Below are 57,671 nucleotides of genomic sequence, written 5' to 3'. Positions count from 1 at the left end.
GTGACGGCTGCGACGGTGGCCGCCATGAGGAGACCGGCAAGGGCGCCGATGCCGGCGATCAGCACGGGAGACTGACCGGGACGCCACAGCGGCATGGCTGTCGCGCAGAAGACGGCGAGTCCGGCCAGCCAGGCGGCAGCGGTGGCGGGGATCCATGCGCCCGCGCCGGTGATGTGGCGTCGCAGCACCCACCACTGGGCGGTGCCCAGGCTGAGCAGCAGAAGCAGCCCATCGACGGCGACCAGGCCGGCTGCGGCCGGCCAGTATCCGATACGTGGAAGCATCACCGAGGGCATCAGCCCCAGCAGCCAGGCGGCGCCGGCGGCCACCGCGGTGGCCGCCACCCATCGGCGCGGCCGCAGATCGGGCAGGACTTGGTGCAGCACATGGGCCTGAGCCGCGCCCAGCAAGGCTCCCTCTGCCATTCCCGCCGCGACCAGCACGGGCCACTCGATCGCTGTGGAAGTTCCGCCGACGGCGGCTGCCGCCGCGGCCGGGACGCAGAAGCCCGTGGCCTCTCCCAGTGTTGTCCAGCGCCACCACCGGCCCCACAGTTGCCGCCCCGTCGGAAGTGCCGGCTCGGCTGTGGGGTCTTCGCGCCCGGTCTGCTCGCCTGAAAGGCGGCCAGACGCCAAGGTGATCACGACCATGGGGTTGTCGGGGCTGACGCGGGCGTGTGGGTGGCGTCGGCGGTAGACACGCTCCGCAGCGGCACGACCGGGATGTCCCGCCGGCACCAGGCGCCCAAGACCCTCATGGGGCACGCCCTCGGCCAGCACGCCGACCTGACGGGGCTGAGTGAAGTTGCGCCACCACTGCTTGTCGGCGGCTCGGCCCACCATCACCACGAGCTGGTCGTCGTCGCGCGCGTACCGCACAGGCAGGCTCACGGGGCACCCGGTACGACGTCCCAGGAAGGTCAGTGCGCACAGGCCGGGCAGTGCCGTGTGCCATCGTGACCGCAGCGCCGACAGCACGACGCGGTTGACCGGTCGCGGCCGACGTGCCGAGGTGACCGGATTCGTCGCCGACACGCTCTCTGTGTCCATGTGCCCAGGGTCCGTGCGGTCGCGCGGTTCCGGCCAGGGCCGTTCGTCTCCGCAGGAAGAGCCGAACGGCTTCGGCGTCGCGGAGCCTGGTGAGAGCCGGCCCCGCGCCAGTTCGGGCCGGACACGGCGCCACGTGGACGACGCTGCTGTCCTGCGATGGGGACCTGTCAGCGATCCTGAGCGAGCTGACAGTCCTCGCGGCCTTCGCCACCGCCCTGGTCACCCTCGCGTCCGTCGCCCTGGGCCACCGGCTGACCACCAGCGCCGGGACATGACCGCCCATCCACCCTCGCCCAGGGGCCGGCCGGCCCTCACGCCTGAGCGTCATGACCCCATCACGCACACCTCGCCGGACAGCGCTCCTCGGTGCGGTGGTGGTGGCCTCGGAGCCTCGGCACGGGTGACCGCGCTCGGCGCCGACAAGGACGACGCCTTCGTATCGCTCCCAGGGGGAGGCGTCCACCAGCCTCAGCGGCGGACCGTGCCGGATGGCCTGATCCACTGCCCAGCCGACCGCCACGAGGCTCGCATCCGACCCGTCGCCCTCCACGGCAAAGGGCAACTCCATCGCCCTCACGGCCTTTCGCCGAACCGTCGCAGACCAGCAGAGAGGTCCATCTCCTCCGTCGCAGCCGGGACTGGGCCGCAGGAGGGGCGGTTCGGCATCTGCCGGCGGAGGTTCGTCCCACGCCTGTCCGTGCCGGAAACCGGGGCAGCGGCCCTCTCACTCAGTCGCCGGGCCGGACGGGCGCCACGGGAGGGCCGCTCGGCCCTGCCACCTGCCCGCTCGGTCCCTGGGCGCGCAGGTGGCCGCGCCGCACGCTGGACTCGAAGCCCGGAGGAGAGCCGACCGGGGACCGTCGCGCAAGCGCAGGAGGACAGGGATGAGACCCACGAAGATCGGCGCTCTGATGGCCCGTGACGTCGTCACGGCGGAGTACGGCACTCCCTTCAAGGACGTGGTACGGCTGCTGGGCGAACACCGCATCAGCGGGCTCCCGGTCGTCGACGAGGACGACAAGGTCATCGGAGTGATCTCGGAGACCGACCTGATGCTCCGGCAGGCCGAGGAGCCCGGGGAGGAGACGTGGATCGGCCGGCTGCGTCGCCTGCGCCACAGTGCCCGGGAGACGGACGCAAAGAGCCGTGCCCTTACCGCCGGCGGGCTGATGTCGGCACCCGCCGTCACCGTACGAGCCGACGCCACCGTCCCCGAGGCCGCCCGGCTGATGGCCGAGCACCGCATCGAGCGGTTGCCCGTGGTGGACGAGGAGGACCGGCTCGTCGGCATCGTCACCCGCCGCGACCTGCTGACGGTGTTCCTGCGCACCGACGACGAGATTCGACAAGCCGTGGAGCAGGAGGTCATCGTCGACACACTGTGGCTGGCTCCGCGCACCGTCACGATCTCCGTGCAGGACGGCGTGGTCACCCTCGCGGGCCATGTCGAACGACGCACCGAGAAGTCCATCTCCCTCGCCATGACGGGTCGGATGGACGGCGTCGTCGGCGTCGTCGACAAGCTGTCCTACCGGATCGACGACACACACCTCCAGCCGGCCGCACAGGCCCTGCACGGCGTGGCCGACGACTGGCTGCGCAGGCTGTGACATCCCTGCCCGGCTCCTGGCAGATCCGCAACACCCCGTGGTGAGCGGGCGAACGAATGGAGGCAGCCATACCTCACCGGACGAGGACCCGCTCCCCGGAACGCGGCACGACGGCGGTCCAGCCCAGTGTCCGGTCGATACGGTCGCGCAGCGCCTCGGCCGCGTCGGGCTCTCCGTGCACCAGGTACGTCGCCTGCGGGGCTTCGGCGCCGCGCAGCCAGTCGATGATCTGAGCGGCGTCGGCGTGGGCCGAGAAGTGCGGTACGTCGGCGACGGTGGCGCGCACCGGGACGTACTCGCCGAACATCTTCAGCGCCCTGACACCGTCGACCAGGTCACGGGCGCGGGTGCCCTGTGCGCAACGCCGTCGTCGTGTGCCGCCCGCACCAGCCGGGGCAGGTATCCGCAGTGGTCCAGGTGAGCGTGGGTGACCACCACCGCCTCGATGTCCGCGGCGTCGCAGGGCAGGCCTCGCCAGTTGCGCCTGCGCAGATCGGCGAGGCCCTGGAAGAGCCCGCAGTCGATCAGGACACGTGCGTGGTCGCTCTCCACGAGGAACTTGCTGCCGGTGACCGTCCCGACACCGCCCGCGAACGTCAGCAGCGCGGGCCGGGAAGACGAGGGATGCAGTGCCTCAGTGGTCATGACGCGGGTCTCCTCCGGGTGCGGCCGACCGGCCCTGGCTGCTTCGTGGCAGAAGCGGTGGGATGGACTCGATGGGCGCGGCAAAGCGGTTGAGGGAGCGCACCGCAGCACTGCCGTGCCCTCGCCTTGTCGATCACGTCGTACGCCACTGCGCCTGTGGTGCCGGAGTCCTCAACTGTGGACTGACGTGCGTCGGTCGGTCGGCTCAGGTCGGCGCGGTGCGCAGGCCGACGGCGGCCGGTGCGCACGACGGCGCAGCAGGCGGACGGCGAGCGCATCAAGGCTCGCCGTGAGAACCGTCGTCATGGCTGTCGCGACGACCAGCAGAACCGCAAACCGCTCCCAGAACTCCGGCGTGAGACTCGTACCCACTGCCCTCACTCCCCCTTCGTGTCGGCGTGCTTCTCCTTACTCCCAGCCAACTCCCCTATGGATGAAGGCACATGAGCCGTCCGGTCCGAAACAGAGGCCTGGAACGGCCCTTGCGTGGGCCGGCACGGTCTGGTCCGGCCTGTCCACGGTGTGGAGGAACGGCTCAGGGATGCTTTCCGTCCCTCCCCTGGTCGTGCCTCCAGCCTGCGGGGACACGGCAGCCCGCCATGCCATGGGTCAAGAGGCCCCGCTACGGGGCCGCACGGTCTTTGCCGCGGGGGCGCTCGGTCTGTGGGGCAAGGACCTGGAGGACCTGTCACCCGCCCTGCGCCCGGGCGCAGTCTGGGCACGCAAAGGGAGCATCGGGGAGGGGAGAGAACATGGCGACCGTCATCTTCGACAAGGCCACACGGAGATTCCCGGGGATGGACCACCCGGCCGTCGACGCGTTTGATCTGGAGATCGCCGACGGCGAGTTCATGGTGCTGGTGGGGCCCTCCGGCTGCGGGAAGTCCACAGCGTTGCGCATGCTCGCCGGGCTGGAGGACGTCGACTCCGGTGCCATCCGCATCGGCGACCGGGACGTGACCCACCTGCCGCCCAAGGACCGTGACATCGCGATGGTGTTCCAGAACTACGCTCTCTACCCGCACATGACGACGGCGGACAACATGGGCTTCGCCCTGAAGATCGCCAAGAAGCACAAGGACGACATCCATCGCCGTGTCACGGAGGCTGCCGGCGCGCTCGGCCTCGGCGACTATCTGGACCGCAAGCCCAGGTCGCTCTCCGGCGGCCAGCGCCAGAGGGTCGCGATGGGGCGGGCCATCGTCCGCGAGCCGCAGGTGTTCCTGATGGACGAGCCGCTGTCCAACCTGGACGCCAAGCTGCGCGTACAGACCCGGACCCAGATCGCCTCGCTGCAACGGCGACTCGGCACGACGACGGTGTACGTCACCCACGACCAGGTGGAGGCCCTGACCATGGGCGACCGCGTGGCGGTCATGAAGGACGGCGTGCTGCAGCAGGTGGGGACGCCGAAGGAGGTCTTCCAGCGCCCCGCCAACGCCTTCGTGGGCGGTTTCATCGGTTCACCCGCGATGAACCTCTTCCGACTCCCCCTCACCACGGATGGAGCCGAGCTGGGCGGCCTGACCGTGCCGGTGCCGCGGACCGCCCGCGAGGCGGACGCCACGGAGATCCTGCTGGGTGTACGGCCCGAGCAGTTCGAGATCCTCTCGCCCGAGGACCTGGAGACTCCGGCACTGGATCTCGTGGTCGACGCGGTCGAGGACACCGGTGCCGTCGCCTACGTCCACGCGACCGCCAAGGCCGGGCAGGAAGCCGTCCCGGTGGTAGTCCGTCTCCCCGGGCGACCGGTTCACGCCAAGGGGGAGCAGCTGCGGGTCACCGTGTGTCCGGAGGACGTCCACCTCTTCTCGGCCCGGACAGAGCTGCGGCTGCCGGCCGACGGGAGCTGAGGGCCCGCTGCCCACCGATGGGGCCGGACGCCCCCTGTCAGGCCCGGACGGCCCGTGGTGACCCGCGCCCGCCCGGGCACAGGCTGCCGTGAGGAGCCTCAGGGCCGGGTTCGGACGGGCACGAGACCGACAGGAGCATGACCGCCGTGCCCGGCAGTAACGGCCCCGACAGCTGAGGAGGCCGCCCCACCGGCGAGGGCAGGACCGTCGGGTTCGCGCTCAGGCGGTGAGAGCTACCGGTTCGTCACCGGCACCCGCCAGCACAGCACGGTGCCGCCGGTGGCCGGGCTGGTCCACTTCAGGTCCCCGCCCAACTGCTGCGCACGTTCCGCCATGTTGCTCAGGCCGCTGCGTCGGCCCTCGGCCGGGATACCCACGCCGTCGTCGGAAACCTCCAGCCGCACTTCGCGCCCGTCGGTCTCCAACGCCACCTCGGCGCGGTTGGCCCGCGCGTGCCGGGCGACGTTGGTCAGGGCCTCGGAGAGGACGGCCACCACGTGGTCGGCGATCTCCTTGGGCACGTGGGTGTCCAGCAGGCCCTCCATCCGCAGGCTCGGCGCGAATCCCATCACCGGCGCGGTCTCGCCGACCACGCGCACCGCCCGTGCCCTCAGGCCGGGTCCGGCTGCTTCGTCATGCGTCCTCAGACCGAAGATCGTGGACCTGATGATCTTGATGGTCTCGTCCAGGTCCTCCACCGCCCGCACCACGCGCTCCGAGGCCTCCGCGTGCTCGATGAAGCGGCCGGCGCTCTGCAGCGTCATACCGGTGGCGAACAGTCGCTGGATCGCCAGGTCGTGCAGGTCCCGGGCGATCCGGTCGCGGTCCTCGAGCATCGCGATCTGCTCTGCGTCCCTGCGACGTTCGGCCAGTTCCATCGCCACCGCGGCCTGTGCCCCGAAACCTTGCAGTGGTTCGGTTTCCTGGTCCGCGAACACCTTCCGGCCCGCCTCACGGACCAGCAGCACGACGCCTCGCAGCCCGTCGCCCGAGCCGATGGGGACGGCCACGGCCGGACCGAGGCCGGTGAAAAGCCGGAGATTTGTCGAAACTCGCTCGTCTTGGGAGATGTCAGGGCTGGAGACGGGAGTGGCGTCCGAGAAGGCCTGGCCGATCAGGCTGCTGTTCATGGGCAGCACCAGTCCGCGGTGTGCCTCCGCCTCCTGGCCGATGGCCAACTCCACCGTCAGCGAGTCCGTGTCCGGCATCGGCAACGCGACCACGGCCAGGGCGGCGCCGGTGATCTCCCGGGCCCGTTCGGCGATGAGGGCGAGGACCTCTCCGCGCTCGCTTCCGGACATCAGGCTGTGTGTGATCTCCGCGCTGGCCTGCAGCCACCGCTCGCGCAGCCTGGACTCCTCATACAGCCGGGCGTTGTCGATGGCCACACCGGCGGCCACGGCCAGGGTGGAGAGCACCGACTCGTCGTCGTCGTCGAACTGCGCCCCGCCCCGCTTCTCGGTCAGGTAGAGGTTGCCGAAGACCTGGTCGCGCACCCGGATCGGAACGCCCAGAAAGGTGTTCATCGGCGGGTGGTGGGGCGGGAAGCCGTACGAGGAGGGATGCTCGGAGAGCTTCGTCAGCCGCAGCCGCTCCGGGTGGCGGATGAGTTCACCGAGGATGCCGTGGCCCTCCGGGTAGTTGCCGATCTGTACGACCTGCTCGTCGCTGACGCCGACCGTGAGGAAGTCCGACAGCCGCTTGCCGTCCGGACCGATCACACCCAGGGCGGCGTACTCGGCGTCCACCAGCACGGCCGCGGCCTCCACGATGCTACGCAGCGCCTGTTCGAGGTCCAGCTCCCGGCCGACCGAGAGCACCGCCTCCAGCAGGCTGTGCACGCGGTCACGGGTGCCGCGGGCCGCGTCCAGGCGGGCCTGAAGCTCCTCCAGCAGCTCGTCCAGCCTCAGCTGGGGCAACCGTACGCGGGTCTCCCGAGGCTCCTCGGAACTTCCCACCCCTGATCCTCCAGGTCCCCATCAACCGTGTCGACAACCGACCGTGTCCGTTCATGTGCCACGGTACGGCCCACCGCAGGGGACGGTACAGGATCAAGCCGGGTCCAACGGCTCCGCAGGTCGAGGCCTCCTGGCGTCCTTCTGTCAGCGCGCGGCCGTACGTCCGCCACCTGCCACCACGGCGTCGCACGACGTCACGCCGTCCACGGACCGGGGCGGCAGGGCCTCGGCTGTGAGGCTTCCTTGAACGGGTCGCGGTACTCGGCGCGGGCAACCCCTATGGCCATCACGGACGCCACCTTGTTGTGCTTGACGTCCGTCTTCCCTTCTCAGCGAAGTCGGCGCAGATGCGGATCATGTGACGTGCGCGGCAGCAGACGTACGCGCACGTCGAGCACGCTGACCCCGCCCGGGCTCGCGAGGACGGGGTTGAAGTCGGCCTCGGCGAGCTGCGGAAGGTCGGCCGCCATACGGGACAGACGCAGCAGCAGCTGTTCGAGCGCCGCGAGATCGACCGGTCCACTGCCGCGCGCCCCGAACAGGAGCGGAGCACAGCGCGGTGAGGTGATCAGGTCGTGCACGTCGTGGTCGGTGAGCGGGGCGAGCCTGGCGGCGTGATCGCGCAGGATGTCGGTCGCGGTGCCGCCGAGCCCGAACAGGACGAGCGGGCCGAAGACCTCGTCCTGGACGACTCCGGCGAGCAGCTCGGTGCCGCGGGATGCGAGCGGCTGGACGACCACTCCGGTCAGCAGCCCGTCGAAGCGGGTCTCGAAGTCCCGGAAGGCGGCACGGACCTGGGCGTCGCCCTGGAGGTCGAGATGGACGGCGTGCTGCTCGCTCTTGTGGAGCAGCCCCGGCCAGTGGGCCTTCATCACGACCCGGCCGTCGGGGCCACGCAGCCGCTCGGCGGCGAGGACGGCCTCGTCCTCGGTCTCGGCCCAGGCCCACGGGAGTTGGGGGATGCCATAGCAGGCGAGGAGCGCGGCACAGGTACGCGGGTCGAGCCAGCCGCCGTCCGGGTGCGCGGTCAGATAGGTATCGGTGACCTCGCGGGCGCGGTCCGTGTCGACCTCGTCGAGCTGCGGGACGGTTCCGGCGGGACGGCTCAACCAGGCCGCGCGGTGGGCGGCGTGGGACAGCGCCCGTGCGGCGGCCTGGGGTTCGGCGTACGACGGGATGGTGCCGCCGCCCACGGCGGGCAGCAGCTTGACCGGCAGGTCCTGTTCCAGCCGTACCGTGATGACGGGCTTGGCCCCGTGCGCCGGGGCGTCTGTGAGGGCGCGGACGAGGTCGTCGCCGGTCGCCCGGGCCACCGCGGTGGGCACCAGGGCCAGCAGCACGGCATCGACGCCCGGGTGCCTGATGATGAGGTCCACGGAGTCCCTGAGCTGGTCTTCGGTGACGGCTGCGGTGGCGTCGACCGGATTGCCGGCGGACGCGCCGTCAGGGAGTACGGCGAGCAGGGCGTCGATCAGCTCGGGCGTGAGCGGCGGGAGCGCCAGTCCGGCCTCGGAGCAGGCGTCGGCGGTCAGGACGCCCGCGCCGCCGGCATTGGTGACGATCGCGACGCGAGTGCCCGCCGGCAGCGGCTGGGAGTGCATCAGCGCGGCCGTTTCGAGGAGTTCGCCGACCGACTGGGTGGCGGTGATGCCTGCCTGTGTGAACAGTGCCCGGCGGGTCATGGTGGGGGTGGCGGCGGCCGCGGTGTGCGAGGCGGCGGCGCGGCGACCCGCCTCGGTACGGCCGGCGTCCACGGTGAGCAGCGGCATACGGCGGGTCACGCGCCGGGCGGTGCGGGAGAACGCGCGCGGGTTGCCGAACGACTCCAGGTGCAGCAGCACGAGGTCGGTGCGGCCGTCGCTCTCCCACCACTGGAGCATGTCGTTGCCGCTGACGTCGTACTTGTCCCCGAGGGAGGCGAAGGAGGAGACGCCGATGCCCAGCCGGGACAGCCCGTCCAGCAGGGCGATACCGACGCCGCCGGACTGCACGGCGACGCCCGCCGTCCCGGCACGGGGGTGGTCGGCGGCGAAGGTGGCGTCGAGGCGCAGGGCGGGCTCGGTGTTGGAGATGCCGAGGCAGTTGGGGCCGACGAGCCGCATGCCGTAGGTGCGGCAGGACGACATCAGGGCCCGCGTCTGGGTGCCGTCGAGGCCGGCGGAGAGGACGAGGAGGGCCTTCGCGCCGGCCTTGCCGCACTCGTCGGCGGTGGCCGGGACCGCGGCGGCGGGCACGGCGACGACCACGAGGTCGGGGGTCCTGGGCAGGGCGGCGACCGACGGGTAGGAGGGCACGCCGAGGATCGAGGACGCGGCGGGGTTCACCGCGAGGAGCCGCCCGGTGTAGCCGCCCGCGTGCAGGTGGTGCAGGACGGCCCTGCCCACCGAACCCGCCTTTCGCCCCGCGCCCACGACAGCAATCGCCTCCGGCCGCAGCAGGGATTCCAGGCTGGTCACATTGGCGGCCCGGCCACGGGCCTCGACGGCGGACAGGTAGGTGTCGTCCTCACCGAGCTCGATCGTGCAGCGCACCTCCGGGCCGTCGAAGCGGCGGGAGGTGCGCAGTCCGAGGTCCGCGAAGAGCTGGAGCACCTCGCGGTTCTCACTGAGGGCGTCCGCTGTGAAGGTGGTGATGCCCTCCGCCCGGGCGGCCGAGACCAGGTGCTCGACGAGGAGGGTGCCGACGCCGCGGTGGTGCAGTCCGTCGGCGACGGCGATGGAGATCTCGGCCTCCTCCTTGCCGCCTCCGGTGTCGTACTCGGCCAGGCCGATCACCTGGCCCTGCTTCTCGGCCAACAGCGCCCGATACCCGGGGCGGACCGACGCGCAGGCCCTGTCGGCGGCCAGCGCGGCCGAGCGCCGGCTCGCCGCGAAGAACCTCAGCCTCAGATTCTCCGGCGACATCTCCTCGTAGAGCCCCTGCACCTGCTCGTGATCGCCCGCTGCCACCGGGCGGATGCACACCGTGGTGCCGTCTGCGAGCAGGGCATGGACCAGGGGCTCACTGTGTGCGTCGTCCGTCATCGCGGATCTCCTCCAGGCGTTGTGGCCCTTCGAGCATCCAGCGGTTCGTACGGCCACCCCATGGGCTGTCCGGGGCGGCCCGGAGGGCCGATAGGCCCCAAAGGCGCGGCCCCGCGCGTGGGTTCGGGGTGCGTGGCCGGCAGTCATCAGCCTGGCCACGGTGGTGACCGGCGGCGAAGCGGTCTTGTCGCACTGGAGAGCCGCGTCAGGGTGAACGACGTCGGCCATCGGCTTGGTGAGGATGCCGCCCGAGGCGCTGACGAGCATGCCGGCGACGATCAGCGCGGTCTCGTCGAGCACGAAGCCGGCCATCGCGGCCTGGACGACCGCGCCCGCGTCGGCGACGGCGTACTCGGCGTAGCAACCGTCCGCCGAGTAGCCGGAGTTGACCTGGCTCTGGCAGAGGGTCTCCCAGCCGGAGACACAGTAGCGGCACCCCTGACCTGCGCCGGGGTCACCACGTACAAGGCCATCAAGGTCGCGAACGTGGTCCCGGCCGAACGGGTCGCCGTCTTCGAGGGAAGAACCGACGGTGGGAGTGCCGTCCCGGTCGGGGGACGGGAGGCCCCCTCGCAGTCGCCCGAAGCCGACGCCCGCACCTGATTCCATGCTCAGTCGGCGGGAACGTATCCAGGAGGGCCAACCGGTCGAGGGTGAGGGCGCGTTGGGGTCCTGCGCCTCGTGCTCCTCTGTGTGCCGTTGCCTCTCTTGGGGCCGAACGGCCTCCGGTGCGACGGCCCATTGGCCTCTGTGCCCACGGTTCGCGGATCCGTCACCGTACCGCTCATGGACTTCTTGCCCGTTGCGCACGGAGGGATGCACGCATGCTGAAACGGTGCCGCGAGGTGTTGCTGTGGCGCTGGCGGCGCAACCCGCTCAAGCGCCGCTCGGACGTCGCCGAAGCCTGGGTCGGCCTGGCTGCGGTGGCGGCGGTGCTGTTCGCCGCGCCGACGGCGGGTGTGACCGCGGCTGCCGTCGCCGAGCGTTCCGCGCTCACGCAGTCCCAAGGACTGCGTCGCGTCACCGCGAAACTCGTCGAGGCCGCCCCCGCGGCGACCGTGGCGCGGTTCCCGGGCGCGGCGGACGACGAACACGTCCGTGCGACCGTGCGGTGGACGACGGATGGCTCTTCCAGGACCGGGACGGCCCTGGTGGCAGCGGACCGCAAGGCCGGCTCGCGGACGACGGTGTGGCTCGACGCGTCCGACCGTGTTCGCCCCGCGCCACCCACCCCCGCCCAAGCCAGGGCACAAGGAGTGGTGACCGGTACGTCCGCCGCCATGGGTGCGGCTCTCCTGATATGGGGGCTCCGGTGGGCCGCCCGGGTACGGCTGGACCGGCTCCGGTGGGCGCGGTGGGAACGGGACTGGGCCGCGTTCGACGCGCACCGGGGCCACCGGGGTCACCGGCACGCATGACGGCCCGTCTCTGCTGCGAGCTCCTCGCCGTGGATGGCCGTGGGCAGCCAGGAACGCATCGGCCCTTCCGCCCGGGTGCCCCGTCCAAGCCGTCCGGGTGAAACCGCGATCGTCCGTCGGCCAGTGGAGCGGAAGCTCCATCGTGACCTGCTTGTCTGGGCCACCTGACCGATCCGATGGACCGCCCGGCCGGAAAGACCCACCCTTATGCGCTACGCCGTTCTCGGTACCGGCATCGTCGGCCGGACCATCGCAGCCAAGCTCGCCTCCCTGGGCCACGAGGTCGTCATCGGCACCCGCGATCCCGCGGCGACCCTCGCCCGTACCGAACCGAACGCCATGGGCACTCCGCCCTTCACCACCTGGAGCGCGGCTCACCCGACCGTGGGGCTGCGGTCCTTCGCCGAATCCGCCACCTTCGGCGAGAGGGTCGTCAACGCCACCGCGGGCACCGTCACGCTCGAAGCCCTGAACGCCGCAGGCAGCGTGAACCTGGCGGGAAAGATCCTCATCGACGTCGCCAACCCGCTCGACTCCTCCCGGGGGATGCCGCCCCTGCTGAATCCGGTCAACGCCGACAGCCTCGGCGAACAGGTCCAGCGCGCCTTCCCCGACGCCCGCGTCGTGAAGACCCTCAACACCATGAACTGCCGCCTCATGGTCGAGCCCGACCGTGTCTCCGGAGCCCACAACGTCTTCGTCTCCGGCGAGGACACCGGCGCCAAGAAGCAGGTCACCGAGATGCTGGTCTCGTTCGGGTGGCCGGAGAGCAGCGTCATCGACCTCGGCGGCATCGAGACCGCCCGAGGCGCCGAGATGCTGCTGCCGATCTGGCTGCGCCTCTACAGCACCCTCGGCCACACCGACTTCAACTTCCACATCCAGGGCGCCGGGTAGCAGCCGCGACGCAGGTTTCCGTGCCCGTCCCGCTCGGCTCGGCCCTTCCGGCAGAGCGTCCTGTTCCGGTTCCCTGGTCTGCTCGCCCTCAGGCGCGTCCAAGAGGGCGGACGCGGGCCGGTCCGGCCAGCCGTTCGTGCTCGGCCGGGTCGGTCACGAGCGTGACGGTGCCGGTCACCACGACACTCCAACCCCGCCGAGGCGCACAGCAACACGGGCACCATCGGTGTGCAGTGAGAAGTTGACCGGCAGAACCACGGGCAAGGCCCGGCTCGTGTGGACGAAACGACCGACGGGCGCCTTCCCCCGCAGGCGGAAGCACTCCTGCCGCTCCGGTTCACGGTAACCGTCGTTCGGATACATCATCCGGTCCGTCTTTCGCCCCGGCAGCAAGCCCTTCAGTGGGAGCTCCGTCCTTGGCGGGACGAGGACGAACCGTGAGGACCCATCGGCCCCGACCGTGCCGGAGAACCGCCTTCGTCGGGCATCCCCGCTCCGCCGGACGTCAGCCGACGGTCAGATCGGGGCGGACGAGCGTGCCCGACCTGCCATGGACGATCTCGTACGCCGCATCGAGTTCACCGATCGCCGCCAGGCCACCCGTGTGTTCGACGAACCGGGCCGCGGCCTCCGTCTTGGGACCCATGGAACCGTCGGGAAACCTGCCACGGCGCAGGGCGTCGGGTGTGGCGTCGAGGAGGGGCTGCTGGTCCGGGGTGCCGTAGTCGGAGTAGACGTTCGGCACGTCCGTGAGGATGAGCAGGAAGTCCGCCTTGAGGTCCTCGGCGAGCAGGGCCGCGGTGAGGTCCTTGTCGATCACCGCGTCAACTCCGTACAGCGCGCCAGTGACGCGGTCGGCGGTGACGGGGATGCCTCCACCGCCGGCGCAGACGACCAGCGCTCCGCAAGCGAGCAGGTCATGGATGGTGTCGGTCTCCACGATCTCCTGCGGTGCCGGGGAGGGAACGACCCGGCGCCAGCCGGTGGTGTCCTGGGCGATGTGCCAGCCGCGCTGCCGGGCGAGTGACCGGGCGGTGTCCCGGGAGTACACCTGCCCGACGAACTTGGTGGGTCGGGCGAAGGCCGGGTCGTCGGCCCGCACGAGAGTGTGGGTCACCAGTGCGGCGATCTTGCGGCCGGGCAGGGCGTTGTACATGCTGCGGGCCAGCAGCGAGCCGATCATGCCCTCGGTCTGGGCGCCGAGCAGGTCCAGCGGATAGGGGGCACTCAGCGCGGGATCAGATGCGCTCTCCATGGCGAGGAGGCCGATCTGCGGACCGTTGCCGTGGGTGAGGACGACCTCGTGCTCGTGCGCGAGTGCGGCGACAGCCGTGGCGACCCGGTCGATGTTCGCCTGTTGCACGGCCGCGTCAGGGCGTTCGCCCCGGTGCAGCAGGGCGTTGCCGCCGAGGGCGATGACGATGCGCATGGTTCAGTCCTCCAGAGTGACGACGAGCACGGCGTTGATGGTGTGCAACTGGTTCTCCGCCCGGTCGAAGACGATGGAGGCGGATGAGGAGCAGACCTCGTCGGTGACTTCCAGGGCCTCAGGGACGGGCGTCCCCGAGGTGGTGCGGCCGCGTATGCGGGCCGTGTCGGCGACGGCCTCCTTGGGGCTCTCATGTGAGTGCCGCCCGGCCCTGGGCGGGTGGTCGCGGCGCCCTGGTCGGCGGCAGCGACCCCGAAGGCGCAGCGGGTGCGGGTGGAGGTCTTCTCGAAGATCGGCGCGAGGTGTCTGCCGGTCAGGCGTGGTCGCTGCGTGCCGCCGCGCCGGGCGGCCTTGAGGTCGGCGGCGAGGTCGAAAAGGTGGTGGGTCTCAGCGGCAGTGAAGTCGGGTTCGCTCAGGTGGGAACGGCCTCGCAGGTCCATGGCCATGGTGGTTCTACGTTCGGTCAGGCAACAGCGTCGCGTTCGACCGGGCAGCTCATGCAGCGCGGTCCGCCGCGGCCACGGCCCAGTTCGGCGCCGGCGATGGTGATGATCTCGATGCCCTGCTTGCGTAAGTAGGTGTTGGTGGTCACGTTGCGCTCGTAGCCGACGACCACGCCCGGGGCGACAGCGAGGAAGTTGCTGCCGTCGTCCCACTGCTCACGTTCGGCGCCCCGGATGTCCTGCGGCGCGGAAAGCATCCGGACCTTGTCCAGGTCGAGGGCCCCGGCCAGAGCGGAGGCCAGATCCGATTCGGGGATCACGTCGAAGCCGGCCTCACGGACGGTGCTGGGGGTGAGGGTCCAGGAGCGCAGGGAGTCCGCGAGGCCCGGATAGATGGTGAAGGCGTCGCGGTCGACCATGGTGAGCACGGTGTCCAGGTGCATGTAGGCGCGTGTGGCGGGGAGTTGGACCGCGAGCAGCCGGTTCGCCGTGCCGGTCCCGAAGAGCCGGGCGGCCAGGTTCTCCACGGCCTGCGCAGTGGTCCGCTCCCCCATGCCGACCATGACGGCACCGTTTCCGAGGACGTGGACGTCACCACCCTCGAGGGTGCCCACCGCGCCGTCGAGGATCGGCGCGGGCGCGCCGGCGAACCTCGGGTGGAAGCGGTAGACGACCTCGGCATGCAGGCTCTCGCGCCGCCGGGCCGCCTTGGCCATCGGGTTGACCGACACCTGGTCGTACACCCAGCAGGAATTGTCGCGGGCGAAGAGGTGGTTGGGCAGCGGCGTGAGAGCGAAGTCCTCGGTGTCCAGGGCGCTCCAGACCAGGCTGTGCGGGGTGGTGAGGGGCAGGTCACTCTTGAGCAGGCCACCGATCAGGGAGCCGGCGAGGGTCTCCCCGTCCAGTTCGGCGCACAGCTCACGCACCGGGTCCACCAGGGAGGGGCCAACGCTCGCGGGTGTGACGACGCGGTCCAGGAGCCAGTCGCGGGCCTCCGGCACGTCGAGTGTCCCGGCCAGCAGGTCGGCGAAGTAGTGCACGCGGACGCCGTGGTCGCGCAGGACCTGCGCGAAGGCGTCGTGCTCCTCGCGGGCACGCTTGGCCCACAGGATGTCGTCGAAGAGCAGGGCGTCGACGTTGCGCGGGGTCAGCCGGGACAGTTCGAGACCGGGGCGGTGGAGAATCACTTGGCGGAGCCGGCCGACCTCGGAGTCGACGTGGAAGGTGTTCATGGCGAGCTTCCTCGGGCCGTACGGACGTGGTCAGTCGTGGTGCTGTGGTGTGTACTTCGGGGAGCCGCCAGTGCGGTACCTCCGCCTCCCCCGAGAGCTCCCCTTGGCCGTTGTGGGTGTCTCGGGCGCCCGTGCCTGAGGGACCGTGGCCCCGGGCTGGGCAGGCACCGTCTCGCCGTACTCACCACGGTCGCGCTTCAGCCAGACGTAGACCGGCAGGCCGAGCAGCAGCACGAACAGCCCGTAGTAGACGGTCTGGTAGCCGCTGCCCTGGATCGACCAGTACGAGAAGGCCATCGCGAGCGCGGCGACGGTGACGTCCCGGGCCAGCTGCCTCGGCTTCAGGCTTTCCCGTCCACGTACCAGCAGCCAGTACAGCTGGGCGGCGGCGGAGAACAGGTACGGGATCACTGCGGTGAGCACGCTCAACAGGACGATCTTGGTGAAGACGTCCTCGAAGCGCGTGTAGCTGAACACGGTGATCAGCGAGGCGAGCAGGGTCGAGGCGACGATGCCGAAGACCGGGACGCCGCTCTCTCCGCGCAGCTTGGCGAAGGTCTGGGGGAAGAGTCCGTCCCGGGCGGCGGCGTACGGCATCTCCGCGCACAGCATGGTCCAGCCGTTGAGGGCGCCGATACCGGAGACGATGGCGGCCACGGCGACCGCGTCGCCCGCCCAGCTGCCGCCGAAGATGTTGTTCGCGGCGTCGGTGAACGGCGCGGTGGAGGCGCCGAGGTCGCCGTGCGAGACGGTACCGAAGACGGCGAGGATGCCCAGGATGTAGATGACGGCGCAGACGAGTGTGCCGTACACGGTGGCCCGTGGCACGTTCCGCCCCGGCTCGCGCACGCGGCCCGCGATCACGGAAGCGGCCTCCAGCCCGAGATAGCTGAACAGGGCGATAGCCGCGGCGGCGGAGATCGCGCCCAACGCCGACCGGCCACTGGCGTTGAAGGCGCCGAAGTTGTCCGGGTCGATGAACAACAGCCCGATCGTGGCCATGAACACCAGCGGCACGAACTTCAGCACGGTGGTGATCACTTGGAACGCGCCGGTGTTGCGCACACCGGTGAGGTTGATCGCAGCGGGGATCCACAGGCCGATCAGGGCAATGAGCACCGAGAACCCGGTCCTGTGCGCGGTGTTGACGAACACCTCGACATAGCCGACCCAGGCCACCACGATCGCGGCGTTCCCCGCCCACGCGGTGATCCAGTACGACCAGGCGTTGAGGAACCCGGCGAACTCCCCGAAGGCCTCACGGGCGTAGACGTACGGCCCGCCGCTCGCCGGGAGCCGCTTCGACAGTGCCCCGAACGTCACGGCCAGCGCGAGCGCGCCGAGCGTGACGACGACGAACGCCACGAGCGAGATGGGCCCGTACGGGGCGAGGGCCGACGGCAGGGCGAAGACCCCGGTTCCGATGATGCTGCCGATCACGAGCGCGGAGGCCGCGGGAAGGCCAAGTGCCGCCTTCGGGGCGACTGGTGCGCCGTCGTCGACGGCGGCTTCGGCTCCTCTGGGGGGCGCGGACATGACTGTGCTCCTTGGGTTGATCGGAGAGGGAGTCGATCCACGATTGATCCTTCTGCTCCGTGGCGACCAGGGTGAGTGGCCACAAGTCCCCCTGTCGGCCCGTTGGTCCCGAGTGCCGGAGGCTCACTCGCCTCCGGAGTCGCATCGATGCGTGGCTTCAGTCGTGCGGGACGTCGTCGACCGGGCAGCCGACGTGGTGCAGCACCGCGCGCGTGACGGGACCGATGTGACTGCCCGGACGGCCGTCCCGCGTCCGGCGGCCCCCGACGCCGAGGGAGGCCCTGGTCGACGCGCGCACCAGCTCGGCGGTGACCCGGCCTTCGGCCACGCTCTCGACGACAGGGTCGCCAAAGGGCTTCACCGGGTCTAGGAGGCGGGCAGGGCGGTGGCCAGCAGGACGACGCCGAGTGAGCCGACGAGGGAGACCACCGCCAGGGAGCGTGCCAAGTCGGTGCGCCCCTTGGAGTGTGCGATGCCGTGTCCGGCCGCGGCCAGCATCACGAGGACGAACAGGGCGAGTTTGGTCGCGAGGGTGCGGCCGTAGCCGGGTTCGGCCAGTGACGCCCAGGTGACGCCCTTGTGCCAGGCCATCGCCCAGCCGGTGCCCAGTTGCACCGGCAGGAACACCGCCCCGGTCAGCATGCCGAAGCGACGCCCTGCCTCGGCGGTGAATCGGTCCTTGGCCTCGGGCGCGAGCATACGGCGGGCCAGCGGAAGGATCACCAGCGACAGGGCCAGTTGCCCGCCGACCCACAGGGCGGCGCCGGCCACGTGCGCGAACCGCACCAGGGACCACGGGCCGACGGTGTCCACTACTCGCTCACCTCGACGACGCCGTGCGCACCGGATTCGGCGTGCCGCATGTCGTGGTCGACGAAGGAGTAGTGGCCGGCCTCGGGGAAGGTGGTCTCGACGAAACCTCCCTGCGCGGGCGCCAGATCGAGGACCTGCGCCCCTCCGGGCTGATCGGGTTTCAGCAGGTACGCGCCCTCCTTGTACACGGTGTCGAAGACGGTGCCGACGATGTGGAAGGCGATGCCGTCGCTCGGTCCGGCGGCGACCGCCCAGAAGCGGGCCCGGTCGCCTGCCTTCACGGTCAGCGGCTTTTTGGCGTACTGGGAGGCGATGCCGTTGAAGGCCCAGGCGTCGGGGGTGTTCGCTCGCATCTTGGTCACCTGTGCGGTGCTGCCGGGGGTGCCCAGGTAGAGCTCGGAGGAGACCAGCACGTACTCGTGGTCCACTTTCTTCAGGCCGGGCGGGTCGATGATGACGGCTCCGTACATGCCGTTGCCCATGTGCTGGAGCATCGGTGCGGTGCTGCAGTGGTACAGCCAGGCACCGGCCTTCTCCGCGCGGAAGCGGTAGACCAGGCGTTCACCGGGGTCGAGTGTGCGCATGGGCCGGTCGGGTGCCAGGGCGCCGGCGTGGAAGTCGATGCCGTGGCCCATTCCGACGTCGTCGTTGACGAGGGTGATCTCGAAGACGTCGCCCACCTGTCCCCGCAGGGTGGGTCCGGGGGCGGTGCCGCCGAAGGTCCACATCTGCTGCTTCACGCCGGGTGCGACCTCGACGGTGGTGTGGGCGGCGTGCAGCTCGATCTCGCGCACCTTTCCGCCGGCCGCCGGGGCCAGTTCGGCACTGCGGGGTTCCCAACCACGGGAGAAGTCGGCGGACAGGTCCAGGCCGCCGCTACCGCTACCGCTGCCCGCCCGGGAGGTGTGTCCGTGGTGCCCGTCGGTGCTCTCGCCCGCGCTGTCCTTCACGACGATGTCCAGGGTCATCCCGGCGGCGCGGTGCCCGGGCAGGGTGCACCACGCCTCGCGGTCCTCGGTGACGGAACCGAGGTCGAGGATGCGGCTGTCGCCCCGGGCGAGCAGCGGGGTGGCCGGGCCGTCCTCCACCTTGAGGTCGTGGCGCTGGGCGTCCTTGTTGGTGACCTTCAGCCGCAGGGCGGTGCCCTCGGCGACCTCGATACGGGCAGGACGTACCCGCATGTTCGCGAGGGTGATGTCGACGGTGCGCGTGGCGGCCGCGCCACCGGTGCCCGCGCCTGAGGCGACCGCCGGGCCGCTGGTGTCCCCACCGCTGTTCGCCACGAGCACGGCCAGCACGGTCAGTACGGCTCCGGCGGCGGTGCCCAGCAGGACCGGTCGTCGAGAGGAGCCTCCCTCTGCCGATCCGCGGACGACTCGGGCCAGGACGGAGACGGCCAACGCGAGGAACGCCGCGCCGGCCACCGCGGCGAGCACCATGCCCGCCGTGCCGGCGGGGTCGGGCAGGGGAACCGCCAGCAGCGCGACGCCGGTGTTGAGGGTCACCAGCCGCGTCGACCAGCCCCGTTCCAGTATCGCCCGCAGCGCCGCCCGGTCCTTCGGGCCGGTGCCGAGCACGATCGGCAGCAGATAGGTCAGGGCGCCGATCAGCACCTGGGCGACGAACCCGACGAGCAGCACCGGGACCAGCGAGCCGACACCGTCCTGGGCCTCGGCGAGCGGCCAGCTGACCAGCATCGCCGCATCCGCGACGACGCCCACGAGCAGCCATCCCGTCGCGGCACCCAGCATCCAGGCGGCCGCGGCCGAGATCGGGTCGCGCCGGCGCAGCGTACGGGCGAACAGGTTCACCGCGTCGCCCACCCCGGCGACGTACCCCACGACACCGGTCACGGCGACCCAGCGCCATCCGGCGGCCAGTGCGGCCACCGCGATCAGTAGTCCGCCCCCGGTCAGGGCCAGCACCCACCGCGCGACCTTCGTGGTGCGCTCGGCCATGCGTACGCCCAGCACGGTGGGCCACAGCATGAACAGGGTGCCCAGCACGGGCAGTCCGATCCAGCCGAGCAGGGTGACGTGGACGTGTGCCAGGCGCAGTCCGACATACACCTGCGGGCCTGCGCGGCCGGTGGCCAGCAGCCAGCCCAGGACCGAACCGAGGATCAGCGCGGTGGCCGCCGCCCGGTAGAAGCCGACGATCGGGGCCAGCCGTCCGCCCAGCGCGCCCCGGCTCATGCGCACCAGCACCACCAGGTGGGCGGTGACCGCGGCGACCAGCAGGGCGCAGGCCGTCCCGGTCAGGACCGGAACATCCGCCCACACGCCGACCAGAACGCCGGCCACAGCAAGGTTCACCGCCGCGAGCCGGGCATCGCTCCACCGTTCGTCGGGGGGCTTGGCGTGCAGCAGGGCGATGGCGAAGTGCTCGCTCCAGACCACGACGGCGGTGGTGGCGGCGCCGAGCAGGAACAGGTGGATCGCCAGCCAGCGTGCAACAGGCAGCGTGTCCTGGGCGGTGGCCGCCAACAGGGCCAGGGCCAGCCATCCCACGACCACGACGTGGGCGAGCAGATGACGGGCCTTCAGGCCGGACTGCTTGAACCTGCTGGGATACCGGCTCCCGGTGGCTTGGGGTGGGTCGTGCTTGCCGGTCACGTTGCTCCTTGAGATGACGCACTGCGATCGAAGGGACGTCGGCCGGCGCGTGACCGGTCCGCGCCGGCACCTCCGGCCATCAGCGCCGCCAGCTCCCGCTGGTGGGGGAAGGACCCGGGGCGGTAGCCGCACCAGGGTTCCTCGGCGTACGGATCGCCGGTGACGCCGTACGCGCGGGACCGCGAGCCGCCGCAGACCCGGCGGAACTCACACGCCCCGCACCGGCCACCCAGCCGGTCGGCGTCCCGCAGGCCGGTGAAGAGATCGGAGGCGCGGTAGATCTCGGTCAGGGGCGTCTGGCGTACGTTGCCGGCGCCCAGGGGCAGGAACCCGCTGGGGTGCACCGTGCCTGTGTGGGACACGAAGACGAAGCCGCGGCCCGCGTTGACGTCCAGCGGGGGTCGGCGGACCCGTCGGCCCCCGGCGTCCAGACCCAGTTCGGCGGCCCGCCCGCGCAACTCCTCGTAGAGCGGCCCCAGTCCGAGCACCGTCACGTGGTCGTCCCCGGTGGTCGCCAGCACCTTCCGCTGGAGCGCGACCCGTCGGAAGTGGTGGGCCTCGGTGGTCTTGGCGGGCACGGTCAGGCCCACGTCGTACACGAAGTTCAGTACGTCCTCGGTCTCGGCGGGGGTGAGTACGCCGAGTTGGCGGCCGCGCCCGGTGGGCACCAGGAAGAAGGCGCTCCACAGCATGGCCCCGTGGTCGCGGACGAGACGGACGATGTCGGGCAGGTCGTGCAGATTGTGCCGGGCGACCGTGGTGTTGATCTGCACCTTCGCGCCCATGGCGCGGGCGGCGTCCCACGCGTCCAGCGTCCATCGGTACACGCCAGGCACTCCGCGGAAGCCGTCGTGCAGCTCGGCGGTGGACCCGTCCAGGCTGAGCGAGAGACCCACCGCACCGGCGTCGTGCACCTCCCGCAGCCGCTCCGGAGTGAGCGTGGGGGTGCCGGAGGGCGATACGGCGACCCGGACCCCCGCCTCCTTCCCATAGGCGATCAGCTCGGTCAGGTCGGGGCGCTGGAACGGGTCACCGCCGGTGATCACGAAGATCGGGGCGGGCTGTCCGAACGCGGCGACCTGGTGCAGCAGGTCCTTGGCCGCGGCGGTGTCGAGCTCCCGCGGGTCCCGGCCGGGCACGGCCTCGGCGCGACAGTGCAGGCAGGCCAGCGGGCAGGCCCGGGTGGACTCCCAGATCACGATGAACGGCCGGTCTCCGACGTCGTGGTGCTGCCGTCGGATCACCCGGTCGCCGCTCACCGGGTCCTCCGCGCCGGGCTCGTACGCGTCGTACGGATCGTGCGTCCGGCCGCCCTTGAGTCAGGGCAGACGTGGCGGGCGGCCGGACGGTGACCGGTCCGGTCCGTGTACGGCACCCGTGACGGGGGACGGCGGTGGAGACGGCCGCACGGGTGCTCGTTGCAGTGGTACACGGGACTACCTCCGGATCGGTCCCCGTCAGCATCGGGCACCGGACGTGCTCCGCACCGCAGCCGATGAGCCTCGGTGGGAGGGCCGAAAGTCCCTCCTTCTCGGTAGCGGTACAGGTCGTAGGGGCCGGTCAGTGAGGACGGCAGGGTGGGTCAGGTGCGGTTCGCGGGATCCGCTGCCAGGGTGCTCGCGGTGGCCACCAGGGCCGCTCCCGCACCGGTCAGCAGTGCGCCCAGGCCGGTGACGAGGGTGGTGATGTGCCATGCCTGGTAGGCGGACAGCAGGGAGGCGCGCAGGGTTTCCCCCATGAAGGCGGTCTGGCGGAGCTGAGCGAGTTTCTCGTCGTCGCCACCGGTGGCGTGCAGTTCCTCGGTGATCTCGGCGTAGGTGCGGCCTGCGGTGGCCTGGGCGACGTGGTCCTTGATGAGTTCGGCGTACGCGTGGGCCTGCGGGCCCGTTTCCACGGGCTCGTCGACGAAGCGGGCCAGATGGGCGGGCAGTCCGTGGCCGGGAAACCTGATCTTCTGGGCGGCCAGTTCGGCCCGTATCTCCTTGCGGCCGCTGAGGCCGCGCAGCAGCATGACCGGCCCGGCGGCCCCCAGGGCGAGGCCGACCACGCGGACGAGGGCGCCTGTCCGGCGGTGCGCGATGTTCATGACGTGTCTTCTTTCGTGCTCGTGTGCGTGCGGAACGGCCAGGCCGTGTCAGCACCTGACCGGGACGGAACCGTCAGCGGTGGCTGAGGCGGAGCCGCCAGGACTCGGGGCCGCGTTCCAGGTACTCCACGGAGAAGGCTCCGGGGTTCCTGTCTTCGATCTGCGCCAGCAGTGGCAGCGGGTCGTGTGGCGCGACCAGCACCATGGCGCTGCCCGCGGGGACGGCGTCGAGCGCGCCGAAGACCGTGGCGTGGCGCAGGGAGTGCGGGACGCCACGGACGTCCAGTTCGGGAACGGGTGCCTCGTCCGCGCCGTCGCAGCCGCAGACTCCGCCGCATCCGCCGGTCTTCTCGTCGTTCGCGCTCTCGTCCTTCTTGCTCGTGTTCGTGGTGTTCGTCGAGGGGCGGATGCTGTCGGCCGACGGGTCCTGCCCGATCCGGGCATGGAGGTCCGCGAGCAGCGTGGCCAAGGAGACTCCGGGAGCCATGGCGAGCAGGGGCAGGACGAGGCTGTCGTCCTTGGCCGTGTGCTCCTCGAAGAGGACTTGCAGGGCCCTGGCGTCGGCCACCGCGTCCGCCGGTGTGGCGGCGCCGCGCAGGGCCTCGACCAACGCGGTGAGGCAGCGGTGTTCTGCGACCAGGCTCACGATGAGCAGGCGGGCGTCGGGCAGGGCTCGCGCAACCGGGTAGAGGGTGACCTCCTCGGCGGCGGCGTGCGGCAGCAGTTCGCGGTCGCAGAAGGCGACCAGGCCGACGCGCGAATTCTCGGCGGCGCTCGGATCGCCGGCCGCGGCGGTGGTCAGCAGGGCCACACGGCCGGCCAGCTCCCCGGCCGTGCGGGCATGACGGGCCTCGGCGGCTTCGAGAGCTGTGGCGTCCTCAGGGACCGATGCGAGGGTGAGCGCGCTCATGGGCGGAGTCTCCAGCGGGTTCACGGCCGGCGCGTGGCCGACCGGTGCGGGTGGTGGGCGGTCGGTCCGCCACGTCGCCGGGCGCGCTGCGCAATCGGCATGGAGAAACCGGGCGTTCGGCTCCGGGACATGGCGGACCATGCATCCGGCCGGTGACAGACGGAGGAACCGGCCGGACGGCGACCGGACCGGGAGCCGTGCCCGCCTGGACCCGTTTGCCCGAGAAGACGTGGCCGTGGGGACGGACATCACGGTCGGTGTCGTCTCCCGGCCGGTCATGCCCCAGCATCACCGCGCCGCATACGCCGCCACCTGGGCCGGACGGTCCCGGGGGCAGGTCTGCCGGTCCTCGGTGGTCGGCAGCGAACAGGGCCGAACGGCCGCGCATGAGAGGGCACTTCGGCCCAGGTGCGCTCACGCGTACCGCGTACCGCGTACCGCCGGCCCAGCAGTCGATGCGTTCCGGCGCGCAGGGCGTGGTCGGCCGGGGAGCGATCGGCGTGCAGCGCATGGACCGGATGGTCGCTGCCGGTGCCCGCGAGGTGCTTCAGGATGCCGACCGTCGGGGTGCGGCCGATGCCCGCCGAGACCAGCAGCAGCGGCGTGTCGGCGCTGCGGTCAGCCCACCGGAAGGCGAGCGGCGACGTACTCGGTGAGGTCGAGGAGGCGGTTGGTGTAGCCCCACTCGTTGTCGTACCAGCCGAAGACCTTGACCAGGTCGCCGTGCGCCTGGGTCAACGGGGCGTCGAAGACGCAGGAGGCGGGGTCACCGACGATGTCCCGCGAGACGATCGGTGCCTCGGAAACCCGCAGGACGCCCTTCAGGGGCCCGTCGGCGGCCTCCCGGAACGCCGCGTTGACCTCCTCCGCGGTGACGGCCCGGTCGAGGACGACACTCAGGTCGGTCAGCGAACCGTCCTCCACGGGGACCCGTACGGCGATGCCGTCCAGGGTTCCGGACAGTTCCGGCAGGACGAGGCCGACGGCACGCGCGGCACCGGTGCTCGTGGGGATGATGTTCACGGCGGCGCTGCGGCCGCGGCGCAGGTCCTTGTGCGGGCCGTCGAGGACGACCTGGTCGTTGGTGTAGCCGTGGATGGTGGTCATCAGGCCCTTGTCGATACCGAAGGACTCGTCGAGGACCTTCACCATCGGCGCCACGCAGTTGGTGGTGCAGGAGGCGTTGGAGACCACGTGGTCCCGCTCCGGGTCGTACGTGCCCTCGTTGACGCCCATGACCACGGTGGCGTCGACGCCCTTGCCGGGCACGGACAGCAGCACCTTGCGCGCGCCGGCCTTCAGGTGCAGGCCGGCCTGTTCGCGGGTGCGGAAGCGGCCGGTGGACTCGATGACGACATCCACGCCAAGGCTGCCCCAGCTCAGGGCGGCCGGGTCGCGTTCGGCGGTGACGGCGATGCGGTGTCCGTCGACGGTCAGTGAGTCGTCGTCATGTTCGACGGTGCGGTGCAGGCGGCCGTACGTAGAGTCGTACGCCAGCAGGTGCGCCAGCGTGGCCGGTGAGGTGAGGTCGTTGACCGCCACGACCTCGACCGGCGTGCCGGTGCCACGCTCCGCGCGTTCCAGCACGCAGCGCAGGTAGTTGCGGCCGATGCGGCCGAAGCCGTTGATGCCGACGCGCACGCTCATGTCCGTCGTCCTCCCGATCGATACCCGGCGGTGTGCCGGGGTGGGTTCCCAGCCTGCGAGCGGCCACTCGGGAGGGGCAGGGGCCGGACGGGGCGGACCGCGGGACCTTCGGCCCGGAGCCGGGCTTCGCCGTTGCCCGGGGGCGGCTGCCGCGTCACGCGTCGCGTCAGCGGCCTTCCTGCCTCAGCCGGTCCCGGGCTTCGGTGGCGATCACGGCGGCCTGGATGCGCCGCTCCACGCCGAGCTTGGCGAGCAGACGGGAGATGTGGTTCTTCACCGTCTTCTCGGCCAGGTACAGGCGTTGACCGATCTGGCGGTTGGTCAGTCCCTCGCCGATCAGGGCCAGGATCTCCCGCTCCCGGCCGGTCAGGCCCGGCAGGGCGTCCGGCTCCTCCTCCTTCTGCTGTCCGGCGCGCAGCCTGGCCATCAGCTTGGTGGTGGCGCTCGGGTCCAGCAGCGACTGGCCCCGGGCCACCGTGCGCACGGCCGCCACCAGGTCGGAGCCCTGGATCTGCTTCAGTACGTAACCGGAGGCGCCCGCCATGATCGAGTCCAGCAGCGCCTCCTCGTCGTCGAACGAGGTCAGCATCAGGCAGGCCAGTTCCGGCATGCGCGAACGCAGCTCCCGGCACACCGTGACACCGTCGCCGTCCGGCAGGCGCACGTCGAGGACCGCGACCTGCGGGCGCAGAGCAGGGACGCGGACGAGGGCCTGCTCCGCCGTGGCGGCCTCGCCGACCACGGTGATGTCCGGTTCGTCGTTCAGCAGGTCGTGCACCCCGCGCCGTACCACCTCGTGGTCGTCCATCAGGAAGACCCGGATCGGGTTGTCGGGGCCGGGCTGCTCGCCGTCCGCCATCGAATGCTCCTGTTCTGCGTATGCCGCCTTCCACGCCGGTGTCCGCGTGGACGCGGTGGGCCGTCTCGTTGGGGATCCTTCCCGGTTCGGGGCCGATATGCCCAGGGCCGGTCGGCCCCTGCTTCCCCGAGTACGCGCTGCCCGCCGGTCGAAGCCGTCGAGGAACAGGGGCGTCGGCCGGCGGCGGGTGTTGGGGGCCCACGGTCCCGGTTCCGGGGCCGGGTGGCCCTGGGGCAGGGGCGGGAGCTCGCATCAGGCTGGAGCCGCGGAACGCGATCACAAGGAGTGGAACAGGTGACGACGTCGAGGACCTGGTGGAGATCGCGGAACCAGTCGGCGTGACAGCCGCGGTCACCCCGGTCACCAATCCGACCTCCACCACGATCTTCAAGGCGCTGATGGCGCTGAAGACCCGCAACCCGGTCGTCTTCGCCTTCCACCCCTCCGCCCAGCGGTGCAGCGCCGAGGCGGCCCGCGTCGTGCGCGACGCCGCCGTCGCCGCCGGTGCTCCCGAGCACCGCAGCGCATAGGCCGACCTCGGGGCGCGGTAGGGCCGTTCGGCCCTACCGCGCCCCTCACCGCCCGCATTCAAATGGTCTGATCCACCTCCACCCGTGCCCCGCGTCCACCGGGCTCCTCCCTGAGACCTCGGCAGGTCCCATGCCACCGATCTTCGAAGGGACACCCAGATGCGGTACCGGCACCGCGGCGACCAGCGCCGTCACGACAACGGCACTCCCACCGAAGCACCCGCGCAGTGAGCGACGAACCCCTACGGAAACCCGCCATGACCACCAACAACGCCCCGCTCCCCACCGCCGGACCACGGCACAGCGCGGAACTCGACAGCGCCGAAGCCCTGCGCCTCCTGGGCAGCGTCTCCCTGGGCAGGATCGTCTTCACCCAGCACGCGCTCCCCACGATCAGGCCGGTCAACCACGTCCTCGACGATGGCGACATCATCATCCGCAGCCACGAGGGCTCGGCGATCACCTCGCACACCCGCCATGCCAACGGCTCAGGCGTCGTCGTCGCCTACGAGGCCGACTCCATCGACCCGGACACCCACCTCGGCTGGAGCGTGGTCGTCACCGGCTACGCCCGCCTGATCACCGACCCCCACGAACTGGCCCGCTACCAGGCACTGCTCCATCCCTGGGTGAGACAGACCATGGACTACGCGGTCCGCATCCACCCCGACCTGGTCACGGGAATCCGGCTCACCGCCGCGGACGAGACCATCAGCGCCTGACCTCGACGAATCAGCGATCCGGTGCAGGGCTCCGCGGGCTCCCGCAGAACTTGTGCCTCGGCCGTCGACGCCGGTGGACAGGTCCCAGGAGTGGATCCGGACCGAGACCTGTCCGGCGGCGAGCTGCTTCGCGGTGTTCACAGTGCCCCAGGGAAGGTGCGGCTGATCACGTCGAGCTGCTGCTCGCGGGTCGGACGAACGACGTTGACCGCGTAACCGGAGGGCTGGGAACCCGTCACCGCGACCGTCCGGCCCCTTTGTCATGGGGCCGGACGGCCCTCTGCGCAGGGCCCCGGTCAGGCGGAGAGCCGCACCCCGTACAGCGTGCGACCGCCGACCAGCTCCCGCCCGGTCACCAGCTCGGGCTCGACACGCACGAAGACCTCCACGGGCGAAGGGGCCCAGGAGCCGGGAACAACCCTGTCCAGGCGCTCGTGCTCGGCCGGGTCGTTCACCACTGCCGCCCGCCCGGTCACGACGACGCTCCAGCCGGCCCTGGCGACCGCGTCGACCTCGTCCACCTCGAAGGCGACCACCGAACCGTCGACCGCACGGGCCAGTTCCGAAGCCGCACAGGTGCGCAGCAGCACCGCACCGTCGTCGTCCAGACAGAAGTTGACCGGCAGGACCGCGGGCAGTGCCTGCCGGGTGTACACGATGCGGCCGACCGACACCTTCGCCAGCAGACCCAGACATTCCTGCCGACCGAGTTCACGGAAACCGTCGTTGGGATACATAGCCAGTCCGTCTCTCACGCAGGGCGACGCTCACACTTCATCGTCCGCAGCCTCGGCATCGGAGATGAGAGGCCATGCGTCCTCCCTGCGTCGGAGAGCGGCCCCCGCGAGGGTGCCGATATGCCCCGCCGGCACCCGTCAGGGAGAGCTCGGCCCGTCGAGGAGCCGGACGAGCGCAGTCCCTCAGGTCTGCTCTGCCCATGTACGACAGGCACACCAGATCCGCCCCCGGCCCAGAAGGACAGCCGGGGAACCTGGTGCGGGGCCCCGCAGGCGCTTGCGAGACCGCGTGAACGGGCCGAACGGCCCTTCCCCACGGTCCGCCCTCGCGGGTTGTCTCTGGGCATGGCCCAAGCCCACACCATGCCCGCGCCCTGCCCCACGGAACGTGTCGTCGACGGCACAACCCTGGTGGAACTGATCATCCAAGACCCGTGACGGTGGTCGTGGTCATGGAACTCGCGGGGCAGGACAGCCACGACACGGCAGAGGGGAGCGCGCCGAGCGCGTCTGGCCCGTACGGTCCACGCCGAGGGACCACCGGCCCCTCCCCTCCACCGCCGGGCAACTCCCACCATCGGTGAAACGCACGATCCGCGCTGCCTCTGCGCGACCCGGGACAGGAAAGGAGGGCCCCTTGCGATCCACCACTGTTGACGCCTCGCTGCTGGAAGCCTGCCTCACGGCCGCGATCGCCGCGCCATCGATCTTCAACACCCAGCCATGGCGCTTCCGCCTGGCTCCCGAGACCGTCACACTCCAGGTCCTCGCGGCTCCGGAGCGAGGGCTGCGGCACATGGATCCCACGGGCCGTGCCCTGCACCTGTCGGTGGGCGCGTCGGTGTTCAACCTCCGTGTCTCGGTGGCTCACTTCGGCTGGCACGCGGTCACCCGCCTGCTGCCCTCACCGGACGATCCCGAGCTCCTCGCCACCGTCCGCCTGACGGGCCCCGCTTCTCGGCCGGCCACGGGGCGTCGCGGGGACCTGTACGAGGCGATCGGCCGCAGGCACAGCAGCCGGTTCCCGTTCTCCGGCAGGCCCCTGCCGCCCCAGCTGTGCGCGGAACTCACCGAGGCCGCCCACACCGAGGGGGCCCTGCTCACCTTTCCCGCAGTCGCCGAGACCGATCGTCTGCTCCGGGTGACCGCCGAGGCCGAGCACCGCAACCGTACGGATCACGACCGAGCAGCCGAGAGTCGCCGCTGGATCCACCGCGACCCGGACGCGCTCACCGACGTCGGACTCCCGCAGACCGCCCTCGGCCCGCAGGACGCCCATGAGCGACTGCCCATGCGCGACTTCACCGCGCAGCGCCACACCGAGCGGCTTACCGCCCGGCCGTTCGAGACGAAGCCGGTCATAGCGCTGCTGACCACCGAACACGACCGCCGGGCCGACTGGCTGCGGGCCGGGCAGGCCCTGCAGCACCTGCTGCTGGTCGCGACGGTCCACGGTGTACGGACCTCCCTGCTGCACCAGCCGATGGAGTGGCCGGACCTGCGCCGTTCCCTGAGCTCCACACCCGGCCTCATGGGGCACCCCCAGATGCTGATCCGCCTGGGATACGGCCCGGACGGCCCGGCCACCCCACGCCGCGTCGCGCCGCTCGATACCGGGCCGACCGGCCTGCGGGGCGACTGAGGGACGCCGCGTGGCCGCGCCCGCGACGGGACCGGCCTGCACGTTGTACCCCGCTCGGCCGCCGGGCCACCGTCGAGGAGATCGCCGCCCCCTACGCCTTCCTCGTCTCGCCTGCCGCCGCCTGCGTCACCGGATCCATCCTGGCCGCGGACGGCGGCTACACCGCAACCTGATCTGCGACATCCCGTGAGTTCACCTGAGCGCCGTTCGGGTTCCTGACCCTGTGGCCCGGGGGTTCCCCGCCGCGGTCGGCTCCGGGAAGGTGACGCCGGTCAGCTCCTCCGACGCCGTCCACAGGCGTCGGGCGGCTTCCGGATCCGCGGCGGCCGGGGAGCGGCCGACCAGGGTCGGGGCGCCGCGGGTCTCGAACATGCCGCCCGGGCCGACGAGGCTCGCGCCGGGGAGATCCTGGACGGCGGCGTACAGGGTGGGGAGTGCGCCGGCCCGGCTGTCCTGGGCGATCAGCCGGTTGCCCAGGCGCATGAGAGCGCGCCGCAGCGCGCTGGCGTCGTGCCCCTGGAGGTTGGTGGCGGCCAAGCCGGGGTGCGCGGCGAGGGCGCGTACGGGTGAGCCCGCCTCGGTGAGCCGCCGCTGGAGTTCCAGGGTGAAGAGCAGGTTGGCGAGCTTGGACTGGCTGTAGGCGGGGATCGGGCTGTACTCGCCGGTCAGGTCGAGGTTGTCGAAGCGGATGCGCGGGCTGCCCGGGGACTTGTGCGCGAGGGACGTCAGAGTCACCACGCGGTCGGTGAGGTGCGGCAGGAGCAGGTTGGTCAGTGCGAAGTGCCCCAGGTGGTTGGTGCCGAACTGGGTCTCGAAACCGTCCTTGGTGCGGCCCTCGGGGACGTTCATGATGCCGGCGTTGTTGATGAGCAGGTCCAGGTCGCCGTGCCAGGCGCCGGCGAACTCGCGCACGGAGGCGAGGTCGGCCAGGTCGAGGCGGCGGACCTCAACGCTGCCGTTCACCGTCGCGGCCGCGGCTTCGCCGCGCTCGGTGTCCCGTACGGCGAGGACGACGTGGGCGCCCGCGGCGGCCAGGGCGTGGACCGTGGCGAGTCCGAGGCCGCTGTTCGCGCCGGTGACGACGGCGGTGCGGCCGGTCTGGTCGGGGATGTCGGTGGTGTTCCAGGGCTGGGTGTGCGTGTTCTTTGCCATGGCCCCAATGTATGCACCGATCACAATGTAGGCAACGTTAACAATGTGTGCGTCGCCTACACCCGGCTAGGCTGAGGGCATGACGGACCGCCCCTACCACCACGGAGACCTCCCCGCCGCGCTGCTCGCGCGAGCCGAGAAGACGCTGCGCGAGCGGGGGGTGTCCGCGCTGTCCCTGCGCGAACTGGCCCGCGTGATCGGGGTGAGCCCCGCCGCGCCGAGTCGCCACTTCAAGTCCAAGCAGGCGCTGCTGGACGCCCTGGCGCTGACCGGGTTCGAGCGGCTCGCCGAGGCCATCGCAGCCTCGCAGGAAGGCGTTGGTGAGGCGTTCGCCGACCGGCTGGATGCCGCGGCCCGCGCCTATGTGGGCTTCGCCGTGGCCAACGCCGCACTGCTCGACCTGATGTTCTCGGTCAAGCACAGTCCGCAGGCGTCGGAGGCGCTCGGGGCGACCGCCCATCGATGGTCCGATCAACTCCTGGAACTGATCGGCGACGGACAGCTCCGGGGCGAAGTGCGCGAGGGGCCACTCGAACGGATCGCCTTGCCGGTCTTCGCGGCGCTGCACGGCTATGCCGGCCTGACGGTGAGCGGCGTCCTGCCGCCGGAGGCGGCTGAGCACGGCTTGGACGACCTGATCGCGTCCGCCCTGCGCGGCTGCGCGACACAGTAGAGCCGCGCAGGATGACCAGAGGGGTCACCATTCAAGAACTGGCTGAGGATCATTGTTCAGAGACTGGCGACACCCCGGACATCGGTGAGCGGCGGCGGAGTGGGGCCCGGGGTGTTCCAGGGTGTGCGGTGTGGCCGGCTTTCCGTCCTGGTGCCCGCGCGGCGGGGCCCGAAGGGCCGGGGTGAGGTGCCGGTGAACGAGGACAGGGACCTACAGCGCCGTCACCCGCAGGAGACAGCCGGGCCGGCGTGGCCCCTCGACCGGATGACGGTGAACTGCCGTCGTTCGAAGGTACGTTGATGCGACCTAGGCCTTCAGGACACGGTCCAGTGCCGCTCGGCCTCTGGGGCCCCAGTGGGGCTTGCCGCCGGGGAGGCCCCGGTCTCCGTTCTGGCCCATGAGCATCAGGAACAGGCTTTTCATGGCGGCCAGCCCTCGGGCGCGACGGATCGCCGCCTCGTCCGCACGGGCGTACGTGTCGAAGAAGCGTGAGGCCGTGCCCGCGGGCAGCAGGACCCATGCGGCGGCCAGGTCCCATGCCGGATCGCCGGCGAACAGGGCGCCGAAGTCGACGACGCCCGTGAGCGTTCCGTCCGAGACGACGACGTTCGCGGGATGGAGGTCGCCGTGCACCCACACCGGCGGACCCTCCCACGCGTGGGCCGCGACGGCGTCGTCCCAGACAGTCCGGACGTCGGCGGCGATGTCGTCGGGGACGACGGCCTCGAAGAAGTACGCGAAGCCGTCCGCGCAGTCCCTGGGATGGGCGCCGAAGTCCGTGGAGACCGGCGCCTCTGCGGGTGCCTCCACGTGGAGTGCCCGGAGGAAACCCGCCAGTGTGTCGGCCGCGTGGTCGCCGCGGCTGATCGCGCCGTGGTCCAGCGGCTCGCCGGGGACCCACGTCATCACGGTCCAGTGCTTGGGGAAGCGTTCGGACGTTTCGCCGAACCGGACCGGGCGCGGCACCGGGAGCGGCAGGCGCGGGGCCAGCACCGGCAGCCACCGCCGCTCCTTCAGCTGAAGCTCCGGGGTGGGGTCCATGCGTTGCATGCGCACGGCCAACTCGTCCCCGAGGCGCCACATCTGGTTGCCCCAGCCGCCCGCGACCTCACGGACGGCCAGCCCCGCGAGGTCCGGATGCTGTTCCTTCAGCAGGTCGCGGACCAGGTCTGCGGTGATCTCGACCTCGGTATCGGTGCCGATCTCGGTGTCCGGGAACGTGTCGGTGTCCGTGTCCGTGTCCGTCATGCGACGGCACAGTACTGCGGGTGCCCCCGATGCCCGCTCCTCGGCTACGGGATGACCACTCCCGCCCCGTTGTCGCCGCTCAGGTTCGCGCCGAACAACGCCCTCGGCGCCGGGGCCCCGATGTCCGTCGGGTTCTGGGCGACCGACTTGGCGGCGGTCACGCCGGAGGCGGCGCCGCGCAGCAGCCACACCGCGCCGCCGTTCACGACGCTGCCCAGGTTCTCGCCCGGCGCGCCCGCGACCAGGTCCGCCTTGCCGTCACCCGTCATGTCGAGCAGTCGCAGTGCCGCGCCGAACACGTCGCCGGACTCCGCGGCACCCGGAACTCCCGTCGTGTCCTGGTGGAACGCCTGCGCGCCCTTGCCGGTGAGCCCGCCCTTGGCGCCCTTGAGCAGCACCACGGCGCCGGCCCTGGCCTTGGAGCCGATCGCCTCGCCGGGGACACCGACGGCCAGGTCGGGGTATCCGTCGCCGTTGACGTCGCCCGCGTGCAGCCGTCCGCCGAACTGGTCGCCCTTCTCGCTCACGCCGGGCACGCCCGCCGTGTTCTGGGTGATCGTCTGCGTACGGGTCTGGCTGGGGCCGGACGCGGAACCGTAGTAGATCTTGACGGTGCCCGGGTCCTCCTCGGTGCCCTCGGTGTCGCCGTTGAGGAAGACGCGGGTGGCGAGGTCGGCGTAGCCGTCGCGGTCGAAGTCGGCGACGGCGGTGCCGGCCGCGGAGTTCAACCGCTGCGGGACGGTGGACAGGCCGGCCTTGGAGCCGAGCCACAGCTTGCCGCCCTCGGCGTGGTTCTCGTAGACGTAGAACGTCGCGAGGTCCTCGATGCCGTCGCCGTTGAAGTCGCCCGTGGCGGTGGAGTTGATGGAGTTGTCGGTGCTGTACACCTGCACCTGCTGGGTGCGGCTGGGGGCGCCGTTGCGGCCGAAGGGGCCGTGGAGGACGTCGTGGAAGTCGTACTCGTCCCCGTTGCCCATGAACAGGTCCGTGTACCCGTCGCCGTCGAAGTCGCCGGCGGTGAGGTCGTCGCCGACCTGGGCGTTCGCCGGTGCGCCGACGCGGACGGCGCCGTCGCCGGACAGGCCGGTCTTCCGGCCCCACAGGACGGTCACCGACCCGTTGACGTTGTCCTCCGGCCGGTAGTCGCGGGCGACCACGGCCAGGTCGGTCAGGCCGTCGCCGTCCAGGTCGCGGGAGACCATCGCGTAGCCGAAGACGTGGTTGTCGCCGGAGGCGCCGGGCACGTGGGTGGTGTCCTGGGTGAAGACCTTGGTGCGCTTGGGGTCGAGGCCCTGCGGGGAGCCGTAGCTGACCGCGACGTAACCGGCGCGGGCGTGGCCTCCGACGCTCGCGCCCGGGGCGGCGACGGCGACGTCCTGGTAGCCGTCGCCGTCGAAGTCCTCGCGCACGGTCGCGACGCCGTCCTTCGCGGACGCGGTGCCCGCGACGAGCGGCACGCCGAACGACCCGATCAGGGCGGCGGCCACGGCGGTCGATACGGCAGGTCGGCGGATTCCCACTGCTCCTCCTCAAAGCGCGAGCGACATCGAGACGCCTCGCACGGGTGTGACTCACCTCCAAGACACCCGGAAACGGTGGATGGTTGTGCGAGGGCGGCCCGGTGAAGCGGGCACGGCGCGCCGGTGCGCAAGGGCGGGCCCGAGAGCCTTCCGAAACATCAGGCTCATCCGGGGCGCCCAGGGGTTACGACCGCTGCCTGGCGTCACTGGGCATGGACGCGAGGCTCTCTCCGCACCCGGACCGTCCTCCACGCCGAGCGCGGCCGATCCCTCGGACCCGGGCCGCGCCTTCCCCTCCGTGCTCGCTGTGCCTGAGCACCGACAGGGTCGGCGACCATGTCCTGCCGGTGGCCGGGTGACAGAAGGGCTCCCGCGAGTCATGTCCTCGCGGGAGCCCTTCCTCCTACCGCCTGCCGGTGAAGGTTGAGAAGACGATCACGAGCAGGACGTCTGTGCGGACGCCGCCACGGTCGCGGCGTCATGCGTCACCACGTTCAGGGCGTGAGCAGCAGGCTGTCGCCGCGCTCCTTGGCGGCGGCGTAACGGCGGGCCACGTCCTGCCAGTTGACGACGGCCCACATGGCGTCGATGAAGTCGACCTTCTGGTTCTTGTACTGGAGGTAGAAGGCGTGCTCCCAGGCGTCGAAGACCAGGACGGGGGTGGAACCCTGGCCGACGTTGCCCTGGTGGTCGTAGACCTGCTCGACGATGAGGCGCCCGCTGAGCGGTTCGTACGCGAGCACGCCCCAGCCGGAGCCCTGCGTCGTCGCCGACGCCTTGGTCAGCTGCGCCTTGAAGGCCGCGAACGAGCCGAAGGACTCGGCGATGGCGTCCGCCAGCTCGCCCACTCCGTCCTTCTCCAGGGGCTCGCCGCCGCCGTCACCGGTCATGTTGTGCCAGTAGATGGAGTGCAGGATGTGGCCGGAGAGGTGGAAGGCCAGGTTCTTCTCCAGGCCGTTGATCGAACCCCACTGCTCCTTGTCCCGCGCCTCCGCCAGCTGCTCCAGCGTGTCGTTCGCGCCCTTGACGTACGCCGCGTGGTGCTTGTCGTGGTGCAGCTCGATGATCTGCGGGTTGATGACCGGTTCGAGCGCCGCGTAGTCGTAGGGAAGCTCCGGGAGCGTGTACACCGCCATGTCCAACATCCTCCGACACTATTGCCACTGATGTGCAACTGCACGCTAGCAGCAATAGGGGCGGGTCATCGATCATGCGTGGGTCCTGGGACCGTGGTCGGGTCGCGGGGACGGTGTCCTCGGGGCCACCGGAGACCGCGCCCGACGCGCGACGGCCCGGCCCTACGGCGAAGAAGCCGTAGGGCCGGGCCGTGGCCGCGCCTGCTCGTACCAGCCGGTGCGGGCGGGATCGTTGCGCCTCTAGCCGGTGACCCGGCGGAACGTCCACTGCTGGTTGGTGCCGCCCCGGTCGGCGTACTGGATCAGCGCGGCGCCGTCGGCCGTACTGCCGGAGGTGACGTCGAGCACCTTGCCGCTGTTGCGGTTGACCACCTGGAAGACACCGCCGGACAGGGGGCGCAACCGCCACTGCTGGCTGGCCCTGCCGTCGGGGGTCGCCTGTACGACCCGTGCGCCGTCCGCCGTGGAGGATCCGGCCACGTCGAGCACCTTGCCGCTGCGGACGCAGGTGATCGTGTGGTAGCCGTCGGCCGTGGACTGGAAGGCCCACTGCTGGTTCGTCGCGCCGTTGTCGGTCCACTGGATCACGGCGGCGCCGTCCGCGCCGGACCCGCCGGCGACGTCGGCCACCTTGCCGCTGCGCACGCTGACGCATGTGTACGTCCGCGCGGGGGCGATGGTGTACTGCACCGAGTCGAAGTCGACGTGGCCGGTGCCGCCCGGGTTGTAGGTGTAGAGGCCGATCCGGTCGCCGCGGTAGCCGCCCCAGGTGAGCTGGTAGGTGCCACCGACCTGGGTGAACGTGCTTCCGTCGAGGCTGTAGGAGAAGCGGCTGACCCCGTTCACGTCCCATGTGGTGCGCAGCCACACGGCGTTCTGTGTGAGGGTCGCGCCGCTGGTCAGGGTCCCGCCGACGTTGTGCTCGATCGTGGTGGTGGTCCCGGAGCGTCGCACGCCCAGTCCGGCGTAGGTGGCGGCGTAGTGGCACAGCCCGGCGTGCTGGCCGTCGGCGAGGCCGGCCAGTTCGAGGCGGACGGTCACCGTGGCGCCGCCCGCGGTGCGCAGCACTCGCTGGGTGAGGGTGTTGCCCACCTTCATCAGGTTGTCCCCGGCCAGCGGTGCGAACGCCTTCAGCCGCAGATAACCAGGACGTTCGGTCAACGACCAGTAGTCCGCCCGGGGTTGGTAGTACCACTCCCACTGCGGCTTGAGGCGGGTGTCGGTGAACGAGTCGCTGGTGACGACGGCGGGCAGCGCGTCGACGGGGAGGCCGGGGGTGCCGGTGTCGGGCAACTGGCCCGTCCACGCCATGGTGCCGATGCCGTCCGAGCCCACCGTGCCGATGATCGGCCAGCCGTCGACCCAGGTCACCGGCAGCAGGGACAGCACGCGCCCCTCCCATCCGCCGTGGCCGTGGTGGGTCACGAAGTACCAGTCGCCGCCCGGGGTCTGCACCAGCCCGCCCTGGTTGGGCTCGCGGTCGACCGAGGTGTTGACGTGCAGCAGCTGGCGGGTCTCGAAGGGGCCGAGGATGCTGGAGCCGCGGTTCATCATGAGGACCCGGCCCTCGGGCTTCACCTCGCTGAACAGGTGGTAGTAGACACCGTCGATCTTGTACAGCTTGCTGGCCTCGCTGCGCGACGACTGGTGGATCACCGGGGCCGGACCGACCAGCGACTTGCCGTCCTCGGACAGCTTGTACAGGTGGATCTTGTAGTTGTCCGAGTAGTGCGTGGTGACCAGGTAGCCCTGGCCGTCGTCGTCCCAGAACGGGCACACGTCGTTCCAGCCGGAGGTCCGCCACATCGAGTGCAACGGCTCCCAGGGGCCGGTCGGCGACGGGGCCGACGTCATGAAGAAGCCCTCGTCGGGCGTGTTGAAGTACACCCAGTACCGCCCCGCGTGGAAGCGGATGGCCCCGGCCCACACGCCGCGGCCGTAGCGGTTCATCCGGTCCCAGTTCAGCTCCGGTCCGATGCGGGTGACGTCGTCGACCGAGCCGCCGATCGGGCGCCAGTTGACCAGGTCCTTCGAGTGCAGGACGGCCATGCCGGGCGAGTATCCGAACGTACTGGTGATGCCGTAGTAGTCGTCGCCGACCCGGATGCAGTCCCAGTCGCTGAGATCGGCCGGGACGATCGGGTTGACGTACGTGCCGTCGCCCTGGTCACCCCAGGTGCCGGCCGGAGGAGTGGCCGCCGACGCCACGCTCGACGGGAGCAGGCCCGGAAGGAGGAGGGCGCCGGTACCGACCGCGGCGAGCCGGCCGAGTTGTCTTCTGGTGAGGTCCACGATGCAGTCCTTGGCTGGAGGTCATCACGTGCGGGAGCGGTGGGTGGACACCGCGGGGAGAGCGCGGGAGGGAGAACGTGGTAGAGATCCGGCCTTCGCGTCGGGCGGGCCGCGTCCCGGCAGCTCGTCGTGCGTGCCGCGTCCCGACGGCTGACGCCCCTCACCCGTGCGGTGCGGGGTGACGGCATGACGAAGGCACACCGCCGGGCGCCCGGGCAACGGGTCCTTTGGGACACGTGACGACCGAGGACGGAACGACGGTTTGTCGATATATCGAACGGCTATCGGCTTGTCGAACCGATCGACGCTGAAGTTAGAGTCCCGGCCGCACGGAAGTCAACGGATCGTCCGCGTTTTTCCGAGAAGTGCGGCGGCCGGGACAGGGCGCGGAGGGGCGCCGACGGGCGCCGTCAGCCGAACAGGCGGCGCTGGATCTCGCGCCGGTAGTCCTCCAGGGTTCGGTCGAGGTGCGCCGCGGTGGCCTGCGCCGCTTCCTCGGGGCGACCGTCACGGATGGCCCGGTAGATCGCCTCGTGCTCCTCGACGGCCGCCTCGGTGTTCTCCCCGAGCGAGTCATGGATACCGATGGCACTGGACTGGCGCTGCAGGCGTCGCGCGTCCCGCACGGCGCTGACGAGGAACGTGTTGTGCGAGGCCGCCGACACGGCCGTGTGGAAGTCCTCGTCCGCCTGGTTGAACACCTCGACCTGGCCGTGGACGAACCCGTGCCGGCACTGCTCCATGGCGACTTCGATGGTACGCAGCTCCGAAGGGGTGGCACGGGTGGCCGCCAGACTGCTGGCGGCCATCTCCTGGACCCTGCGGAACTCGAACAGCATCAGTACGTGGTCGATGTCGACGGGGCGGAAGAAGCCTCCCCACCGGCTGGTGACGAGCATGCCCTCGTCGTCCGCGACGAACAGGCCCCGCCCCTTGTGCGCCCTCACCCGGCCCAGCGCCGAAAGGATCTTGACGGCCTCCCGCACCACCGCCCTGCTGGTGTCCAGCGTCCGGGCGAGGTCGATCTCCGTGGGCAGCCGGTCACCCGGCGCCAGTCGCTCCTCGGCGATGTACGCGAGGATCCGCTCCGCCACGATCTCGTACCCGGGACGGTAGTCCCGCCGCTCGTCCGGGCCGGCCACGCCCGCAGGCGCGGCGGGAGGGGCCTGGACCGGCAGGGCCGCTTCGATCGCCGGCATGTCGTCCATCTGTGCTGCCTCCCGGGTGACTTCTGCTCACGCGACTGGTCGCGGTGGAGCCGACTTCATCGTAGCGCACAGGAGATATAAGTCGTACTCATTCTGGCCATGATCCATACCGAAAGCCACGGTCATCCGGGTGAGCAAATGCCTCGTATCGCGCATAAGCAGCACAACTGCTCGTCCGTCATCGGAAATCCAGCAACGAAGCGCTGCACGCACCCTTGACGTGTCACGCGATAAGGCGGCTAATTTCTTCCAGCCGATCGCAGCGCAGCCGCCTCTCCCGTCTCCGTCGACCTTCGGGCCGCCCATCCGCTCGGGGCACCCGCACACCCCCTGGAGTCCTTCATGACCGTCAACCAGTCCTCGCCCGGCCCCAAGAGAGCTCTCGGCAGGAAGCGGGCGGCATCGCTGGCCGGGTGTGCGGTCACGGTGCTGCTGACCGTGACGGCCTGTGGCGGCGGCACGGCCGGTACGACCACCAAGGACGGCTTCGCCCAGGTGCCGCAGAAGGACGGGGCGTTGACCGTCTGGGTGGACGCGACCCGGATGGACGCCGCGAAGCTGTACCAGAAGCTGCACCCGGAGGTGAAGCTGGACATCGTCAGCTACGACGGCGACGCCAACGGGTCCAACTACCTCCAGACGAAGGTCCAGTTGTTCAACCGCACCGGCAAGGGCTGGCCCGACGTCGTGTTCAGCTCCCAGAACAACGAGACCTCCTGGGCGGTCGACGCGGGCTTCGCCGCTCCGCTCAACAAGGGCCTGGTCCCCGAGTCGACGCTGGGGAAGTTCGCCAAGGGCGCCAACGACGTCTGCACGGTCGACGGCACCGTCTACTGTCTGCGCAACGACCTCTCCCAGGCCGTGCTCTGGTACAACGCCCCGCTGATGAAGAAGTTCGGCTACACGGTGCCGACGACATGGGAGGAGTACCAGAAGCTCGGCACGAAGGTGGCCAAGGAGCATCCGGGCTATCTCGTCGGTGACGCGGGGGACTCCTTCACCCCCGAGATCTACCTGTGGGCGAGCAAGTGCGGCGCCAACCACATCACCGGCCCCAAGTCCGTGTCCGTGAACACCACCAGCGAGGCCTGCACCAGGATGGCCAAGCTCCTGGACGTGCTGATCAAGAACAAGTCCATGTCCATCAGCGGCGTGTTCAGCACCGACTTCGGCAAGAACCAGGCCGACAAGGTCCTGCTCATGCCGGGCCCGGCCTGGTTCGGCGGCGCGGTCTTCAAGGACACCCTCAAGGTCCCCGCCCAGCAGATCGCGGTGGCGCCCATACCGCAGTGGCAGGGAGACGGCGCGCCGTCCACGGGCAACGTCGGCGGCGGCACCTGGCTGCTGTCGCAGCACTCCACCCACCTCAAGGCGGCCACCGACTTCCTGACGTGGGTCACCACCGACAACGCCTACCAGGGGGAGAAGGCGCCCGGCTTCCCGGCCTACGCGCCGGCGGCCGAGGCATGGCTGAAGGGTCAGGACGCCTCCGGCTACTTCGCCAGCGACCTCAGCGCCCTCTCGGCCGCCTCCTCCCAGGTGTGGCCGGAGTGGGGCTCGGGCCAGTTCAGCCAGGAGGCGATCTGGGCGTCCACGGTCAAGCCGGGCCTGACCCAGGGCAAGTCCATCGTCTCGATGCTGCCGGCCTGGCAGGACTCCATCGTCCAGCACGCCAAGTCCAACGGGTACAAGGTCGAGCAGTGACCCTCAGCCACTCCCCGTCCGGCTCCGCCGGTCGGCGCCCCAGCGGCACCGACCGGCAGAGCCGGGCCGGCATCGCCTTCGTCGCGGCCTACGTGCTGCTCCTGATCGCGTTCGGCATCCTGCCGACCGGGTACGCCGTCTACTTCGCGTTCACCGACGCCGGGGGCACCTTCACCGGCTTCAGCAACTTCGTCACCACCGCACAGGACTTCCGTTTCCTGGACGCCGTCGGCCATGTCGCGCTGTACCTGCTGTTCTGGCTGGTCTCGCTCGTGGTGTTCGTGGTGAGCCTGGCGCTGCTGCTGCACCGCCTCGCCTCCGGCACCCTCAGCAAGTCCCTGCGCTTCCTCTTCTACATCCCCGGAGCGCTCGCCGGCGCCGCGAGTGTGCTGGTGTGGCTGTTCATGCTCGACCCGACGGTGAGCCCCGTCAGCTCGCTGCTGGGCATGCTGGGGTTCGACACCTTCGGCGAGGTGATCGCGCCCGGCAACCTGCCCCTGCTGTTCACGGTCATCGCGTTCTGGACCGGCGCGGGCGGCTGGATCGTCGTCATCTACGGCGCGCTCAACAACATCCCCACCGACGTCATGGAAGCCGCGCGCATCGACGGCGCGGGCGCCTGGCAGACCGCCTGGCACATCCAGATCCCCATGCTCCGCAAGTGGATCGTGTACATGGTGATCCTGGCCTTCGCGGGCGGTGCGCAGCTCTTCGTGGAGCCGCAGCTGCTGTCCCTCGCCAGTGTGGGCGTGGCCGGACGCGACTACTCGCTGAACCAGCTGACGTACGACTTCGCCTTCCAGATGAACAACGTCAACGGCGCCGCCGCGGTCTCGGTGGAGCTCCTGGTCGTCAGTGTGTCGGCCGCCGCCGTCTTCGTCGCACGGTCGGGGTTCTTCGATGCCGACTAGTTCTTCGCGCCGCCTCGTGCCCCGGCTGCTGACCGGCTCCGTCCTGCTCGTCTTCCTGGTGTTCTTCGTGCTGCCGGTGCTGTGGCTCGTCCTCGCGGCGACCAAGACCGATCAGCAACTCGTCCACGGCAGCCCGCTCTCCTTCGGCTCCTTGCACACCCTCAGGGCCAACTGGGACGCCCTCACCGCGTTCCAGGACAACGCCGTCCTGCAGTGGCTGGGCAACTCGACCCTGTACGCGCTGATCTCGCTGGTCATCACGCTCTGCGTGGCCGTCCCGGCGGGCTACGCGATGGCCATGACCGAGTTCCGCGGCCGGCACACCCTGCTCGTCTCGACCCTGGTCGTGATGCTGATGCCGACCGCCACGCTGGTGGTGCCGCTGTTCCTGGAGATCAACGCGGTGCGGCTGATCGGCACGATGTGGTCGATCATCCTGCCGTACTCGTTCTACCCGTTCGGCGTGTATCTGACGTACATCTACTTCACCACCGCGGTACCGAAGGACCTGCTGGCGGCGGCACGGATGGACGGCTGCTCGGAGTTCGGTGTCTTCCGGCACATCGCGCTGCCGCTGGCGACACCGGTGATCGCGCTCGTCGGGTTCTTCAGCTTCGTCGCCAACTGGACCAACTACTTCCTGCCCTACGTGATGCTGCCCGAGAGCGGCCAGATGCCCATCCAGGTGGGGGTCGGGACCCTGCTCAGCAATGTGCCGTCCTTCAATCCGGCCGTCGGCACCCTCGCGATCGAACGGCCGCAGCTGGCCCTGGCGACGCTCGTGGCCATCACACCCGTACTGATCGTCTTCCTCTTCGCCCAGCGTTTCCTGGTCAGCGGGATGCTCGCCGGCGCCACCAAGGAGTAGCCCCGGTCCTCCGCCCCGACCCTGATGCCCGATCCGGCGTCGTCCGCCCGACCGTCGTCCCCGGCGCGCACCCCGCCACCCCCGAACGGAGCTCCGTCCCATGCCCTTCACCTCTTCCGGCCCCGCCTCGGGTGGGGACACCCCGGTCGCCGGGCAGCCCGCCCCGCCACCCGAGATCGAGGCGGGCGTGCCGGTGCTCGAACCGCCCGGCTGGGCCGTGTCACAACGTGCGCTGTTCGACCTGCTCGACCACGCCTGGCGCCGCTTCGCCCGCGACTTCACCGGCCCGGACGGACGGCTGAACTACACCGGGGCACTGACCACCCGCGACGGTGTGGACGACTTCTACGAGGTGTTCTTCAACTGGCCCCAGCTGTATCTCCTCGGCGGTGCGGACGATCTGCTGGCCGCCGGCGAGAAGCACTGGGAGGGCGTGACCCGGCAGCTCACCGAACTCGGCATGCTGCACGACGAGTTCGAGCGCGGCTACGACTGGTTCCACCAGGGCGAGAGCCTGCTGCTGCTCTACTTCCTGTGCATGGCCGCCCCTGACCGCTGGTCGGAACGGGCGCTGCGCTTCGCCGAGTTGTACGTCGACCCCGCCAGGGGCAACTACGACCCCGAGCACCGTGTCATCACCCGCCCGCACAACGGCAGCGACCCCGACCGCACGGGCCTGTTCGACGGCGACGTGTACCCGTGGCTGCTGAAGGAAGCGGAGACGTACGGCTTTCCGCTGGAGTGGATCCCGGAGGCGGAGGGCGGCCCGTTCCCGCTCTCCGCGGATCCGCGGCTCGGCGCGCAGATGCGGGACCGGATGGGTGTCGGCGACACCGCGGTCAACCTGGCCGCGGCCGGGCTGGTCCTCAACGCGTGGATCCTGTCGGGCGAGGACCGCTACCGCGACTGGATCGTCGAGTACGTGGACGCGTGGCGCGAGCGCACACGGGCCAACGAAGGTCTCATCCCCGACAACGCGGGCCCGGACGGTGCCGTCGGCAGTCTGCTGGACGGTCGCTGGTACGGCGGGCACTACGGCTGGTCCTGGCCGCACGGCTGGCACAGCGTGGGCCACGCGGCCTGTGTGGCGGCGCTCGCGGCGGCCACCGTCACCGGGGACGACGACTATCTCTCCATGGTCGCGACCTCGCTCGACACCCTCATCGGTCACGCCAGGGTGATGCCCCACACCGAGGCGGACTCCAGCCTCCCCTCCAAGTGGGTGGTCGAACTGGGCCCCGACATCCACACCCCGACACCGCACCTTCCGTTCCGGCACAACGACTCGGGCTGGTTCGACTACAACCCGCTCACCCCGCCCGTGCCGGTGGCCCTGTGGCACCACACGGCCTCCGACGCCGACCGCGTCCGGCTGGAGCGGCTGCGCGAGGCCGACGGTATCGACTGGCGTACCGTGCGGCCGTTCCGGGCCAAGGAGGAGTCGGGGCACGAGAAGGCATGGTTCGCGTTCCTCGCCGGTGACGACCCCGGCTACCCCGAGCGCATCCTCGCCGCCGCGCAGGCCCAGATCCACCACCGGCTGCGCCGGATGGACCGCTACCGCGACCTGGACGTGGCCGAGGCCGACATCCATGTGTGGCAGCTGTGCAACCCGGTGGTCACCGAAGCCCTCGTCCAGCTGACGTGGGGCGGCCCCCAGGTGCTCTACAACGGCGGCCTGCAGCAGGCCCGGCTGCGCTACCACGACGCCGAGGCCCGCCGCGCCGGTCTGCCACCGGAGGTCGCCGCGCTGGTCACCTCCATCGACCCCGAGGCGACCACCGTCGAACTGGTGAACCTCTCCCCCGAAGCCGAGCGCACGGTGATCGTCCAGGCCGGCGCCTTCGCCGAGCACACCATCACGGCCGTCCGGTACACCACCTGCCGGGACGACGGCTGGATCGGCGACATGTACGACTACGGTCACACCGAGCCGGTCGTCACCGAGGCGGAGCAGGACTGCGCCGACCCCTTCCTGACCGTACGGCTGCCCGCGTCCACCCGTATCCGGCTCACCCTGCGCCTCCGGCTGCGCTCCCGCACCCCCAGTTACCGCACCCCGTTCGACACCCCGGCGGGCCCGCCCTCCCAGGGCACGGAAGGAGAACGCGCATGAGGCGCATCGCGCAGACCATCAGGCTCCGCCCCGAGCACCGCGAGGAGTACCTGCGGCTCCACGCGGCCGTCTGGCCCGGCGTGGAGGCCGCCCTGCACCGGGCGAACATCCGCAACTACAGCATCTTCCTCCACGGTGACGTGCTGTTCGCCTTCCTCGAGTACCACGGCGACGACTTCGAGGCCGACATGGCCGCCCTGGAAGCCGACGCCGAGACCCGGGAGTGGTGGAGACTCACCGATCCCTGCCAGGAGCCCTGGCCCGACCGGGGCGACTCCCGCCAGTGGACGGAACTGACCGAGATCTGGCACCTCGACCCGCCAGGCGAGGACGCCACCGCCTGACACGGACCGCGCCGGACCGACCCGACTTGGAACCGCCATGACCTCCGCCCCCGCCTCCACGCCCGCCCCCGTTCTCATCGACGCGCACCACCATCTGTGGGACCTCGACCGGCGTCCGCAGCCCTGGCTCGACGACCCCGACCTGACATCGATCCGCCGCACCTTCACCCCCGACGACCTGCGCTCCACCGCGACCCGCCCCGTCGCGGGCCGTCACCTGCACGGCACGGTGGCCGTGCAGTGCATGCCGGAGGTGCCCGAGACGGAGGACCTGCTCGCCCTCGCGGAGCGGGAACCGCTGATCGAGGCGGTGGTCGGCTGGGCGGACCTCACGTCGCCGGCGATCGGCGAGACGCTCGACCGGCTGCTCGCCGGAGCCGGCGGCACGTATCTGCGTTCCCTGCGCCACCTCGTCCAGGGCGAGACGGAACCGGCCTGGCTGCAACGCCCCGATGTCGAAAGAGGGTTGGCCGCGGCGAGGGACCGCGGGCTCTCCTACGACGTCCTGGTCCGCAGCCACCAGTTCGACCAGGCGATCCGGCTGGCCGAACGCTTCCCCGACCTGCCCCAGGTGCTGAACCACGCGGGCAAGCCGGACATCGCCGGGCGCGACCTCGCCAAGTGGCGGGAGCAGGTGCGACGGCTGGCCGCGCACGAGCACGTGGTCTGCAAGCTGTCGGGACTGATCACCGAGGCCGACCACGACAGCTGGACCACCGCCGACATCCGCCCGGTCTGGGACGTGCTGCTCACGTCCTTCGGCCCGGACCGGCTGATGTTCGGCTCCGACTGGCCGGTCGCCAACCTCGCGGGCGGCTGGAACCGCTGGGCCGCCACGGTGGACGAACTGCTCACCGACTGCGCGGAGAGCGAGATCCACGCGCTCCTCGCCGGCACCGCGACCGCCTTCTACCGCCTCCCCGCCCGCGGCTGACGCACGGCGCTCGTGCCGAGAGGACTCCGGAGAACACGATGACCCTCGCCGTCCGTTACACGGCTGCCCGTACCTTGGACACGGCTCCCGCACCGAGCGTGGAGCCGGGCCCCACCGCGCCGCTCGACACGCGCGAGGAGGGCGTCATGCGACGTCGGAGCGTCGCCCGCACGTCCGTCGAACTCACCGCCCTCGGGTTCGGCGCGTCCGTGATCGGCAACCTGTACCGCACCACCTCGGCGGCCGACGCGTCGGCCGCCGTCGACGCGGCCTGGGACGCGGGCATCCGGTACTTCGACACCGCGCCGCACTACGGCCTCGGGCTCTCCGAACAGCGTCTCGGGGCGGCCCTGCGGCAGCGCCCTCGGGACGAGTACGTCGTCTCCTCCAAGGTGGGCCGCCTCCTCGTCCCCAACGAGCGTCCCCGGGGCGTCGACAGTGACGGTTTCGTCGTACGGGACGACCTGCGCCGCCAGTGGGACTTCAGCCGCGACGGGGTGCTCCGCTCCCTGGAGGACTCCCTGAACCGCACCGGCCTCGACCGGCTCGACATCGTGTACGTGCACGACCCCGACGACCACTGGCGGCAGGCCGCCGACGAGGCCCTGCCCGCTCTGGCGGAGCTGCGTGACCAAGGGGTCGTCGGGGCCATCGGCGCCGGTATGAACCAGTCGGCGATGCTCGCCCGTTTCCTGCGGGAGACCGCCGCCGACGTGGTCATGCTCGCCGGGCGCTACACCCTCCTCGACCAGTCGGCGCTCGACGACGTGCTGCCCGCCGCGCGGGAAGCGGGCAAGAGCGTCGTCGCGGCCGGTGTCTTCAACTCCGGGCTGCTCTCGCGTCCGTGGCCCGCCGACGGCATGAAGTACGACTACCAGGACGCTCCCCCGGAGCTGGTCGCCCGCGCACGGGCGATCGCGGAGGTCTGCGAGGAGCACGGCACCAGTCTTCCCGCCGCCGCCATCGCCTTCCCGACCACCCATCCCAGCACCGTCAACGTCACGCTGGGCATGCGCGACCGCGCGCAGGTGACGCAGAACGTGGCACTCCAGCGGAGCGCCGTACCCCGGGCGCTCTGGCACGACCTCCGCGAACGCGGGTTGATCAGGCAGGACGTCCCCACCACCGCCGGCGGTGTCCCCTGACACCGCTGAGGGGCAAGCGCGCCCCACGTCCCGTCGCCCCCGGCCGACCCGACCGATTACCCGGGGCGCACCGCGTCCGTCGCCAGGAAAGCCCGAACCCCCGCTTCCGCCCCTGAGAAGTCACCCGTCCGCGAACCCGCACCGAACAGCACCCCCGGAGCCGCCGCATGACCGCTTTCCCGACCGACCGTTCCAGCGGGAGGGGCAGACCATGAAGCCCTTCCCCTCCACCGTCCGCAGGCTGTCGGCCGTGCTGGCGACGGCCCTCGTCGCGACGCCGCTGACCTCCCTCACGCTGTCGCCCCCGGCCTCGGCCGCGACCCAGGCCACGTACTACGTCGCCCCCGACGGCAACGACACCAACGCCGGGACGATCTCCGCGCCGTTCAAGACCCTGCGGCACGCACGGGACGTCGTACGCACCGTCAACGACGACATGACCGGCGACATCAACGTCTATCTGCGCGGCGGCAACTACCCCGTCAGCAGCACCGTCGACTTCACGTCGGCCGACTCCGGGACGAACGGCCACCGTGTCGTGTACGCCGCCTACCAGGACGAGAAGCCGGTGCTGAACGGTGGTGTCCCGGTGACCGGCTGGACGCAGCACAGCGGGAACATCTGGAAGGCCCCGCTGGACCGCGACGACAAGCTCCGCGCGCTCTACGTCGACGGCAAGCGCGCCCAGATGGCCTCGAAGACGATTCCCTCGGCCGGCTGCCACGGCACCTACACCATCACGGCCGGCCAGGCTCCCTGGGCCTGGGAGTCGGGTTCGCAGTGCGACGGCGCCAAGTACAGCCTCGCCGATCTGCCCGCCGTCGCCGCCAACCAGGACGACGTGGAGATCAGAACGCAGACGACGTGGACGTCGGCCATCGTGGGCGTCCGCCAGATCACCACGAGCTCGGACGGCGCCAACCGCGTGGCGCTGTTCCAGCAGCCGGGCGCGGCCATCGCCCAGGGACCGCCGAACGGCAGATTCGACGCCGCCGGCACCCACACCTTCATGAACGCGTACGAATTCCTCGACCAGCCGGGCGAGTTCTACTTCGACAAGACGAAGCACACCGTCTACTACTACAAGTCGGGCTCCGAGGACATGACGTCGGCGAAGGTCTTCGCGCCGAACAACGTGTCCACCCTCCTCAGGATCGCGGGCACGTCGAGGACCGACCACGCGCGGAACATCACGTTCTCCGGGCTCACCGTCGAACACTCCGACTGGGGCCTGACCAATGTGGCGGGCTCGGTCTTCCGGCAGGGCCAGCAGGGCAACTCCGGTTCCACCGTGTACGCGAGGAAGAACTTCCACGCGTACACGTACCGCAACGTCGACCTGCCGCCGGGCATCATCCAGATCGAGAACGCGGACGGCATCGCCCTGCGGCGCAACACGGTGCAGCACACCGGCGCCGACGGGATCAACATGGTCAACGACGTGACCGACTCGGAGCTGACCGGCAACGTCACCAATGACATAGCCGGCTCCGCCATCACCGTGGGGCACCCCCAGCACGTGTACATCGGGGACTACACCTCGACCAACAACGAGAAGTACCCGGTGAACGTCGAGGGGGTCTGCAAGAACATCTCGGTCACGAACAACTACCTGTACGACAGCGCGGTGTTGTTCCAGGGGTCCAGCCCCGTGTCGGCGTACTTCGTGGACTCCCTGTCCGTGGAGCACAACCGGATCGAGAAGTCCCCGTGGGCGGGCATCACCCTCGGCTGGGGTTGGTGGAACTTCGACGGTTCGACGAACTCGATCCAGCCCGGGAACCCGACCACCACGGCGAAGAACAACACCATCAGCCACAACCAGCTCATAGACAACATGCAGGTGCTCGGCGACTCCGCTCCGATCTACACCCTGGGAGCCCAGCCGGGAACCGAGATCAGCAACAACTACATCCAGGGCGTTCCGGCCGGCCACAAGTACGGAGGGCACCCCGACGAGGGCTCCGCCTACCTCAACGAGCACGACAACGTGCTCGACGTCGACCCGGGCCTGGCCTACACCATCAACTCCGGCACCTGGGGCCGGCAGCACGACCTGACCATCATCAACACCTACGCCACCGTCAACAAGATGTCCAACAAGAACGTGCCGAACAGCACCATCCAGGATGCGCGCGCGTACCCGGACAACGTGTGGCCGTCGCAGGCGTACAGCATCGCGGTGAACGCCGGCCTGCAGGACGCCTACAAGGACCTCGTCCCCCGGAGCACCGTGGGTCTGCAGGACTACGCCCTGCCCGCGAGCACGTTCACCGGCAAGGGCGTGTCGTCCATCCCCGTCCGCGGCGTCGGTGACGCGACCAGCACGCTCTGGCTGGCGCCCTCCGGTACGACGACGTTCGCCGTCGGGCCCACGATGACGAAGGCAGCCGGAACCGCGACGAGCATCGCCGTCCCGCAGACGGCCGGTCAGTACCGCCTCTACGTCGTGGACGCCCAGGGGAACGCGTCCCCCGCGTCGAAGTCCCTCGTACGGCAGTCATGGGCCTACGTCGACGACAAGGCGGCCGGCGTGACCTACTCCGGCACGTGGTCGAACTGGAACGACACGAAGGACATGAACGGGTCCGAGAAGTTCACCAGCAGGGCGGGCGACTCCGTCCAGTACGCGTTCACCGGCTCGGGCGTGCGGTACCTCAGCATGAAGCAGCCGAACATGGGCAAGGTCGACGTCTACCTCGACGGCGCCCTGGTGCAGTCGGGCATCGACGCGTACGCCTCGACGGTGACGAAGCAGGTGGTGCTGTTCGAGAAGACGGATCTCGCCGCGGGTCCCCACACGATCAAGGTCGTGTGCACCGGCACGAAGAACACGGCCTCGTCCAACACGGTCTGCGCGCTGGACGCGTTCGCCTTCATCGCCTTCCCCGGCCAGAGCACGTTCTACAAGGTCCTCAACAAGAGCAGCGGCAAGGTGATCGACGTCTCCGGCGGATCGACCACCGCCGGGGCGAACGTCATCCAGTGGAACGACACCGCGGCGCAGAACCAGCGCTGGCAGTGGGTCTCGGTCGGTGACGGCAGCTACGAGATCGTCAACGAGAACAGCGGTCAGCTGCTGGACGTCACCGGCGGGTCCACGTCGGACGGCGCGACGATCATCCAGCAGCCCGACAACAACGCCGCGAGCCAGCGCTGGACACCGATCGCCGACGGGAACGGCTACTACAAGATCAAGAACGTGAAGAGCGGCAAGCTGCTCTCGGTGTCCAACTCGACGGCGGGCACGCAGCTCGTCCAGACGACGGACGCGAACGCCGACAGCCAGCTGTGGCGGGCGGTGAGCGTGGACTGACCCTTCAGCCACCGTGACCCGCGGCGACGGTGCCGGCCACACGTGCCGGCACCGTCGCCGTTCCCGTGGCGCGGGCTGGGCCGTGGACGCGGTGGGCGCGCTCCGGGTACTGCCGTCAGGCGTGCGGTGCGTCGGCCGGTCCGGGGCTCCTGGTGGACGCCGTCGCCGTGACCGTCCAGGTCGCCACGCCCCACAGGGAGAGCGCGGACATGAGGCCCACCGCGAGGCGGACGGTCTCGTCGGGGCCGTCGGTGAGCCAGAGGGTCGTGCCCGCGGCCCCGGAGGCGATCAGCAGGGCGGCCGGGACGCGCAGGCGGGGCTGCTCGAACACCACCGCCAACGGCAGGAAGTGCAGCCCGACCACCACCGCGACCAGCGGCGGAATGAGCACCGGCACGTCGAGGGCGCGGCACAGCGCGGCGATGGCGATGATCAGCAGCCACTGGACGCCGTTGATCTGGTTGAACCGCCGGCGCCGGTCGGCCGGGAACGGCCCCCCTGCCGAGGCGGGGAGGAAGCGGCGCGCGGCCAGCATCAGCCCCACCGTGACGACACCCCCGACGCCGATCAGGACCAGCCGCGTCGACCCGCCCCACGGGCTCGTGCCCAGCAGCCACCAGCCGAGCCCGAACAACGCGAGAAACCCCACCCCTGACTTGAACATGACCACGACCCTAGGCGGAAGCGCCGCCCGCCACCCGCGACTTTTCCACTCGTTCCCCGGTGCCGCGGCTCTCTTCCCGTACCTCAGTCGGCCGCCACGAAGAGTTTCCGCAGGGGGGAGCGCACCTCCCACTCGGTGCGCTCCCCCGCGCGCAGGCGTACGACGACACCGGGGGTGAGGTCGACGCTCTCCCCGGTCTCGAAGCGCACGGTCGCGTCTCCCTCCAGGACGACGAAGATCTCGTCTGTCTCGACGTCGCGCACGGTTCCGACCGTGAGGGCCCACACACCGAATTCCGTGCCGCCGAGGTCCCCCAGCGTTCGCGCGGCCGCGGCCGGGCGTCCGGCGAGGATGTCCTCCTCCTTCAGCGGCAGGGGGTCGAGCTCCAGCTCATGCGCGTTGACGCGGCGTTCCATCACGGCACCCTCCTCGGGTTCACGGTCTGTCGGCCCCAGTCGATCACGACCGCTCCCGGGTCACGACAGCGAGCCCGGCGGCCGGGGGACGGTGAGGGCCCCGGCCGCCGAGCGGCGGTTCAACCGTCAGCGGTCCCTAGGAGGGGGTGGCGGCGTCGTGCGCGCGGCTGCGGCGCAGACGGTCGCGGAGCAGGGCGACGCCCACGACGCCCAGGGCCACCAGGGTGGACAGGACCACCTGGTCGCGGCCGCCGCCGTCGGCGGTGTCGGTGAGCATGTAGCACAGCACGAACGTGATCATCGCGATGGTGGCCCAGGTCAGGTACGGGTAGAGCCACATCCTGACGACCAGCTTGTCCGGCGTCTCCCGCTGGATGATCCTGCGCATCCGCAGCTGGGAGAAGCAGATCACCAGCCAGACGAACAGGGCGATCGCGCCGGAGGAGTTGAGCAGGAACTGGAAGACCGTGTCCGGCCAGAGGTAGTTGAAGGCGACCGCGACGAAGCCGAAGACCACCGAGGCCAGAATGGCGGTCCGCGGCACCCCGCGGCCGGTGGTGCGGGCGAACGGGGCCGGCGCGTCGCTGCGGCGGCCGAGCGAGAACGCCATCCGGGACGCCGTGTACAGACCGGAGTTGAGGCAGGACAGCACCGAGGTCAGCACGATGGCGTTCATGATCTGGCCGGCGTGCGGGATGCCGATGGAGTTCAGCGCGGCCACGTACGAGCCGTCCTTGAGGATCGCCGGGTCGTCCCAGCGCAGCAGCGACACCACGACCAGGATGGAGCCCAGGTAGAACACCGCGATCCGCCAGATCACGCTGTTGGTGGCCTTGGTGACCGCGGCCCGCGGGTTCTCGGTCTCACCGGCGGCCAGGGTGACGATCTCGCTGCCCATGAAGGAGAAGACGACCATCAGGATGCCCGTGAGGATCGCCCCTGGTCCATGGGGCAGGAACCCGCCGTGCCCGGTGAGGTTGGACAGGCCCGTCGCCGGGTGGTCCGAGCCGGGCAGCAGACCGAAGACGGCCAGCCCGCCGACCACGATGAACGCGGCGATGGCGACGACCTTGATCCCGGCGAACCAGAACTCGAACTCGCCGTAGGAGCCGACCGAACCGAGGTTGGTCGCGGTGAGCACGACCATGACGATCAACGCCCAGCCCCACTGGGGGACGCCGGGGATCCACCCGGTGAGGATCTTGGCGCCGGCGGTCGCCTCCACGGCGAGCACCACGACCCAGAAGAACCAGTACAGCCAGCCGATGGTGAAGCCGGCCCAGCGGCCGAGCGCCCGGTCGGCGTAGGCGGAGAACGAGCCGGAGGTGGGGTTGGCCGCGGCCATCTCGCCGAGCATCCGCATCACGAGGACGACGAGGGCGCCGACGAGGGCGTAGGAGATCAGGATTCCGGGGCCTGCGGCGGCGATGCCCGAGCCGGAGCCGACGAACAGGCCGGCGCCGATGACACCGCCGATCGCGATCATCGACAGATGGCGGTCCTTGAGCCCGGCGCGCAGGCCGGACCCTTCTGGGGCGCTGTCCGTGGCGGTCGCCTGATCGAGGGTGGAGACAGGGGGACGTGTGGTCATCTCGACATCCAGAGGCAGATGGGGACGAGGGAGGGTTCCGGCGGGATCGGTCGGGGTCGCCGCGTGGATTCCGCGGGGCGGGCGTGGGAGGTGCCGGATTCGGGGCGGGTGGCGATCACGGTCGTGGGGAGGGCATGGTGGACCGCGGCCCCTGACCCGGTGGCTGCCGGACCGGTCGTGCCGGTGGCGGCGGTCAGGAAAATAGTTCAGCACGATCTAAAAAAACAAGGGGTCCTGTCGCCGGACGACCGGCATCCGCACGCCCTCCTCCGGAGCCTCTCGCCCTCGTACGACCCCCCGCGACCTCCACGAAGAGGGCCGGTCGACGCGTCCTCCAGGGCGCGAATGCCCTGATCAGGGGCGCGGTGACGCAAGCGCCGACCCGACCTCCACTCCCCGCCCCGCGAGCGACCGCGGGCAGGTCTTGTTTAACTGTTCACCTTGCTCTAATTTTTTCTGCATCGCGGTCCGCCACCGTGCCCTCCCCTCCCGACATCCCTCGCCCTGGGAGCCCCGATGCACCGCACCACCACCCCGTCGCGGGAACCGCCCGCGCCCCCACGGACCAGGTCCCGCGCCGGACCCCGGCCGCGATCAGCGGGCCGTTAGGGTGGCGCCGTGGTGAACGCAGCGGGCAAGTTCGGGCCCTACAACCAGCCGGGCCCCGCCCCCACGGCCTCGGCCATCGGTGTGGGACACGCCCGCGTGCTGCCCCTCGGCGGTCAGAGCGGATCCGATCTCGTCCGCTCCCGGATCGCGCTGCGGATCCGCCTGCGCGTGGTGCGGCCCGGTGACCGGCTGCCGGACGCCGGTGTCCTCGCCGAGGAGCTGGGGATCAGTGAGATCACCGTGCGCCGGGCGCTGGAGGGCATGTGCCAGGACGGTCTGCTCGACCGCAGGCGCGGCCGTGCGGGCGGAACCTTCGTCGCGCAGGGCTGGGACACCGTCGTCGCCCTGACGCACGACATCGAGGAGGCGGCCTCGCTGGACGCCTTCCATCTGCTGCTGGAGTGCGGCCTCGTGGCGCACGGTGCGGGAGAGGTGCCGGCCGAGCGGCTGGACGGACTGCGCGCCCTGGTCGAGGACATGGAAAGCACGGACGACCCGGCGCACCTCGCCGAGTTGGAGACCCGCTTCCATCTGGACCTCGCGGAGGTGCTCGGCGGTCCCGGGATCCGCGAGTTCGCCGCCGATCTGCTCGGCCGCCTGTGTCTGCTGCTGCCCGCGCCGCGGCCCGAGGCGGTACGGGAACGGAACGGCTGCCACGCCGAACTCCTCACCGAACTGGGACGGGGCGCGACCGATCGGGCCGTGCGGGCGGTGAAGGCGCACCAGCGTTCCGGGCACGGCTGACACCCGGTCCGGTCGGCGGCCGCCGTACCCGCCCGACAGCACGATCGTCGACAGCCCGCGCACCCATCACGCCACACCACCGCACGAGGAGTTGCCGCCATGCCCCACCCCGGAGCCGGTCCGCTGTCCCCGCCGGGACCCGCCGGCGGCGCGCCCCAGCGGTTGCGCGGCGGTGTCCTCGGCATGGCGGACATCGCGGCCGCCACCATGGCCAACGTCGGCCCGGCCATGAGCTTCTTCTTCGGCTTCGCCTTCCTCGCCACCACCGCGGGCGTGGCGTCGCCGCTGACCATCGCGGCCGCGGGCATCGCCGTCGCGCTCCTCGGCAACACGCTGGCCGAGTTCTCCCGGGCGCACCCGTCGGCGGGCAGCTTCATCACGTTCGTCGGCAGGACGTTCGGGCCGGTCAGCGCGGTGACCACGGCGCTGTTGGCGGCGGTGGGCTACATCATCGCGATGGCCGGCGTCGTCTCGATCTCCGGCGGGTTCGTACAGATCACCCTGCACCACTACACCGGCGTTGACCTGCCGTGGATCATCTGGACGCTGCTGCTCACCGGGCTGGCGGTGCTGCTGATGCTGCGCGGCGTGGTGGTGTCCACGAAGTGGGCCGGCTACTTCTTCGGCGCCGAGATGCTGGTGCTGGTCGTGGTCTCGGTGGCGGCGCTCGTGGAGCACCGGGGCGCGCTGTCCTTCGACCCGTTCCTGCCCAGCCACATCAGCGACGGTTTCAAGGGTCTGGCGGCGGGATTTCCGCTGGCGGTGTACCTGTTCATCGGCTGGGAGAACTCGGCGGCGCTCGCCGAGGAAACGGAGAACCCTCGGCGCAACGTCGGCCGCGCGGTGTTCTCCTCCGTCGCCATCATGACCGTGAGCTACATCCTGTTCGCCTACGCCACGGTGACCGGCTTCGGCTACGACGTGACCGCGCTCGGCGAGTCCCGGATCCCCTTCATCGAGGTGGCCCACGACACCCTCGGCGTGCTGGCGTTCCTCGCCTACCTCGGCGGTCTGACCTCCACCCTCGGTGTGCTGATCGCGGGCATCAACTCCCAGGCACGCCTGGTGTTCAACGCCGGACGGGAGGGACTGCTGCCGTCCTTCTTCGGCTATGTGCACCCCACCAGGCGCACCCCGAACAACGCGATCGTCACCTTCACCGCCATCGCACTGCTGATCATCGGCGGCTGGGGCCTCGGCCATCTGCTGGGCCCGGGCGGCGGCCCCATGAACCCGGTGGTCTTCTTCACCGAGTCCTCGACGCTCGGCGCCATCCTGATCCTGCTGGTGTACCTGGCGTCCAACATCGCGCTGCCGCTGTACTACCGCAGATACCGCCCGCAGGAGTTCCGGGTGGTACGGCACCTCCTCCTGCCCGCGGTGGGCACAGTGGCCATCCTGGTCCCGCTCTACTACCTCGCCAAGCCCGGCCAGCCGGCGCCGTACAGCTGGTTCCCGTACGCGGCGATCGCCACGCTGCTCGCCGCCGTCGGCTACGCGGCCCTCCTGGTCCGCCGCGACCCGACCCTCGCCGAACGCGTGGGCTCGATCGTCGCCGACGCGGACTGACTGAGACGTGCCCGGCGCGTGACACCGTTCCCAGGTCAAGGCCCTCGTTTCGAACCAGATCGAAAGGTGTCGCCCTTGGCGTCGAGTCGAGCGCACGCTGAACCGCATCAAGCCCGCATGAGACCAGGGGGAACATATGCGCGTCTTCAAGCGTGCGCTGGCGGTGTCGGCCGCCGCCGCGGCACTGATCACCGGAACGCTCACCTCGGCGACGGCGGCACCGGCTCGGTCCGGCACCAACGACGCGGCGTTGCTCGCCGATGTCTACCATCTCGTCAACCGCGGCACGGGGCGCTGTCTCGACGCCTTTTACTCCGGCGGCGGTGAGAACGGCAACGCCGTCGGGCTGTGGGACTGCAACGGCGGCATCAGCGAGCAGTGGCGGCTCGAAAAATCGCACGACTCCCTCTATCCCTACGTCCTCGTGAACGAGCGCAAGGGACGCTGCCTGGACTATCCCGCCGAGTCCGGGGGCGACATCGGCTGGCAGTTCAAGCTGTGGGACTGCAACCGTTCGGCGTCACAGAAACTCAAGCTGGTGCCCTTCGGCAACTACTACAAGATCTACATGCAGCGCAACGGGACCGCGCCGATGGACGCCTACTCCAGCAGCGGTGGCCTCAACGGCAACCCGGTCGGCATCTGGCGGGAGACGGGCAGCCCTCTCCAGCACTGGACGTTGCAGCCGTACTGAGCCGCGAGAGGGTCAGCGCCGCCTTCCCCTCCCCCGTGTCATGTCGTCCCCGGTCTCACACCGCCACCACCGGTGCTCGCAGGAGCGCGCGGGTCGCCTCGTGGGCCGGGGCGGTGAAGACCGTCGCCGTGGGGCCCGATTCCACGGTGCGGCCCGCGTCGAGGACGGTGACCGTGTCGGTGCGGTCGGCGATCAGCGGGAGATCATGGCTGATGAGTACGAGGGCCGTGCCGCGCTCCTCCCGCAGCCGGACCAGCAGGTCCATGATCGACTCGGCGGTGGCGGTGTCCAGCGCCGAGGTCACCTCGTCGCAGATCAGCACGTCCGGGTCGGCCGCCAGGGCCCGTGCGATGGCCACGCGCTGACGCTGTCCGCCGGAGAGTTCGTGCGGATAGCGGGAGGCGAACTCGGCGGGCAGACCGACGTGTTCGAGCAGTTCCGCCACCCGGGCCGGCGCCACGCCGGACGCGCACCGCCGGTGCAGCCGCAGCGGTCTGCCGAGCGCGGCGCCGACCGTACGGCTGGGGTTCAGCGCACCGAGCGGGTTCTGTGTGACCAACTGGACGCGGCGGCGCTGTTCACGGCTGCGCCCGCGCAGGCCCGTGCTCAGCGGCGCCCCGTCGAGACGGATCGTGCCGGCGGTGATCGGCTGGAGCCCGACCACGGCGCGGACGAGCGTGGTCTTGCCGGAGCCCGAGGCGCCGACGATGCCGGTCGCCGCCCCGGGAGCGACGGCCAGTGAGACACCGTCCAGCGCGGGAGCGTCCGAACGCCGGCCGAACACCACGCACAGACCGCGCACGTCGAGCACGGGGACGTCCGTCGGCCCGGTCCGGGGCTCCCGGTGCCGCAGCCGGCCCTCGACCTGGCCCTGCCCGGTGTCCCCGATCCGAACCTTCACCGCGTCTCCGGCCCGGACCTCCTTCGCGTCTCCGGCTCGCGCCTCCACCCGGCCGTCCACCGGGCCCACCGGCGCACCACCCCTGCGGGCCGTGCCGGGCAAGCCCGCCCCCGCCCGGAGTTCCACCACCTCGTCAGCGATGCGCGCCACGAGGTCGGGGTCGTGGCAGGAGAGCGCCACCGCCAGGTCGTGCTCGCGGGCGAGGTGGCGCAGCAGGTCGCCGATGTCGTCGCGGAGTTCGGGGTGGAGGCCGGCCGTCGGC

Annotated in this window: 48 protein-coding genes and 3 pseudogenes (1 of these 51 running past the window's edge); 21 read left to right on the top strand and 30 right to left on the bottom strand. The window is 70.8% G+C overall.

Translation table 11 applies throughout. The features are described from left to right. On the bottom strand, positions 1-890 hold the 5' portion of the coding sequence (locus tag AOK15_RS46010) for a hypothetical protein (RefSeq protein ID WP_205632065.1). 49 nt of this gene lie to the left of the window's left edge; 890 of the gene's 939 nt are visible here — the first part of the coding sequence; the start codon lies at positions 888-890; its stop codon lies beyond the left edge, outside the window. Positions 891-1,138: 248 nt separating this feature from the next. On the opposite strand from AOK15_RS46010, the gene AOK15_RS44775 reads away from it, so the two are divergent. Further along, a complete protein-coding gene (locus AOK15_RS44775; RefSeq protein WP_055511460.1) occupies positions 1,139-1,324 on the top strand; it encodes a hypothetical protein in 186 nt (61 codons plus the stop codon). A gap of 609 nt (positions 1,325-1,933) precedes the next feature. Beyond that, positions 1,934-2,659 carry a CBS domain-containing protein gene (locus AOK15_RS00470; RefSeq protein ID WP_055511458.1) on the top strand — a complete coding sequence of 242 codons (726 nt, stop codon included), beginning with the start codon at positions 1,934-1,936 and terminating at the stop codon, positions 2,657-2,659. Positions 2,660-2,732: 73 nt separating this feature from the next. Here AOK15_RS00470 and AOK15_RS46380 read toward each other — a convergent pair whose 3' ends face one another. Then, the gene (locus AOK15_RS46380; protein ID WP_055511456.1) at positions 2,733-2,966 is read right to left on the bottom strand and encodes an MBL fold metallo-hydrolase RNA specificity domain-containing protein; all 234 of its coding nucleotides are present in this window, start codon (positions 2,964-2,966) and stop codon (positions 2,733-2,735) included. 2 nt (positions 2,967-2,968) lie between these two features. Then, positions 2,969-3,304, bottom strand: coding sequence for an MBL fold metallo-hydrolase (locus AOK15_RS46375; protein WP_055511454.1), 336 nt, complete (start codon positions 3,302-3,304; stop codon positions 2,969-2,971). Positions 3,305-4,056: 752 nt separating this feature from the next. Between AOK15_RS46375 and AOK15_RS00455 the strand changes: the two genes are divergently transcribed. Then, positions 4,057-5,157, top strand: coding sequence for an ABC transporter ATP-binding protein (locus AOK15_RS00455; protein ID WP_055511452.1), 1,101 nt, complete (start codon positions 4,057-4,059; stop codon positions 5,155-5,157). Positions 5,158-5,390: 233 nt separating this feature from the next. On the opposite strand, the gene AOK15_RS00450 is transcribed toward AOK15_RS00455, so the two are convergent. Further along, a complete protein-coding gene (locus tag AOK15_RS00450) occupies positions 5,391-7,115 on the bottom strand; it encodes a sensor histidine kinase (RefSeq protein WP_055511450.1) in 1,725 nt (574 codons plus the stop codon). Positions 7,116-7,444: 329 nt separating this feature from the next. Further along, entirely contained in the window at positions 7,445-10,138 is a 2,694-nt protein-coding gene (locus AOK15_RS00445; RefSeq protein WP_055511481.1) for a bifunctional acetate--CoA ligase family protein/GNAT family N-acetyltransferase, read from the bottom strand. Between the two features lie 824 nt (positions 10,139-10,962). Between AOK15_RS00445 and AOK15_RS00440 the strand changes: the two genes are divergently transcribed. Further along, a complete protein-coding gene (locus AOK15_RS00440) occupies positions 10,963-11,556 on the top strand; it encodes an Rv1733c family protein (RefSeq protein ID WP_055511448.1) in 594 nt (197 codons plus the stop codon). A 207-nt stretch (positions 11,557-11,763) separates the two neighbouring features. Further along, positions 11,764-12,453 (top strand): NADPH-dependent F420 reductase, encoded by a 690-nt coding sequence (locus AOK15_RS00435; protein ID WP_055511445.1) that lies wholly within the window; start codon positions 11,764-11,766, stop codon positions 12,451-12,453. 98 nt (positions 12,454-12,551) lie between these two features. Here AOK15_RS00435 and AOK15_RS46365 read toward each other — a convergent pair. The 14 genes and pseudogenes from AOK15_RS46365 to AOK15_RS00385 form a co-directional block, all read right to left on the bottom strand. Continuing rightward, a pseudogene (locus tag AOK15_RS46365) lies at positions 12,552-12,816 on the bottom strand (pyridoxamine 5'-phosphate oxidase family protein); the annotation flags it as partial. A gap of 142 nt (positions 12,817-12,958) precedes the next feature. Continuing rightward, the gene (locus AOK15_RS00430) at positions 12,959-13,882 is read right to left on the bottom strand and encodes a carbamate kinase (RefSeq protein ID WP_055511443.1); all 924 of its coding nucleotides are present in this window, start codon (positions 13,880-13,882) and stop codon (positions 12,959-12,961) included. Positions 13,883-13,885: 3 nt separating this feature from the next. Continuing rightward, positions 13,886-14,038: a hypothetical protein gene (locus AOK15_RS46000; RefSeq protein WP_185093886.1), complete on the bottom strand. Its 153-nt coding sequence runs from the start codon at positions 14,036-14,038 to the stop codon at positions 13,886-13,888. Beyond that, positions 14,015-14,328 (bottom strand): annotated as a pseudogene (locus AOK15_RS48980) (ornithine carbamoyltransferase); the annotation flags it as partial. The pseudogene AOK15_RS48980 and the gene AOK15_RS46000, both read right to left, overlap by 24 nt. 17 nt (positions 14,329-14,345) lie before the next feature. Beyond that, the gene (locus AOK15_RS00425) at positions 14,346-15,557 is read right to left on the bottom strand and encodes an arginine deiminase (protein WP_055511441.1); all 1,212 of its coding nucleotides are present in this window, start codon (positions 15,555-15,557) and stop codon (positions 14,346-14,348) included. A 30-nt stretch (positions 15,558-15,587) separates the two neighbouring features. Next, positions 15,588-17,093 (bottom strand): APC family permease, encoded by a 1,506-nt coding sequence (locus tag AOK15_RS00420; RefSeq protein ID WP_079058221.1) that lies wholly within the window; start codon positions 17,091-17,093, stop codon positions 15,588-15,590. A gap of 157 nt (positions 17,094-17,250) precedes the next feature. Beyond that, positions 17,251-17,421 (bottom strand): adenine nucleotide alpha hydrolase family protein, encoded by a 171-nt coding sequence (locus AOK15_RS44770; RefSeq protein ID WP_167738775.1) that lies wholly within the window; start codon positions 17,419-17,421, stop codon positions 17,251-17,253. Between the two features lie 38 nt (positions 17,422-17,459). Further along, positions 17,460-17,906 (bottom strand): hypothetical protein, encoded by a 447-nt coding sequence (locus tag AOK15_RS00415; protein WP_055511439.1) that lies wholly within the window; start codon positions 17,904-17,906, stop codon positions 17,460-17,462. Continuing rightward, on the bottom strand, positions 17,906-20,521 hold the full coding sequence (locus tag AOK15_RS00410) for a multicopper oxidase domain-containing protein (protein WP_205632064.1): 2,616 nt from the start codon (positions 20,519-20,521) through the stop codon (positions 17,906-17,908). Before AOK15_RS00410 ends, AOK15_RS00415 begins: the two co-directional genes overlap by 1 nt. Continuing rightward, positions 20,518-21,780, bottom strand: coding sequence for a TIGR04053 family radical SAM/SPASM domain-containing protein (locus AOK15_RS00405; RefSeq protein WP_055511437.1), 1,263 nt, complete (start codon positions 21,778-21,780; stop codon positions 20,518-20,520). Before AOK15_RS00405 ends, AOK15_RS00410 begins: the two co-directional genes overlap by 4 nt. 323 nt (positions 21,781-22,103) lie before the next feature. After that, the gene (locus AOK15_RS00400; protein WP_055511435.1) at positions 22,104-22,607 is read right to left on the bottom strand and encodes a hypothetical protein; all 504 of its coding nucleotides are present in this window, start codon (positions 22,605-22,607) and stop codon (positions 22,104-22,106) included. 73 nt (positions 22,608-22,680) lie between these two features. After that, positions 22,681-23,517 carry a DUF2249 domain-containing protein gene (locus AOK15_RS00395; protein WP_055511433.1) on the bottom strand — a complete coding sequence of 279 codons (837 nt, stop codon included), beginning with the start codon at positions 23,515-23,517 and terminating at the stop codon, positions 22,681-22,683. A gap of 618 nt (positions 23,518-24,135) precedes the next feature. After that, positions 24,136-25,164 (bottom strand): type I glyceraldehyde-3-phosphate dehydrogenase, encoded by a 1,029-nt coding sequence (gene gap, locus AOK15_RS00390; RefSeq protein ID WP_055511431.1) that lies wholly within the window; start codon positions 25,162-25,164, stop codon positions 24,136-24,138. A 166-nt stretch (positions 25,165-25,330) separates the two neighbouring features. Further along, complete coding sequence (locus AOK15_RS00385) at positions 25,331-26,023, bottom strand: response regulator (protein ID WP_055511429.1); 693 nt, start codon at positions 26,021-26,023, stop codon at positions 25,331-25,333. A 296-nt stretch (positions 26,024-26,319) separates the two neighbouring features. On the opposite strand from AOK15_RS00385, the pseudogene AOK15_RS00380 reads away from it, so the two are divergent. Further along, positions 26,320-26,541: pseudogene (locus AOK15_RS00380) on the top strand (hypothetical protein); the annotation flags it as partial. A 269-nt stretch (positions 26,542-26,810) separates the two neighbouring features. After that, on the top strand, positions 26,811-27,275 hold the full coding sequence (locus AOK15_RS00375) for a pyridoxamine 5'-phosphate oxidase family protein (protein WP_205632063.1): 465 nt from the start codon (positions 26,811-26,813) through the stop codon (positions 27,273-27,275). A 296-nt stretch (positions 27,276-27,571) separates the two neighbouring features. Here AOK15_RS00375 and AOK15_RS00370 read toward each other — a convergent pair whose 3' ends face one another. Then, positions 27,572-28,012 carry a pyridoxamine 5'-phosphate oxidase family protein gene (locus AOK15_RS00370; protein ID WP_055511424.1) on the bottom strand — a complete coding sequence of 147 codons (441 nt, stop codon included), beginning with the start codon at positions 28,010-28,012 and terminating at the stop codon, positions 27,572-27,574. Between the two features lie 637 nt (positions 28,013-28,649). Here AOK15_RS00370 and AOK15_RS45995 point away from each other — a divergent pair. Together AOK15_RS45995 and AOK15_RS45990 are read left to right on the top strand one after the other, a co-directional pair. Next, complete coding sequence (locus tag AOK15_RS45995; RefSeq protein ID WP_055511422.1) at positions 28,650-29,654, top strand: Acg family FMN-binding oxidoreductase; 1,005 nt, start codon at positions 28,650-28,652, stop codon at positions 29,652-29,654. Next, entirely contained in the window at positions 29,576-29,827 is a 252-nt protein-coding gene (locus tag AOK15_RS45990) for an SDR family oxidoreductase (protein WP_079058226.1), read from the top strand. Before AOK15_RS45995 ends, AOK15_RS45990 begins: the two co-directional genes overlap by 79 nt. A 19-nt stretch (positions 29,828-29,846) precedes the next feature. Here AOK15_RS45990 and AOK15_RS00360 read toward each other — a convergent pair whose 3' ends face one another. Continuing rightward, positions 29,847-30,806: an oxidoreductase gene (locus tag AOK15_RS00360; RefSeq protein WP_055511419.1), complete on the bottom strand. Its 960-nt coding sequence runs from the start codon at positions 30,804-30,806 to the stop codon at positions 29,847-29,849. Positions 30,807-30,885: 79 nt separating this feature from the next. Between AOK15_RS00360 and AOK15_RS00355 the strand changes: the two genes are divergently transcribed. Next, positions 30,886-31,479: a TetR/AcrR family transcriptional regulator gene (locus tag AOK15_RS00355; RefSeq protein ID WP_055511417.1), complete on the top strand. Its 594-nt coding sequence runs from the start codon at positions 30,886-30,888 to the stop codon at positions 31,477-31,479. A 306-nt stretch (positions 31,480-31,785) separates the two neighbouring features. On the opposite strand, the gene AOK15_RS00350 is transcribed toward AOK15_RS00355, so the two are convergent. From AOK15_RS00350 to AOK15_RS00330, 5 genes are all read right to left on the bottom strand, one after another. Further along, positions 31,786-32,727, bottom strand: a complete 942-nt coding sequence (locus AOK15_RS00350; RefSeq protein ID WP_055511415.1) for a phosphotransferase — start codon at positions 32,725-32,727, stop codon at positions 31,786-31,788. Positions 32,728-32,771: 44 nt separating this feature from the next. Continuing rightward, positions 32,772-34,247: an FG-GAP and VCBS repeat-containing protein gene (locus tag AOK15_RS00345; RefSeq protein ID WP_055511412.1), complete on the bottom strand. Its 1,476-nt coding sequence runs from the start codon at positions 34,245-34,247 to the stop codon at positions 32,772-32,774. Positions 34,248-34,741: 494 nt separating this feature from the next. Then, complete coding sequence (locus tag AOK15_RS00340; protein WP_055511411.1) at positions 34,742-35,383, bottom strand: superoxide dismutase; 642 nt, start codon at positions 35,381-35,383, stop codon at positions 34,742-34,744. Between the two features lie 240 nt (positions 35,384-35,623). Continuing rightward, positions 35,624-37,675: a family 43 glycosylhydrolase gene (locus AOK15_RS00335; protein WP_055511409.1), complete on the bottom strand. Its 2,052-nt coding sequence runs from the start codon at positions 37,673-37,675 to the stop codon at positions 35,624-35,626. A 410-nt stretch (positions 37,676-38,085) separates the two neighbouring features. Then, positions 38,086-38,883 (bottom strand): FadR/GntR family transcriptional regulator, encoded by a 798-nt coding sequence (locus AOK15_RS00330; RefSeq protein WP_055511407.1) that lies wholly within the window; start codon positions 38,881-38,883, stop codon positions 38,086-38,088. A 342-nt stretch (positions 38,884-39,225) separates the two neighbouring features. On the opposite strand from AOK15_RS00330, the gene AOK15_RS00325 reads away from it, so the two are divergent. The 8 genes from AOK15_RS00325 to AOK15_RS00290 all read left to right on the top strand — a co-directional run bounded on the left by AOK15_RS00325 (position 39,226) and on the right by AOK15_RS00290 (position 50,221). After that, positions 39,226-40,587, top strand: coding sequence for an ABC transporter substrate-binding protein (locus AOK15_RS00325; protein WP_055511405.1), 1,362 nt, complete (start codon positions 39,226-39,228; stop codon positions 40,585-40,587). Next, positions 40,584-41,498, top strand: coding sequence for a carbohydrate ABC transporter permease (locus AOK15_RS00320; RefSeq protein ID WP_055511403.1), 915 nt, complete (start codon positions 40,584-40,586; stop codon positions 41,496-41,498). The genes AOK15_RS00325 and AOK15_RS00320 overlap by 4 nt, the downstream gene beginning before the upstream one ends. Continuing rightward, positions 41,488-42,366, top strand: coding sequence for a carbohydrate ABC transporter permease (locus AOK15_RS00315; protein ID WP_055511401.1), 879 nt, complete (start codon positions 41,488-41,490; stop codon positions 42,364-42,366). The genes AOK15_RS00320 and AOK15_RS00315 overlap by 11 nt, the downstream gene beginning before the upstream one ends. A gap of 100 nt (positions 42,367-42,466) precedes the next feature. Beyond that, the gene (locus tag AOK15_RS00310) at positions 42,467-44,482 is read left to right on the top strand and encodes a DUF8034 domain-containing protein (RefSeq protein WP_055511399.1); all 2,016 of its coding nucleotides are present in this window, start codon (positions 42,467-42,469) and stop codon (positions 44,480-44,482) included. Next, entirely contained in the window at positions 44,479-44,826 is a 348-nt protein-coding gene (locus AOK15_RS00305) for an L-rhamnose mutarotase (protein ID WP_055511397.1), read from the top strand. Before AOK15_RS00310 ends, AOK15_RS00305 begins: the two co-directional genes overlap by 4 nt. 37 nt (positions 44,827-44,863) lie before the next feature. Continuing rightward, the gene (locus AOK15_RS00300; protein WP_055511395.1) at positions 44,864-45,760 is read left to right on the top strand and encodes an amidohydrolase family protein; all 897 of its coding nucleotides are present in this window, start codon (positions 44,864-44,866) and stop codon (positions 45,758-45,760) included. Between the two features lie 146 nt (positions 45,761-45,906). Then, positions 45,907-46,905: an aldo/keto reductase gene (locus AOK15_RS00295; protein WP_055511476.1), complete on the top strand. Its 999-nt coding sequence runs from the start codon at positions 45,907-45,909 to the stop codon at positions 46,903-46,905. A 211-nt stretch (positions 46,906-47,116) separates the two neighbouring features. After that, the gene (locus AOK15_RS00290; RefSeq protein WP_055511393.1) at positions 47,117-50,221 is read left to right on the top strand and encodes an RICIN domain-containing protein; all 3,105 of its coding nucleotides are present in this window, start codon (positions 47,117-47,119) and stop codon (positions 50,219-50,221) included. A gap of 115 nt (positions 50,222-50,336) precedes the next feature. Here the strand turns inward: AOK15_RS00290 and AOK15_RS00285 are convergent, their stop codons facing one another. The 3 genes from AOK15_RS00285 to AOK15_RS00275 form a co-directional block, all read right to left on the bottom strand. Further along, on the bottom strand, positions 50,337-50,885 hold the full coding sequence (locus AOK15_RS00285) for a hypothetical protein (RefSeq protein WP_055511391.1): 549 nt from the start codon (positions 50,883-50,885) through the stop codon (positions 50,337-50,339). Between the two features lie 83 nt (positions 50,886-50,968). After that, entirely contained in the window at positions 50,969-51,301 is a 333-nt protein-coding gene (locus tag AOK15_RS00280) for a cupin domain-containing protein (RefSeq protein ID WP_055511389.1), read from the bottom strand. A gap of 136 nt (positions 51,302-51,437) precedes the next feature. Then, on the bottom strand, positions 51,438-52,892 hold the full coding sequence (locus tag AOK15_RS00275; RefSeq protein ID WP_055511387.1) for an amino acid permease: 1,455 nt from the start codon (positions 52,890-52,892) through the stop codon (positions 51,438-51,440). 618 nt (positions 52,893-53,510) lie between these two features. On the opposite strand from AOK15_RS00275, the gene AOK15_RS00270 reads away from it, so the two are divergent. From AOK15_RS00270 to AOK15_RS00260, 3 genes are all read left to right on the top strand, one after another. After that, positions 53,511-54,245 carry a FadR/GntR family transcriptional regulator gene (locus tag AOK15_RS00270; protein ID WP_055511385.1) on the top strand — a complete coding sequence of 245 codons (735 nt, stop codon included), beginning with the start codon at positions 53,511-53,513 and terminating at the stop codon, positions 54,243-54,245. A 99-nt stretch (positions 54,246-54,344) separates the two neighbouring features. Further along, positions 54,345-55,814 (top strand): APC family permease, encoded by a 1,470-nt coding sequence (locus AOK15_RS00265; RefSeq protein ID WP_055511383.1) that lies wholly within the window; start codon positions 54,345-54,347, stop codon positions 55,812-55,814. A gap of 136 nt (positions 55,815-55,950) precedes the next feature. Next, the gene (locus AOK15_RS00260; protein WP_055511381.1) at positions 55,951-56,508 is read left to right on the top strand and encodes an RICIN domain-containing protein; all 558 of its coding nucleotides are present in this window, start codon (positions 55,951-55,953) and stop codon (positions 56,506-56,508) included. Between the two features lie 55 nt (positions 56,509-56,563). On the opposite strand, the gene AOK15_RS00255 is transcribed toward AOK15_RS00260, so the two are convergent. Beyond that, the coding region (locus AOK15_RS00255; RefSeq protein WP_157870132.1) for an ABC transporter ATP-binding protein at positions 56,564-57,671 on the bottom strand (1,108 nt) is incomplete at its 5' end.

It is taken from the genome of Streptomyces ossamyceticus, from assembly GCF_001418475.1.
Taxonomy (GTDB): Bacteria; Actinomycetota; Actinomycetes; order Streptomycetales; family Streptomycetaceae; genus Streptomyces; species Streptomyces ossamyceticus.
The sequence above is the reverse complement of the archived record's forward strand: the minus strand, read 5'-3'. Positions and strand labels throughout refer to the sequence as shown.

Excerpts from the sequence above, each read along its gene's own strand:
- AOK15_RS00470 (WP_055511458.1), top strand. The coding sequence starts at position 1,934 with ATGAGACCCACGAAGATCGGCGCTCTGATGGCCCGTGACGTCGTCACG.
- AOK15_RS46380 (WP_055511456.1), bottom strand. The coding sequence starts at position 2,966 with ATGTTCGGCGAGTACGTCCCGGTGCGCGCCACCGTCGCCGACGTACCG.
- AOK15_RS46375 (WP_055511454.1), bottom strand. The coding sequence starts at position 3,304 with ATGACCACTGAGGCACTGCATCCCTCGTCTTCCCGGCCCGCGCTGCTG.
- AOK15_RS00455 (WP_055511452.1), top strand. The coding sequence starts at position 4,057 with ATGGCGACCGTCATCTTCGACAAGGCCACACGGAGATTCCCGGGGATG.
- AOK15_RS00445 (WP_055511481.1), bottom strand. The coding sequence starts at position 10,138 with ATGACGGACGACGCACACAGTGAGCCCCTGGTCCATGCCCTGCTCGCA.
- AOK15_RS00440 (WP_055511448.1), top strand. The coding sequence starts at position 10,963 with ATGCTGAAACGGTGCCGCGAGGTGTTGCTGTGGCGCTGGCGGCGCAAC.
- AOK15_RS00435 (WP_055511445.1), top strand. The coding sequence starts at position 11,764 with ATGCGCTACGCCGTTCTCGGTACCGGCATCGTCGGCCGGACCATCGCA.
- AOK15_RS00430 (WP_055511443.1), bottom strand. The coding sequence starts at position 13,882 with ATGCGCATCGTCATCGCCCTCGGCGGCAACGCCCTGCTGCACCGGGGC.
- AOK15_RS00425 (WP_055511441.1), bottom strand. The coding sequence starts at position 15,557 with ATGAACACCTTCCACGTCGACTCCGAGGTCGGCCGGCTCCGCCAAGTG.
- AOK15_RS00420 (WP_079058221.1), bottom strand. The coding sequence starts at position 17,093 with ATGTCCGCGCCCCCCAGAGGAGCCGAAGCCGCCGTCGACGACGGCGCA.
- AOK15_RS00400 (WP_055511435.1), bottom strand. The coding sequence starts at position 22,607 with ATGAACATCGCGCACCGCCGGACAGGCGCCCTCGTCCGCGTGGTCGGC.
- AOK15_RS00395 (WP_055511433.1), bottom strand. The coding sequence starts at position 23,517 with ATGAGCGCGCTCACCCTCGCATCGGTCCCTGAGGACGCCACAGCTCTC.
- gap (WP_055511431.1), bottom strand. The coding sequence starts at position 25,164 with ATGAGCGTGCGCGTCGGCATCAACGGCTTCGGCCGCATCGGCCGCAAC.
- AOK15_RS00385 (WP_055511429.1), bottom strand. The coding sequence starts at position 26,023 with ATGGCGGACGGCGAGCAGCCCGGCCCCGACAACCCGATCCGGGTCTTC.
- AOK15_RS00375 (WP_205632063.1), top strand. The coding sequence starts at position 26,811 with ATGACCACCAACAACGCCCCGCTCCCCACCGCCGGACCACGGCACAGC.
- AOK15_RS00370 (WP_055511424.1), bottom strand. The coding sequence starts at position 28,012 with ATGTATCCCAACGACGGTTTCCGTGAACTCGGTCGGCAGGAATGTCTG.
- AOK15_RS00360 (WP_055511419.1), bottom strand. The coding sequence starts at position 30,806 with ATGGCAAAGAACACGCACACCCAGCCCTGGAACACCACCGACATCCCC.
- AOK15_RS00355 (WP_055511417.1), top strand. The coding sequence starts at position 30,886 with ATGACGGACCGCCCCTACCACCACGGAGACCTCCCCGCCGCGCTGCTC.
- AOK15_RS00350 (WP_055511415.1), bottom strand. The coding sequence starts at position 32,727 with ATGACGGACACGGACACGGACACCGACACGTTCCCGGACACCGAGATC.
- AOK15_RS00340 (WP_055511411.1), bottom strand. The coding sequence starts at position 35,383 with ATGGCGGTGTACACGCTCCCGGAGCTTCCCTACGACTACGCGGCGCTC.
- AOK15_RS00330 (WP_055511407.1), bottom strand. The coding sequence starts at position 38,883 with ATGGACGACATGCCGGCGATCGAAGCGGCCCTGCCGGTCCAGGCCCCT.
- AOK15_RS00325 (WP_055511405.1), top strand. The coding sequence starts at position 39,226 with ATGACCGTCAACCAGTCCTCGCCCGGCCCCAAGAGAGCTCTCGGCAGG.
- AOK15_RS00315 (WP_055511401.1), top strand. The coding sequence starts at position 41,488 with ATGCCGACTAGTTCTTCGCGCCGCCTCGTGCCCCGGCTGCTGACCGGC.
- AOK15_RS00310 (WP_055511399.1), top strand. The coding sequence starts at position 42,467 with ATGCCCTTCACCTCTTCCGGCCCCGCCTCGGGTGGGGACACCCCGGTC.
- AOK15_RS00305 (WP_055511397.1), top strand. The coding sequence starts at position 44,479 with ATGAGGCGCATCGCGCAGACCATCAGGCTCCGCCCCGAGCACCGCGAG.
- AOK15_RS00300 (WP_055511395.1), top strand. The coding sequence starts at position 44,864 with ATGACCTCCGCCCCCGCCTCCACGCCCGCCCCCGTTCTCATCGACGCG.
- AOK15_RS00295 (WP_055511476.1), top strand. The coding sequence starts at position 45,907 with ATGCGACGTCGGAGCGTCGCCCGCACGTCCGTCGAACTCACCGCCCTC.
- AOK15_RS00290 (WP_055511393.1), top strand. The coding sequence starts at position 47,117 with ATGAAGCCCTTCCCCTCCACCGTCCGCAGGCTGTCGGCCGTGCTGGCG.
- AOK15_RS00285 (WP_055511391.1), bottom strand. The coding sequence starts at position 50,885 with ATGTTCAAGTCAGGGGTGGGGTTTCTCGCGTTGTTCGGGCTCGGCTGG.
- AOK15_RS00280 (WP_055511389.1), bottom strand. The coding sequence starts at position 51,301 with ATGGAACGCCGCGTCAACGCGCATGAGCTGGAGCTCGACCCCCTGCCG.
- AOK15_RS00275 (WP_055511387.1), bottom strand. The coding sequence starts at position 52,892 with ATGACCACACGTCCCCCTGTCTCCACCCTCGATCAGGCGACCGCCACG.
- AOK15_RS00265 (WP_055511383.1), top strand. The coding sequence starts at position 54,345 with ATGCCCCACCCCGGAGCCGGTCCGCTGTCCCCGCCGGGACCCGCCGGC.
- AOK15_RS00260 (WP_055511381.1), top strand. The coding sequence starts at position 55,951 with ATGCGCGTCTTCAAGCGTGCGCTGGCGGTGTCGGCCGCCGCCGCGGCA.